General features: G+C 56.3%; 59 protein-coding genes, 2 pseudogenes and 1 CRISPR repeat array (2 of these 62 running past the window's edge). Of the genes and pseudogenes, 27 read left to right on the plus strand and 34 right to left on the minus strand.

Going from position 1 to position 56081, the window contains the following annotated elements; translation table 11 throughout:
* From NKJ21_RS06005 to NKJ21_RS06040, 8 genes are all read left to right on the plus strand, one after another.
* Positions 1-428, plus strand: partial view of a creatininase family protein gene (locus tag NKJ21_RS06005; protein ID WP_016161231.1) — the final stretch only. Its footprint begins 454 nt before the window's first position; 428 of the gene's 882 nt are visible here — the last part of the coding sequence; its start codon lies off the left edge, out of view; the stop codon is at positions 426-428.
* Positions 428-1411, plus strand: a complete 984-nt coding sequence (locus tag NKJ21_RS06010) for an ABC transporter substrate-binding protein (RefSeq protein WP_110235674.1) — start codon at positions 428-430, stop codon at positions 1409-1411. Before NKJ21_RS06005 ends, NKJ21_RS06010 begins: the two co-directional genes overlap by 1 nt.
* Positions 1408-2238: an ABC transporter ATP-binding protein gene (locus NKJ21_RS06015; protein ID WP_004175785.1), complete on the plus strand. Its 831-nt coding sequence runs from the start codon at positions 1408-1410 to the stop codon at positions 2236-2238. The genes NKJ21_RS06010 and NKJ21_RS06015 overlap by 4 nt, the downstream gene beginning before the upstream one ends.
* Position 2239: 1 nt before the next feature.
* On the plus strand, positions 2240-3055 hold the full coding sequence (locus tag NKJ21_RS06020) for an ABC transporter permease (RefSeq protein WP_004175779.1): 816 nt from the start codon (positions 2240-2242) through the stop codon (positions 3053-3055).
* A gap of 26 nt (positions 3056-3081) precedes the next feature.
* Positions 3082-4503, plus strand: coding sequence for an FAD-binding oxidoreductase (locus NKJ21_RS06025; RefSeq protein ID WP_023322767.1), 1422 nt, complete (start codon positions 3082-3084; stop codon positions 4501-4503).
* Positions 4504-4886: 383 nt separating this feature from the next.
* Positions 4887-5375 (plus strand): hypothetical protein, encoded by a 489-nt coding sequence (locus NKJ21_RS06030; protein ID WP_023322768.1) that lies wholly within the window; start codon positions 4887-4889, stop codon positions 5373-5375.
* A gap of 1 nt (position 5376) precedes the next feature.
* Positions 5377-5805: a hypothetical protein gene (locus NKJ21_RS06035; RefSeq protein WP_023322769.1), complete on the plus strand. Its 429-nt coding sequence runs from the start codon at positions 5377-5379 to the stop codon at positions 5803-5805.
* 32 nt (positions 5806-5837) lie between these two features.
* Positions 5838-6140 (plus strand): hypothetical protein, encoded by a 303-nt coding sequence (locus NKJ21_RS06040; protein WP_051975541.1) that lies wholly within the window; start codon positions 5838-5840, stop codon positions 6138-6140.
* A gap of 90 nt (positions 6141-6230) precedes the next feature.
* Here the strand turns inward: NKJ21_RS06040 and chrA are convergent, their stop codons facing one another.
* The 4 genes from chrA to NKJ21_RS06060 all read right to left on the minus strand — a co-directional run bounded on the left by chrA (position 6231) and on the right by NKJ21_RS06060 (position 10283).
* Positions 6231-7598 (minus strand): chromate efflux transporter, encoded by a 1368-nt coding sequence (chrA, locus tag NKJ21_RS06045; RefSeq protein ID WP_117138351.1) that lies wholly within the window; start codon positions 7596-7598, stop codon positions 6231-6233.
* Entirely contained in the window at positions 7567-8526 is a 960-nt protein-coding gene (locus tag NKJ21_RS06050; protein WP_023340299.1) for a chromate resistance protein ChrB domain-containing protein, read from the minus strand. Before NKJ21_RS06050 ends, chrA begins: the two co-directional genes overlap by 32 nt.
* 128 nt (positions 8527-8654) lie before the next feature.
* Complete coding sequence (locus tag NKJ21_RS06055; protein WP_223861307.1) at positions 8655-9848, minus strand: MFS transporter; 1194 nt, start codon at positions 9846-9848, stop codon at positions 8655-8657.
* A gap of 186 nt (positions 9849-10034) precedes the next feature.
* Positions 10035-10283, minus strand: coding sequence for a tautomerase family protein (locus tag NKJ21_RS06060; protein ID WP_004175772.1), 249 nt, complete (start codon positions 10281-10283; stop codon positions 10035-10037).
* Positions 10284-10343: 60 nt separating this feature from the next.
* Between NKJ21_RS06060 and NKJ21_RS06065 the strand changes: the two genes are divergently transcribed.
* Together NKJ21_RS06065 and NKJ21_RS06070 are read left to right on the plus strand one after the other, a co-directional pair.
* Positions 10344-10805, plus strand: coding sequence for a helix-turn-helix domain-containing protein (locus tag NKJ21_RS06065; RefSeq protein ID WP_225382678.1), 462 nt, complete (start codon positions 10344-10346; stop codon positions 10803-10805).
* Positions 10806-10982: 177 nt separating this feature from the next.
* Positions 10983-12200 (plus strand): MFS transporter, encoded by a 1218-nt coding sequence (locus NKJ21_RS06070; protein WP_008804557.1) that lies wholly within the window; start codon positions 10983-10985, stop codon positions 12198-12200.
* 82 nt (positions 12201-12282) lie between these two features.
* Here the strand turns inward: NKJ21_RS06070 and NKJ21_RS06075 are convergent, their stop codons facing one another.
* The gene (locus NKJ21_RS06075) at positions 12283-13191 is read right to left on the minus strand and encodes a DUF535 family protein (RefSeq protein ID WP_016161239.1); all 909 of its coding nucleotides are present in this window, start codon (positions 13189-13191) and stop codon (positions 12283-12285) included.
* 290 nt (positions 13192-13481) lie between these two features.
* Here NKJ21_RS06075 and NKJ21_RS06080 point away from each other — a divergent pair, with 290 nt between their 5' ends.
* The gene (locus NKJ21_RS06080; protein WP_002908189.1) at positions 13482-13622 is read left to right on the plus strand and encodes a hypothetical protein; all 141 of its coding nucleotides are present in this window, start codon (positions 13482-13484) and stop codon (positions 13620-13622) included.
* A gap of 48 nt (positions 13623-13670) precedes the next feature.
* Here the strand turns inward: NKJ21_RS06080 and NKJ21_RS06085 are convergent, their stop codons facing one another.
* Complete coding sequence (locus tag NKJ21_RS06085) at positions 13671-14561, minus strand: LysR family transcriptional regulator (RefSeq protein WP_012967981.1); 891 nt, start codon at positions 14559-14561, stop codon at positions 13671-13673.
* A 140-nt stretch (positions 14562-14701) separates the two neighbouring features.
* Between NKJ21_RS06085 and NKJ21_RS06090 the strand changes: the two genes are divergently transcribed.
* From NKJ21_RS06090 to NKJ21_RS06115, 6 genes are read left to right on the plus strand one after another with little or no spacing between them, the layout of a single operon-like run.
* A complete protein-coding gene (locus tag NKJ21_RS06090; protein WP_023297776.1) occupies positions 14702-15409 on the plus strand; it encodes a CoA transferase subunit A in 708 nt (235 codons plus the stop codon).
* 1 nt (position 15410) lies between these two features.
* Complete coding sequence (locus NKJ21_RS06095; protein ID WP_008804553.1) at positions 15411-16067, plus strand: CoA transferase subunit B; 657 nt, start codon at positions 15411-15413, stop codon at positions 16065-16067.
* 9 nt (positions 16068-16076) lie between these two features.
* A complete protein-coding gene (locus NKJ21_RS06100) occupies positions 16077-17258 on the plus strand; it encodes an acetyl-CoA C-acetyltransferase (protein ID WP_023322772.1) in 1182 nt (393 codons plus the stop codon).
* An 11-nt stretch (positions 17259-17269) separates the two neighbouring features.
* The gene (locus NKJ21_RS06105; protein ID WP_023322773.1) at positions 17270-18193 is read left to right on the plus strand and encodes a 3-hydroxyacyl-CoA dehydrogenase family protein; all 924 of its coding nucleotides are present in this window, start codon (positions 17270-17272) and stop codon (positions 18191-18193) included.
* Positions 18194-18237: 44 nt separating this feature from the next.
* Positions 18238-19632, plus strand: a complete 1395-nt coding sequence (locus tag NKJ21_RS06110) for a GntP family permease (protein WP_008804551.1) — start codon at positions 18238-18240, stop codon at positions 19630-19632.
* 23 nt (positions 19633-19655) lie between these two features.
* The gene (locus tag NKJ21_RS06115) at positions 19656-20426 is read left to right on the plus strand and encodes a 3-hydroxybutyrate dehydrogenase (RefSeq protein WP_012967976.1); all 771 of its coding nucleotides are present in this window, start codon (positions 19656-19658) and stop codon (positions 20424-20426) included.
* Positions 20427-20479: 53 nt separating this feature from the next.
* Here NKJ21_RS06115 and NKJ21_RS06120 read toward each other — a convergent pair whose 3' ends face one another.
* The 3 genes from NKJ21_RS06120 to NKJ21_RS06130 form a co-directional block, all read right to left on the minus strand.
* Entirely contained in the window at positions 20480-20821 is a 342-nt protein-coding gene (locus tag NKJ21_RS06120; RefSeq protein WP_023322774.1) for a hypothetical protein, read from the minus strand.
* A 210-nt stretch (positions 20822-21031) separates the two neighbouring features.
* Complete coding sequence (locus NKJ21_RS06125; RefSeq protein WP_023322775.1) at positions 21032-21424, minus strand: cell envelope integrity TolA C-terminal domain-containing protein; 393 nt, start codon at positions 21422-21424, stop codon at positions 21032-21034.
* A gap of 91 nt (positions 21425-21515) precedes the next feature.
* The gene (locus NKJ21_RS06130; protein ID WP_008804549.1) at positions 21516-22388 is read right to left on the minus strand and encodes a LysR family transcriptional regulator; all 873 of its coding nucleotides are present in this window, start codon (positions 22386-22388) and stop codon (positions 21516-21518) included.
* Positions 22389-22494: 106 nt separating this feature from the next.
* Here NKJ21_RS06130 and budA point away from each other — a divergent pair, with 106 nt between their 5' ends.
* From budA to NKJ21_RS06150, 4 genes are all read left to right on the plus strand, one after another.
* Entirely contained in the window at positions 22495-23274 is a 780-nt protein-coding gene (budA, locus tag NKJ21_RS06135; protein ID WP_008804548.1) for an acetolactate decarboxylase, read from the plus strand.
* 9 nt (positions 23275-23283) lie between these two features.
* Positions 23284-24963, plus strand: coding sequence for an acetolactate synthase AlsS (gene alsS, locus NKJ21_RS06140; RefSeq protein WP_239270501.1), 1680 nt, complete (start codon positions 23284-23286; stop codon positions 24961-24963).
* Positions 24964-24986: 23 nt separating this feature from the next.
* Positions 24987-25757: a (S)-acetoin forming diacetyl reductase gene (locus NKJ21_RS06145; RefSeq protein WP_008804546.1), complete on the plus strand. Its 771-nt coding sequence runs from the start codon at positions 24987-24989 to the stop codon at positions 25755-25757.
* A 392-nt stretch (positions 25758-26149) separates the two neighbouring features.
* Entirely contained in the window at positions 26150-26791 is a 642-nt protein-coding gene (locus NKJ21_RS06150) for a hypothetical protein (RefSeq protein ID WP_023322776.1), read from the plus strand.
* A gap of 128 nt (positions 26792-26919) precedes the next feature.
* Here NKJ21_RS06150 and NKJ21_RS06155 read toward each other — a convergent pair whose 3' ends face one another.
* The 4 genes from NKJ21_RS06155 to NKJ21_RS06170 all read right to left on the minus strand — a co-directional run bounded on the left by NKJ21_RS06155 (position 26920) and on the right by NKJ21_RS06170 (position 32189).
* Positions 26920-27456 (minus strand): GNAT family N-acetyltransferase, encoded by a 537-nt coding sequence (locus NKJ21_RS06155; protein WP_023322777.1) that lies wholly within the window; start codon positions 27454-27456, stop codon positions 26920-26922.
* 75 nt (positions 27457-27531) lie between these two features.
* Entirely contained in the window at positions 27532-30648 is a 3117-nt protein-coding gene (gene kexD, locus NKJ21_RS06160) for a multidrug efflux RND transporter permease subunit KexD (RefSeq protein ID WP_254732771.1), read from the minus strand.
* 37 nt (positions 30649-30685) lie between these two features.
* Positions 30686-31570, minus strand: a complete 885-nt coding sequence (locus tag NKJ21_RS06165; RefSeq protein ID WP_004151176.1) for an ABC transporter six-transmembrane domain-containing protein — start codon at positions 31568-31570, stop codon at positions 30686-30688.
* Positions 31571-31799: 229 nt separating this feature from the next.
* A complete protein-coding gene (locus NKJ21_RS06170; RefSeq protein ID WP_046620353.1) occupies positions 31800-32189 on the minus strand; it encodes a hypothetical protein in 390 nt (129 codons plus the stop codon).
* 282 nt (positions 32190-32471) lie between these two features.
* On the opposite strand from NKJ21_RS06170, the gene NKJ21_RS06175 reads away from it, so the two are divergent.
* Both NKJ21_RS06175 and ccrB read left to right on the plus strand, forming a co-directional pair.
* Positions 32472-33176 (plus strand): response regulator, encoded by a 705-nt coding sequence (locus NKJ21_RS06175; protein WP_004151175.1) that lies wholly within the window; start codon positions 32472-32474, stop codon positions 33174-33176.
* Positions 33173-34234 (plus strand): HAMP domain-containing histidine kinase CrrB, encoded by a 1062-nt coding sequence (gene ccrB, locus NKJ21_RS06180; protein ID WP_021440280.1) that lies wholly within the window; start codon positions 33173-33175, stop codon positions 34232-34234. Before NKJ21_RS06175 ends, ccrB begins: the two co-directional genes overlap by 4 nt.
* On the opposite strand, the gene NKJ21_RS06185 is transcribed toward ccrB, so the two are convergent.
* From NKJ21_RS06185 to NKJ21_RS06205, 5 genes and pseudogenes are all read right to left on the minus strand, one after another.
* Positions 34231-35166: an ATP-grasp fold amidoligase family protein gene (locus NKJ21_RS06185; protein WP_004148636.1), complete on the minus strand. Its 936-nt coding sequence runs from the start codon at positions 35164-35166 to the stop codon at positions 34231-34233. The genes ccrB and NKJ21_RS06185 overlap by 4 nt on opposite strands.
* 236 nt (positions 35167-35402) lie before the next feature.
* Positions 35403-36440 (minus strand): S66 peptidase family protein, encoded by a 1038-nt coding sequence (locus tag NKJ21_RS06190; protein WP_154045582.1) that lies wholly within the window; start codon positions 36438-36440, stop codon positions 35403-35405.
* Positions 36441-36618: 178 nt separating this feature from the next.
* A pseudogene (locus NKJ21_RS06195) lies at positions 36619-36855 on the minus strand (TonB family protein); the annotation flags it as partial.
* Positions 36856-37075: 220 nt separating this feature from the next.
* Positions 37076-37546, minus strand: a pseudogene (locus tag NKJ21_RS06200) (dihydrodipicolinate synthase family protein); the annotation flags it as partial.
* 32 nt (positions 37547-37578) lie between these two features.
* Positions 37579-38274, minus strand: a complete 696-nt coding sequence (locus tag NKJ21_RS06205) for a B3/4 domain-containing protein (protein ID WP_080782839.1) — start codon at positions 38272-38274, stop codon at positions 37579-37581.
* A 43-nt stretch (positions 38275-38317) separates the two neighbouring features.
* On the opposite strand from NKJ21_RS06205, the gene NKJ21_RS06210 reads away from it, so the two are divergent.
* The 3 genes from NKJ21_RS06210 (at position 38318) to NKJ21_RS06220 (ending at position 39989) form a co-directional block, all read left to right on the plus strand.
* Complete coding sequence (locus NKJ21_RS06210) at positions 38318-38920, plus strand: helix-turn-helix transcriptional regulator (RefSeq protein ID WP_004175741.1); 603 nt, start codon at positions 38318-38320, stop codon at positions 38918-38920.
* A gap of 62 nt (positions 38921-38982) precedes the next feature.
* Positions 38983-39444 carry a GNAT family N-acetyltransferase gene (locus NKJ21_RS06215; protein WP_023322784.1) on the plus strand — a complete coding sequence of 154 codons (462 nt, stop codon included), beginning with the start codon at positions 38983-38985 and terminating at the stop codon, positions 39442-39444.
* A 26-nt stretch (positions 39445-39470) separates the two neighbouring features.
* Positions 39471-39989 (plus strand): GNAT family N-acetyltransferase, encoded by a 519-nt coding sequence (locus tag NKJ21_RS06220; RefSeq protein WP_254732773.1) that lies wholly within the window; start codon positions 39471-39473, stop codon positions 39987-39989.
* 265 nt (positions 39990-40254) lie between these two features.
* Here the strand turns inward: NKJ21_RS06220 and ccmI are convergent, their stop codons facing one another.
* The 12 genes from ccmI to NKJ21_RS06280 form a co-directional block, all read right to left on the minus strand.
* Entirely contained in the window at positions 40255-41097 is an 843-nt protein-coding gene (gene ccmI, locus NKJ21_RS06225) for a c-type cytochrome biogenesis protein CcmI (RefSeq protein WP_039103754.1), read from the minus strand.
* Positions 41094-41540, minus strand: a complete 447-nt coding sequence (locus tag NKJ21_RS06230; protein WP_162493314.1) for a cytochrome c-type biogenesis protein — start codon at positions 41538-41540, stop codon at positions 41094-41096. The genes ccmI and NKJ21_RS06230 overlap by 4 nt, the downstream gene beginning before the upstream one ends.
* Positions 41541-41551: 11 nt before the next feature.
* Positions 41552-42106, minus strand: a complete 555-nt coding sequence (locus NKJ21_RS06235) for a DsbE family thiol:disulfide interchange protein (protein WP_008804532.1) — start codon at positions 42104-42106, stop codon at positions 41552-41554.
* Entirely contained in the window at positions 42103-44055 is a 1953-nt protein-coding gene (locus NKJ21_RS06240; RefSeq protein ID WP_254732775.1) for a heme lyase CcmF/NrfE family subunit, read from the minus strand. Before NKJ21_RS06240 ends, NKJ21_RS06235 begins: the two co-directional genes overlap by 4 nt.
* Entirely contained in the window at positions 44052-44510 is a 459-nt protein-coding gene (ccmE, locus tag NKJ21_RS06245; protein ID WP_046882375.1) for a cytochrome c maturation protein CcmE, read from the minus strand. Before ccmE ends, NKJ21_RS06240 begins: the two co-directional genes overlap by 4 nt.
* Positions 44494-44724 carry a heme exporter protein CcmD gene (ccmD, locus tag NKJ21_RS06250; RefSeq protein ID WP_254732777.1) on the minus strand — a complete coding sequence of 77 codons (231 nt, stop codon included), beginning with the start codon at positions 44722-44724 and terminating at the stop codon, positions 44494-44496. Before ccmD ends, ccmE begins: the two co-directional genes overlap by 17 nt.
* The gene (locus tag NKJ21_RS06255; RefSeq protein ID WP_012541450.1) at positions 44721-45458 is read right to left on the minus strand and encodes a heme ABC transporter permease; all 738 of its coding nucleotides are present in this window, start codon (positions 45456-45458) and stop codon (positions 44721-44723) included. Before NKJ21_RS06255 ends, ccmD begins: the two co-directional genes overlap by 4 nt.
* 49 nt (positions 45459-45507) lie before the next feature.
* Positions 45508-46167, minus strand: a complete 660-nt coding sequence (gene ccmB / locus NKJ21_RS06260) for a heme exporter protein CcmB (protein ID WP_012967964.1) — start codon at positions 46165-46167, stop codon at positions 45508-45510.
* Positions 46164-46787: a cytochrome c biogenesis heme-transporting ATPase CcmA gene (gene ccmA / locus NKJ21_RS06265; RefSeq protein WP_012541448.1), complete on the minus strand. Its 624-nt coding sequence runs from the start codon at positions 46785-46787 to the stop codon at positions 46164-46166. Before ccmA ends, ccmB begins: the two co-directional genes overlap by 4 nt.
* Before the next feature lie 83 nt (positions 46788-46870).
* Positions 46871-48211, minus strand: a complete 1341-nt coding sequence (locus NKJ21_RS06270; protein WP_016161257.1) for a cytochrome c — start codon at positions 48209-48211, stop codon at positions 46871-46873.
* A 10-nt stretch (positions 48212-48221) separates the two neighbouring features.
* Positions 48222-50006 carry a GMC family oxidoreductase gene (locus NKJ21_RS06275; protein ID WP_044613439.1) on the minus strand — a complete coding sequence of 595 codons (1785 nt, stop codon included), beginning with the start codon at positions 50004-50006 and terminating at the stop codon, positions 48222-48224.
* A gap of 2 nt (positions 50007-50008) precedes the next feature.
* Entirely contained in the window at positions 50009-50764 is a 756-nt protein-coding gene (locus tag NKJ21_RS06280) for a gluconate 2-dehydrogenase subunit 3 family protein (protein WP_004175724.1), read from the minus strand.
* A 500-nt stretch (positions 50765-51264) separates the two neighbouring features.
* On the opposite strand from NKJ21_RS06280, the gene NKJ21_RS06285 reads away from it, so the two are divergent.
* The gene (locus NKJ21_RS06285) at positions 51265-51636 is read left to right on the plus strand and encodes a VOC family protein (RefSeq protein ID WP_012967961.1); all 372 of its coding nucleotides are present in this window, start codon (positions 51265-51267) and stop codon (positions 51634-51636) included.
* A 60-nt stretch (positions 51637-51696) separates the two neighbouring features.
* Here the strand turns inward: NKJ21_RS06285 and NKJ21_RS06290 are convergent, their stop codons facing one another.
* From NKJ21_RS06290 to cas1e, 4 genes are all read right to left on the minus strand, one after another.
* The gene (locus tag NKJ21_RS06290; RefSeq protein WP_012967960.1) at positions 51697-52380 is read right to left on the minus strand and encodes a YrhA family protein; all 684 of its coding nucleotides are present in this window, start codon (positions 52378-52380) and stop codon (positions 51697-51699) included.
* Positions 52381-52390: 10 nt separating this feature from the next.
* Positions 52391-53506: a DUF6883 domain-containing protein gene (locus tag NKJ21_RS06295; protein WP_232756856.1), complete on the minus strand. Its 1116-nt coding sequence runs from the start codon at positions 53504-53506 to the stop codon at positions 52391-52393.
* A gap of 236 nt (positions 53507-53742) precedes the next feature.
* A CRISPR array of direct repeats spans positions 53743-55112; the repeat unit is 28 nt; unit sequence GAAACACCCCCACGTGCGTGGGGAAGAC.
* Between the two features lie 47 nt (positions 55113-55159).
* A complete protein-coding gene (gene cas2e, locus NKJ21_RS06300; RefSeq protein ID WP_071993256.1) occupies positions 55160-55447 on the minus strand; it encodes a type I-E CRISPR-associated endoribonuclease Cas2e in 288 nt (95 codons plus the stop codon).
* On the minus strand, positions 55425-56081 hold the 3' portion of the coding sequence (gene cas1e / locus NKJ21_RS06305) for a type I-E CRISPR-associated endonuclease Cas1e (RefSeq protein WP_232756857.1). 219 nt of this gene lie beyond the right edge of the window; only the last 657 of its 876 coding nucleotides appear in the window; its start codon lies beyond the right edge, outside the window; it ends in the stop codon at positions 55425-55427. Before cas1e ends, cas2e begins: the two co-directional genes overlap by 23 nt.

Here is a 56081-nt window from a genome sequence, read left to right on the forward strand (position 1 = left end):
TGTTCAACGTACCCAACTGCGAAAAACAGTTTCTCAGCCCGCATGAACAGCGGATGGCGATGCACGCCGGACATAGCGAAACGGCGCTGATGCTGGCGCTGGCCCCGGAGTGCGTTCATATGGAGCGGGCGGTCGCCAACTTCCCGCCGGAATTCCCCTGCCCGACCCTGTCGAAAGGCCGCCCGGCGGCGGCGTGGGCGTCGTATGACTTTGGCCCCAGCGGGGTGATTGGCGACCCGACCCCGGCGACGCGGGAGCAAGGCGAAGGGCTTCTCGACTCCCTCGCCGCCAGCTGGGCGCAAGCGATCATCGAGATCCACCGCATGGCCTGGGTCGAACGTCACGAACCGACCTGGGGCAAACAGCACTGGCACGGCTTTGTGCAGTCCCTACCCCCCTCTTTCGCTGCTGAATCCAAGGAGCCATGATGAATACCAGACCGACGCTCGTTTTTACCCTGCTGACCGTGGCCGCCCTCGCGACCTCAGCCTCCTGCTTCGCGGCGGAGAAGTTTACGTTTCTCACCAACTGGTATGCCCAGGCCGAGCACGGCGGGTTTTACCAGGCCCAGGCCACCGGGCTGTATCAGCACGCCGGTCTCGATGTCGAGATTAAAATGGGCGGCCCGCAGATCAACGTCATGCAGTTGATGGCTGCCGGTCAGGCGGATTGTACCCTTGGCGACAACGGTCAGGCGCTGGAGACCTGGCAGGCCGGGGTGCATGCGGTGACCGTCGCTACCGTGTTCCAGCACTCGCCGACGGTGTTTATCACTCATAACAAAGTGGAGAACCCGGCGGAGCTTAAAGACAAAACCTTCCTGCTCGCCACCGAGGCCTATACCTCTTTCTGGCCGTGGGCGAAGAGCGAGCTGGGTCTGGCTGGCAGCAAAGTGCGCCCCTATACCTTTAACGTCCAGCCGTTCCTCGCCGATAAAAATCTGGTGCAGCAGGGCTACGTGACCTCCGAGCCGTTCTCCGTCGCCAAAGGCGGGCAGCCGTTCTATGTCTATCCGCTCAGCGACTGGGGCTACCCGCCCTACGGCAACTCGATTATCTGTATGGCCGACACCATCCGCAAACGTCCGGCGGCGGTGGCAGCCTTCGTCAAAGCCTCCATGGAGGGCTGGAAAAGCTACCTGCAGGATCCCGCCCCCGGCAACAACCTGATCGGTAAAGCAAATCCGCAAATGAGCGCCGAGCAGATCGCCTTTGGTATTGCCCAGATGAAGCAGTACCAGCTGGTGACCGGCGGCGATGCCAAGACCGGCGGCATCGGCATCATCACCGAGCCGCGGCTGAAGAAAACCTGGGACATGCTGGTGAAAAACAAACTGATCGACGCCAGCAAGGTGCCGTTTGAGCAGACTTACACCCTGGAGATGGTCAAAGACGCCGGAGTGATGCCATGAATACCGCCCCGAAACTGACCGTGATGAGCGACACCCGCTTTACGCCCGCCTCTGCCACCCCGGCCATCGAGGTGCTGTCGGCGGAGAAGATCTACAGCAACGGCACCCGGGCGCTGCTGCCCGTCAACCTGACCATCAATCAGGGGGAGTTTATTACCCTGCTCGGCCCGTCCGGCTGCGGGAAGAGTACGCTGCTGAAGATGGTCGCCGGCCTGGTGGAGCCCAGCGACGGCAAGCTGATGCTGTGGCGGCGCGATAGCCGGGAGAAAGCCCAGCATCCGCTCTCGTTCGTCTTCCAGGAAGCCACCCTGATGCCGTGGAGCAGCGTGCGCAATAACGTCAGGCTGCCGCTGGATCTGGCCGGCGTGCCGCGCGCGGAAGGTAATACCCGGGTGAGTGAAGTCCTTGAACTGGTGGGGCTGGGCAAATTCGCCGACGTCCTGCCGCGCGAACTCTCCGGCGGCATGCAAATGCGCGTCTCCATCGCCCGCGGCCTGGTCACCCGGCCAAAGCTGCTGCTGATGGATGAGCCCTTCGGCGCGCTCGATGAAATTACGCGTAACAAACTCGACAGCGACCTGCTGCGTCTCTGGCAGGAGCAGAACCTGACGGTGGTGTTCGTCACCCACTCGATCCACGAAGCGGTGTTTCTCTCCCAGCGGGTGATCATGATGGCGGCCCGTCCCGGACGGGTGGTCGAAGATATCGCCATCCGGGAGCCGTTCCCGCGCAGCGAGGCGTTCCGCGTCAGTCCGGCCTTTTCCCTGTATGCCCGTCAGCTGCAGGACAGTCTGTTGCAGGCCAGCCAGTCCGGTATGGAGTCATAATATGAAAAACACAACCTCAACGCCGTGGGTCCAGCATCCGCGTTTTCTCAAAATTCTCTATCCGACCCTCGTCGCGGTGGCGGTGGTGCTCCTGTGGCAGGGCGCGGTGAGCTATTTTCGCATCCCGGCCTTTCTGGTGCCGTCGCCGCTGGTGATGCTGGAAAGCCTGTGGACGCATCTCACGCCGCTGCTGCTGGCGCTGCTGTTCACCCTCAAGATCACCCTGATCTCGTTTCTGCTGTCGATTGTCATTGGCGCCGCGGTGGCGTTTATCCTGGTGCAGAACCGCTTTGTGGAAACCGCCCTGTTTCCCTACATCGTGTTTTTGCAGGTGACGCCGATTGTCGCCATCGCCCCACTGATCATCATCTGGGTGAAGGATGCCACGCTCTCGCTGGTGGTATGCGCCACCCTGATGGCGGTGTTTCCCATCATCTCCAATACCACTCAGGGACTGCGCAGCGTCTCCCCCGGCCTGCTGAGCTATTTTCGCCTCAATCACGCCAGCCGCTGGCAAACGCTGGTGCGGCTGCGTATCCCCTCGGCGCTGCCCTATTTCTTCGGCGCGCTGCGTATTTCCAGTGGGCTGTCGCTGATTGGCGCGGTGGTGGCAGAGTTTGTCGCCGGGACCGGCGGGACCAATACTGGTCTGGCCTATCAGATCCTGCAGGCTGGCTACCAGCTGGATATCCCGCTGATGTTTGCCGCGCTGCTGCTGATCTCTCTCGCCGGGATCGCGCTGTTTGGCGTGATGTCCTGGGTTTCGCGCCGGGCGCTCAGCGCCTGGCATGAAAGCGAAGCCGTGCAATCTCATTAATGTTTTGCTGACGAACAGGAAGAAAAATGATGACTGATGAGCAGCGTCAACACGCGGTCGCGGCGATCCAGCAGGCACTCCCGACGCTGGAGTGGACCTTACAGCCGGCGAAGATCAAACGGCTTTCCCGCGATTTTCACTGGTTCAGTCCGGTACTCACTGAGCAACTGGCGGGGAAACAGGCGGACGCGGTGGTTCGCCCACGCGACGAAGAGGAGCTGCGCCAGCTGGTCGCCGCCTGCGCGCAGCACCAGCTGCCGCTGACGCTGCGCGGCAGCGCCACCGGCAACTATGGCCAACTGGTCCCCCTCGAAGGCGGGCTGCTGGTCGATATGACCGGACTCAACCAGATCGTCGCCCTCGGCAACGGCACGGTGCGCGCCCAGGCCGGCATTCGTCTGGCAGACATCGAAACCGCCGCCCGCCCAACGGGATGGGAGCTGCGCTGCATGCCGTCGACCTACCGACTGGCGAGCCTGGGCGGCCTCTACGGCGGCGGGTTCGGCGGCATCGGCTCCATCAACTATGGGCCGCTGGCGGCGCCCGGCAATGTGCTCAGCGTCAAAGTGATGACCGTCGAGCCGGTCCCCCGCGTGCTGACCATCCCGGCTCCCGAAGCGCTGCTGCTGCATCACGCCTACGGCACCAACGGCATTATCCTGGAGGTTGAGCTGGCGCTGGCGCCCGTGCACCAGTGGATTGAACGCCTGGACGTGTTTGACGATTTCGCCGATGCGCTGAACTATGCCAACGCCTGCGTCCGTTCGCCGGGGCTGGTAAAACGTCAGGTCGCGCTGCTGGCCACGCCGATCGCCGACTACTTTAGCCACCTCAAGGATCGTTACCGCACCGGGCAGCATGCGGTTATCAGCCTGATCGCCGAGGAGAGCGAAGGACTCTGCGCCAGCCTGTTACAGCGCCATCGCGGGAGCAACGCCATCCGTCAGGCCAGCGACGAGGCCCGGACGCAAAACGCCGCGTTAATGGAATACTGCTGGAACCACACCACCCTGCATGCGCTCAAGGTGGACAATACGCTGACTTATCTCCAGACGGCGTTTGATCCGCTGCGCTATCCGCAGCAAATTTTACAGATGGAGCAGCACTTCGCCGGGGAGGTGATTTCCCATATTGAATTCCTGCGTGATATCGAGGGCAATCTCACCGCCAGCGGTCTGCAGTTGGTGCGCTATACCACGCCCGCGCGGCTCAACGCCATCATGCAGATATTTCGCGACAACGACGTCAAGATTAACAACCCCCACGTGCTGCAGGTTGAGGACGGCAAACAGGGCGTGATTCGCCCCGACGTCGTGGCGGTGAAACAGTCTCTCGACCCGGCGGGATTGCTTAACCCCGGCAAGCTGCGCGGCTGGGCGCTGCGCGACCAGCTGGAACTGGACAGCAACCCGCTGGCGCTGGCCACCCGCGAAACCCCCACGACCTGATCGCCCCATTCCGGGGCGCGCTAACCGGTCGCTGGCCCGCTTCTCTTCCTCCTGCCCGCGCGGCGAGTTTTTTTACGCCACTCATTCATATGAATGAGTGGCGTCTCTGTTTCCTCCGTTATACTCATCAAAAAAGCGACGATGAATTTATTATCACGGGTTAATTCCACGGTTCAGTTTTCGTGTCGAATTAAATAGTTATTCCGAACACGCTCTGGCGGATTATTTATTACGCGCTGTCATTTTATTACAACTTGCCGATTACCGGCCTGAACGACAAAAATGACCGTAAAATGAGTCGACATAAATTTGCCCTATGAATTAAGCACATGATAAAAACGTTGTAAATTATTTTTATTCAACACAGCAATAGTGAGGATAATATGAGCGATGCCATTTCTTCGCAACTTGAAAACATCATTACGATGCTGATCGCCATCAGTATCGCCTCGGAAAGACTGGTAGAGATAATCAAAGGGTATTTTCCCTGGCTTAATCTGGAAAATCAGGATCCGGTCATCGAAGGACGACGCAAATCTGCCCTGCAGATATTAGCGGTGGTTGCCGGTATTGTGACGGCGTTTTTGACCCAACCATTCGTCGCCGGCAGTTTCTCGGCCATTAAACATCCGGACCTGATGACATTATGTATTGGCCTGATGGCAAGCGGCGGATCGGCGTTCTGGAACGTCATTCTTAATTATCTGTTGCAAGTGAAAAACCTGAAAAAGCAACAAGTCAGCAGCGTGAAAGCAGACCCAGTAGCGGATGCAGTAGCCGATCCTGCCCCCCCTTCTCCGGTTTATCAGGACGTGGTTCATGGCGCAGAGCCGGTCAGCTCAAACCCCTGTTTCAATCCGGAGGGTAAATAACATGGTATGGCGTGTCGCAAAGAGTCTGCTGATACTCAGAGATCAGATTAATCAATATGCTCCGCATCGCAACACGGACAGCGATGGCACCATTGGTGATGAACATCATGCCCACACCAACTCGGATCATAATCCGCAGGTGATAGATGGAAATATTGGTGTGGTAACGGCTATCGATATTACCCACGATCCTCAAAATAAATGTGATGCTCAGGCGATTGTCGATGCGTTGGTCGCCAGCAAAGACAAACGAATTAAATATATTATCTGGAACAAACGGATCATTAGCGCTTCTGTCCAGCCTTGGGTATGGCGGGATTACCATGGCGTCAGCCCGCACGATAAACATTTCCACTTATCCGTGGTGCCGGTGAAAGCGCTGTACGATTACACCTTACCGTGGCTGTTATTTAATCCACATAAAGAATGATCCAGTTTTTTTCCGATTACCGTGAGGCGAATATGACTCAACAAATCGACATTGAGAAAATAAAAGCGGCACTCAACGCCATTGAAGAACTCGAACAGATTGCCCGTTCAACGCAGCCGGCCGATATTAAAAATTTTTGTGTGGAATATAACAAAACATGGAAAAAGAAAGTGGATACCCTGCTGGCACTGATTATTGATGAACCCATCAGTTCGCTGTTAGTTAAACTGGTGCCTTACTTACCCACACTGCTGGTGATTATTAACATGCTAAAGGCGGGCGTTGAGCAATATTGTCAACTGCATCTCGCGGAGGAGCCTCCCGTAGATAAATAATTGCCACCCATCCGGCCAGGGCCTGCTCAGGCACTGGCCTCCCTCCCCAATCCCCCATCTGTCCACGTTTCTCTCAGCCCAACGCCGACCTTATCCTGCGCCGGACAGTCCCGCCATATGGACGATAAGCCCTACTGCGGCGGCGGCGGCCAGTACCCAGGTCAGCTTCCACTTATAACGAAACAGCAGCCCGGCGGCGCCCAGGGCTATGGCTGCGGACCACGGGTCGAAACCGGACGGTCCCCAGACGCTATGCCAGATAAAAAACAGCGCCAGATTCAGGATAACGCCCACCACCGCGGCAGTGATGGCGGTCAACGGCGCGGTAAATCCCACCTTATTATGGGTCGTTTCAATAAACGGCCCGCCGGCGAGAATAAAGATGAACGAGGGCAAAAAGGTAAACCATGTCACCAGGCACGCCGCCGCGATGCCCCCCAGCAGCACATCATCGACGCCCAACACTGCTTTGGTGTAGCCGCCGACAAACCCGACAAAGGTCACCACCATGATCAACGGTCCGGGGGTCGATTCCCCAAGAGCGAGGCCGTCCATCATCTGCCCTGCCGTCAGCCAGCCATAGTGGGTCACCGCCCCCTGGTAAACATAAGGTAAGACGGCATATGCCCCGCCAAAGGTCATCAGCGCGGCTTTGGTAAAGAACCAGCTCATCTGGGTCAGCGGATGCGCCCAGCCCAGCATTAGCGTCAGGGCGGCCATCGGCACCAGCCACAGCAGCATTCCGGCGATCAGCACCCGTGAGGTGCGCCGCCAGCTGAAAATGGCATGGGCCGGAATCGGCGTCGTGTCATCAATGATGGCGGCTCCGCCAGGGTGACTCTGCGCACGGTGGGCGTCCGCTTTGCCGAATATCGTCGGCGCCAACCGTCCGCCGATAAAACCCACCAGTGCCGCGGCGAGGACGATCAGCGGAAAAGGAACGTTCAGCGCAAAAATAGCGACAAAGGCAGCGGCGGCGATGGCCCAGTAGGCGCCATTTTTCAGCGCCCGCGAGCCGATGCGGTGCGCCGCCTGCAATACTATCGCCGCTACGGCGGGTTTGATGCCATAAAAGATCCCCGCCACCACGGCGACATCCCCCCAGACGAGGTAGATCCACGCCAGGGCGATGAGTAACACCAGCGAGGGCAAAATAAACAGCACCCCGGCGATGACGCCTCCCCAGGTTTTATGCATCAGCCAGCCGATATAGGTCGCCAGCTGCTGGGCCTCCGGGCCGGGCAGGACCATACAAAAATTGAGCGCATGCAGGAATCGCCCTTCCGATATCCAGCGTCGGTTATCCACCAGCTCCTGGTGCATCATGGCGATCTGCCCGGCAGGCCCGCCGAAGCTGATGAAGCCAAGCTTGAGCCAAAAGCGAAATGCCTGCCAGAAGGAGACGGAAGCGACGACGGAAGGACTGTCACTCTGCGGAAGAACGACCGTTTTGCTCATGATTGCCAGACCTCATTTCACAGGACCTCAGTAAGCCGTCGAACAGCGAGCAAGCTGCCGCCAGCAGTTGGTCATCGTCCGTAATGGTTTCCCGCAGCCCTGCAAGAATGCTTTCTACCCCCGCCGCCTCCGGGGTCGGTACCCCACCGACGTCCAGGAAGTGGATCAACCGTCCCAGACTGTCGGGGATCACCGCGTCCAGCGCAAAACGCCGGACCAGTACTTCGAAGGTCACCAGCGTGCCGACATGGCTGAATGGCGCGCCGTCAAAATCAAAACCGACCGCCGTCGCCGGACAGGTCTCGGGCGCGGCCAGCCACAGGAACCGCGCCTCGTCGTCAATAAAGCGCCGGATAAGCCAGGCGCTGGCCAGACGATCGACCCACGGGCGTCGGCGGGTGGCCCACAGCCGGCCGCGAAAGGCGCCTCTGTCCAGCAGGCTCAGTTCGCCCGCCACCGACTGCGGCTCGTTCGGCGATAGCCGCTGATTAATGACCTGCTCGATAGTGGCCAGTCGCTCAGCGGCTTGCTCCCGGGCGGCCCCCGGAAAGAAATCAATGGCCTCGATCCGCCGGTAGTCACGCTGAATTTTACGCAGTTGTTTGAGCTGAGCCGCCAGTTCGTCGTTGGATAACGTCCCCTGCAGCGCCTGCAGATCCTGCAACAGCGCGTCGTACTGTTCACGACGATCGAATAGCGGCCTGAGCGCCTCTTCTTCCGCCGCCTCAATCGTGAAAACATACCCGGTCCCCCCTTCCGCGCGGATCGCCTGGCAGGTGCTGAGGAAAGTGTCATAGCCCTGGCGCACGTCGGGCAGCAGATAGACCCCATCGCGCAGGACCGCTGCCCCGCTCTGCTTCAGGGTTCGCCAGACACGCATGCGCAGCGTGGCTTGAGACGTTGTCAGGTTAAGGATCAAGAGATGCATTGTCATGTTGTAGAGATTACTACAGCATGTAGCGTCTGTGACGTTTTTACGCGCAAGGAGTCAGATGAATTTCAGCAATGCATAGCTGAAAAAAGCAAAAGACGGCCTGCGCAGCGGCAGGCCACGCGCTAAGCGCGGGGTGGGGATAAGGGGCGCAGCAGCAGGGTCAACAACGCCACCGCAACCGGGACCAGGGAGCCCCACAGCACGGCGTTCCAGCCGAAGGCGTTGAGCAGAACCCCGGACGAAAACGACCCCACGATCATCACGCCGAAGACCAGAAAATCGTTGAGCGACTGAACCTGGGTCTTCTCTTCCGGGCGGTGGAAATCGATGATTTTCGCCGAGGCGCCGGTGAAGCCAAAGTTCCAGCCGATGCCGAGCAAAATCAGCGACAACCAGTAATGATACACGCCGAGACCGCTCAGGCCGACCGCCACCGACGCGGCGGTGATCAGCAATCCCGCCGCCGCCATTCGCACTGCGCCGAAGCGCTGGATCAGCCGGCCGGTGAAAAATCCCGGGCCGTACATCGCCATCACATGCCACTGGATCCCAAGGTTGGCGGCCTGCTGGGAAAGACCGTGCATATGCATGGAGAGCGGCGCGGCGGTCATCAGAAAATTCATCACCATATAGGCCACCGCGCCGCTGAATACCGTGGTGGCAAAACCCGGCTGGCGGACAATCTCGCGCAGCGGCCGCCCTCCGCGCACGCTGGCCGCGGTGGGCTCCGCCGGCGTCACCCCTCTCAACAAAAAGGCGGCCAGCACTGCAACCAGCGCCTGAGCGAGGAAGGTGACGGCGAAGATATGTGCCGGCCAGAGGTGCATGGTGCCGGTGACCAGCATCGGGCCAATGATCCCGGCGGCCACACCGCCGCCCATCACCAGCGACAGCGCACGGGCGCGACGCGCCGGGGCGACGCCGTCGGTGGCGGCAAAACGAAAACTGAGCGCCACGGCGGCATAGGCGCCGCCAAGCATCGCGGCGAGACAAAACAGCAGAAAAGAATTCAGCACTACCGCCAGGGCGGCCGCCAGTCCGGTCACCATCCCGGCGCCGGTGCCGAGCCTGAACGCCGCTTTACGGCCCCGCGTTCGCGCCAGCGCGCCGAAAGGCAGAATGGAGGCCGCCATCCCCAGCACAAACAGGGTGATCGGCAGCGTGGCCAGCGACGGGCTGGGGGCAATCGCGTTACCCACTATCGCGCCGGTAGCGTAGAAGACCACCGAGTTGGCGCCGGCCAGCGCCTGAGCGGCAGCCAGGCGAAGGATATTTTTGTTCTGCACCGCCAGCGGCAGCATGTGTTCTGTAGACATCCGTTGTTTTCACCGGTTTGAGAGTGGCGCCAGGCTGGCCGTCTGGCATCGCGCCCTGTTTGTTGGGTTCCCTGACCGTTACCTTAGCCGCAAAATACGCTTTTGCACCATAGCGAATCGCAATATTACCCGGCGATCTGGCCCCTCTTCTGCGTCAGATCGCCGGGCCGGGCTTCGCCGCCCGTTTTATTCCGGGGATCCGTCGCGCCGCGCGGCGGCAAATTTCGCCGCGATCATTGCGGCCGTCGGCTGGACGCCGCCCAGACTCCACTGCTCCGGGTCATGTTCGTCAATGCGGATCCAGACGGACTGACGGAACTGCGGATCGCCCTGCCCCTCAATCTCCACCAGCAGATCGGTCATCCGTCGCAGCAGCTCACTTTTCTGTTCCGCGGTCATGATCCCTTTAATGGTTTGCACGTTAACAAATGGCACGCTATTCTCCTTAGCATCTAGGTCTAAAATTCAAACTCAGAGTAGAAGGTCAATCTCGCGATGTCAAAAAATAAATCACTGCCCTACCTCGACCCGGCGCTGTGCGGCCTGGCGGAAGGGGCGAAAATCCTCGGCGACCGCTGGGTGCTGTTGATCCTCCGCGAGGCGTTTTACGGCGTGACGCGCTTTGAAACGATGCTGTCGCACACCCATATTACCCGCCAGACGCTCACCACCCGGTTAAAAACCATGACCGAAACGGGATTGCTCAGCAAAGTGCCCTACCGGGAAGCCGGCTCCCGCGAACGGTATGAATATGTTCTGACTGATAAAAGCCGTAGCCTGGCGCTGGTGCTGTTCGCCCTGATGGAATGGGGCCATCAGCACGTGCTGCACAGTGCGCCGCATATAGCATTGGTGGACAGCGCCAGCGGCGAGGCTGTCCATCCGGGGTTTATTACTGCCCGCGGCACCGTGGCGAGCCCCGCCGCGCTGCAGATCGTCAAGGCAGACGAACGCTAATAGCGCCGCTACAGAACTTTCGTACGCCTCTGGCGAAAGCCGCCGCAAGCGGGTATGTTGCATAGCCACGGTACCCGACGAGCGCGGGACATTTTTGTTTCATCGAACGGTGCGATAAAGGATGAAGGTATCCGGTGACCATTCCGACGCGCAGATCGCGCATGCTAAAGGTAGAAAATGTCGCTTCGTTCTCTGCGGGCTTTATGTCTGACCAGCTTTTTTATTGCCGACGTGCGCGACGGCCTCGGCCCGTTTCTGGGGATCTTTCTCACCCAGCGTCACTGGCAGGCGGAGGACATTGGCCTGCTGATGTCCGTCGGCGGTATCGCCGGCCTGCTGGCGACCCTGCCCGCCGGCTTCATCACCGACAGCTCGCGGCATAAGCGCTTGCTGCTGGCCGGGGTCTGCCTGGTGATCACCCTCACCACCCTGCTGCTCTGGTTTAGTCAGAAGACCAGCGTGGTCGCCCTCTCGCAAGTCGCCAGCGGCATCTGCGCGGCCTTTGTCGGACCGCTGATCGCCGGGATTACCCTCGGTCTTGCCAGACAGCGCGGCTTTAGCGCCCAGATGGGGAAAAACGAAGCCTTCAACCACGCGGGGAATTTCTTCACCGCGCTAATGGCCGGGGCTATCGCCTGGTACTGGGGCATCGGCGGCATTTTCATTCTGATGGCCTGTACCACGCTGCTTACCCTGGTCGCCCTGCTGGCGATCCGCGGCGGCGATATCGACGATGACGCCGCCCGCGGCATCGAAGCGGCATCCACGCCCTCCCTGCCGGGGTTTGCCATCCTGTTCCGCCATACGCCGCTGCTGATCGCCGGCGTAACCCTGATGCTGTTCCATCTCGCCAATGCCGCGCTGTTGCCGATGCTGAGCATGCGGATCGCCGCCGCGCCGGGACACCTCAATCCCGGACTGTTTGCCGCCGCCACGGTGATTATTTCGCAGGTGGTGATGATCCCGGTGGCCATCCGGGTCGCCGGCAGCATCGACAAATACGGTTACTGGCGATGCATCCTGCTGGCGCTGCTGATCATGCCCATCCGGGCGGCGCTGGCGGCGTCCAGCGACGCCCCGGCGATGATGGTCCCGGTGCAAATTCTTGATGGCCTGGCGGCAGGGATTTTGGGGGTGGCGGTGCCCAGCTTTATCGTCTCGCTGCTGCGCGGCAGCGGGCACGTTAACGCTGGACAGAGCGTGGTGATGCTGATGCAGGGCGCCGGGGCGGCAATGAGTCCGGCGTTAACCGGGTCTATCGCCGGGCACTACTCCTATGCCACCGCCTTCGGCGTGCTGAGCGTTATCGCGATTGTCGCCCTGATGGTATGGTGGCGCAGCGCTCCGCTGCTCACCGTCTCCGCGTCACCGCCAATCGGCGAGAGCGGGCAGTAACCTACGGCACAGCGACCTGGGGAGAGAGGAAATCGCCAGCCGGGTAGCAGCCCCCTGCAGCCCGGCTGGCGTATGAGAGGCGTTAATTCACCCGTGCTTGCAACGTAATGTGCTGCAGGGCGTTCGCCATATCTATCTGAATCAGATCCTTGACACCTTCGCGCTTAATAAACTGGCTCCGGTGCTTACTTTTCACCTCTTCAATACTTTTTTTGATCTCTTGCGCCGGTAATTTATACCAGCCGCGAGCCTGTTTCTCACCACCCATTTCCAGCCACAGCGATGAATAACTGGCTTTCACCAGATCGCTTTTCACGTGGTAATCGGAATCGATCGCGTAGACCGTGGTGATGCTGAAATAACGCAGGAAACCATACAGCACGCTCATGATGATATTTTTCGGCCGCGCGCCATGCAGCTCTTTAGTCAGCACCTTCACTTCGTCATTGGTGATATCTTTTCCGCCCTGGATGCCGCCAATATAGGCGCGGCCATCGTCGGTACAGGAAAAACAGACGCTATAGACGCGCCGGTCACCGAGAAACAGCTGCAGCATCAGCTCGCCCTCCTCCTGAAACGGCGACGCCAACAGTTTAACGTCAAGATTATCGCCATTTTTCAAAGGAATAGAGAACATCGCGCGACCAAAATCTGCCACATTGTACAGCTGCGGCAGGACATCAGGGTGAAACGTTTTCTCAATAAAATTCAGTGAACCGTGGGCAATATCCAGCTTGCGTCGTTTTGACAGCCGTTTATTGAGATACGCTTTAAACGGTTTATCCTCAAAAGGCACCAGCCCTTTGGTCACGGCGGTCAACCGCGCACACTGATATTTTGCACAAAGTTCTTGATATTCTCTGTATTTACCTCCTGCGAGCGAGAGCTCTCTGCATTTTCGTAAAACTTTTTTATAGTTTATTTTGACCTGACCGATCACTTTATTATGTTTACGCCATTCTTTGATGGCGCCTGCAACAGTATGTTCCATTGATTAAGATCCATAGATTCATCCATAATCGCGGCCATATTAACATAAAAGCTTTTCGTCAACGCTTAATTACTCCTTCGTTGTCCTTTCATTTAATATATACACAGGAAATCATTCTGTATGGTGATTAATAAAGCCAACTCCCGCCTGTCAACGGTTATTTATAGTAGGGAAAGCCTGCCGCCCCGCGACTTAACGCTCTGTGCGTTCGGCGCGGAGAGCGGCTACATCCGCTGGCGGTTTTGCCCTATACTTGACGCTGATTAAAAACCAGCAACGATAGGTAACTTATGGAAATTGATCTCGACAACCTGGTCTTCAGCGGCCTGGATGAAGCAGAAGAACGCAACGCGGAGCGTCTGGAAGAAGCGGACAAAAAAGCGCAGGCGATCGTTGCCGATGACGATTGCGGCGACGCCTGCAAAATCTGATTGTCAAACCGGCCAGCAGGCCGGTTTTTTTTTGCCCCTCCCGCCTGCTCAGGCCGGCAAGAAACCTTTCAGCGTATCCAGCAGCGCCTGCGCCGCCTTCGACAGCGGCATATGCCCGGCATGGATCGCGCCGACGCACTTCTCAATCGGCGGATCGCTGAGCGGGATGCAGACGGCCCCCAGGGACGTCATCTGCGTTTTACACAGCGCCGGTACCGCGCTGCCCCCCAGGCCGCTGGCCACCATTCTCCCCACCGTCACCAGCTGGTGACTCTCCAGCGCTACGTCCAACTGGCGACCGCTGCGCGCCAGCGCCTCCTCCAGCATCAGGCGTACCGCCGAGGGACGCTGCAGGGTAATAAAATCGAGGGTCAACAGCTCCTGCCAGGTGAGCTGCTTTTTCTTCGCCAGCGGGGATTGCCGGGGAACGATCGCCACGAAGCGGTCCACCGCCAGCGGGGTAAACAGCAGGTTGTGGGTGGGCGATGGCTCGAAGGCAATACCCATCTCCACTCGCCCCTCGCGCACCATCTCGATCACCTGCTCATTAATCACATCATGCACCGTGACGTTCACGCCGGCATAGCGGTCGCGAAAGGCCTTCAGCGCCTCCGGCAGGACGTTGGCCGCAAACGACGGCATCGCGGCCACCGAAATTTTACCCCGTTGCAGGGTAAAGCTCTGACGCATGGCCTCCTCGACGTTATCCCAGTCGGCCAACAGCTGACGGGCCATCGGCAGAAAGAGTTCCCCCTCCTGGGTAAGGGTCACTTTGCGGGTGCTGCGCTGCAGCAGCGCGCCGCCCAGCGCCTCCTCTAACCCTTTGATGGTCAAACTGAGGGCTGGCTGCGACAAATTGAGCCTTTCGCTGGCGTGGGCGAAATTCAGAGTGTGAGCTACCGCTAAAAACGCGCGTAACTGTTTGACACTCATTCTCATTTTTCTTCCTGTTAACTAATTGAAAAAAATTAGTTAACAGGAAATTAATTAAAATTCCAAATGAGTGGGTCACAAATTCAAAATTATCAAATCAGTCTCCAGCGCCAATGATAAGGCTATCGCAAGGCAGGAGAGACAAGATGGCAGGACTGGATAAACGCGTCGCCAGCTATGAAGCGGCGCTGGAAGGGTTAACGGACGGCATGACGCTGCTCGCCGGCGGTTTCGGCCTGTGCGGCATTCCCGAGAACTTGATCGCCGAGGTGCAGCGTCGCCAGGTGCAGGGGCTGACGGTGGTCTCCAATAACTGCGGCGTCGACGGCTTCGGTCTCGGTATGCTGCTGGAGTCACGCCAGATCAGCAAGGTGGTGGCCTCTTACGTCGGGGAGAACGCGCTGTTTGAACAGCTGGTGCTGAGCGGCGAGCTGGCGGTTGAGCTCACTCCTCAGGGAACGCTGGCCGAAAAAATTCGCGCCGGCGGCGCCGGGATCCCCGGTTTTTACACCGCCACCGGGTATGGCACCCCGGTCGCCGAAGGCAAAGAGGTTCGCCAGTTCGCCGGCAGGCACTACATCCTTGAAGAGGCGATCCGCGGCGATTTCGCGCTGGTCAAAGGCTGGAAAGCCGACTGGTACGGCAATGTGGTATATCGCCATACCGCGCAGAATTTCAACCCGCTGATGGCCACCGCCGGGCGTATTACGGTGGTGGAGGTGGAAGAGATTGTACCGCCGGGCGAACTGCCGCCCTCCGCCATCCACACCCCGGGGATCTATGTCGACCGGCTGATCGTCGGGCAATTCGAAAAACGTATTGAACAGCGCACCCTGCGCGCCGGAGGGAAGTGAGATGCTGACCCGTGAACAAATGGCGATGCGCGTCGCCCAAGAGCTGCGCGACGGCGACTACGTCAACCTCGGGATCGGTATCCCGACGCTGGTGGCCAATTACATTCCCGCCGGTATTGAGGTGATGCTCCAGTCGGAGAACGGCCTGCTGGGGATGGGCGAATTTCCAGACGAAGCCACGATCGACGCCGACATGATTAACGCCGGCAAGCAGACCGTCACCGCGCAAACCGGGGCGGCCATCTTCGACTCCGCTCAGTCGTTCGCCATGATCCGCGGCGGCCACGTTGACCTGACCGTTCTTGGCGCCTTTGAGGTCGACGTCGCGGGCAACATCGCCTCATGGATGATCCCTGGAAAAATGGTCAAGGGGATGGGCGGCGCCATGGACCTGGTAGCCGGCGCGCAGAACATCATCGTGGTGATGACCCACGCCTCAAAAAACGGCGAATCCAAACTGCTGCCGCAGTGCACCCTGCCGCTCACCGGCGTGGGCTGTATTCGCCGGGTGCTCACCGATCTGGCCCTGCTGGACATTGTCGACGGCACGTTTGTCCTGCGCGAAGTGGCCCCGGGAGTGAGCCCCGACGAGGTGATGCGTAAAACGGCGGGACGACTGATCGTGGCCGACGATGTGCGCGAAATGCGCTTCAGCTAAGGAGAGACCATGACCGATATTGCCATTGTTGCTGCAGTACGCACTCCGGTCGGCAGCTTTCGCGGCGCCTTCGCCCCTCTTTCCGCCGTCGACCTCGGCGCGGCGGTGGTGCGCAGCCTGCTTGAACGCGGCCAGCTGCCCGCCGCGGCGGTCGACGAACTGATTTTCGGCCAGGTGCTCACCGCAGGCTGCGGGCAGAACCCGGCGCGCCAGACCGCGCTGCGGGCTGGCTTGCCGATCGACACCCCGGCGGTCACCGTCAATCTGGTGTGCGGCTCCGGGCTGAAAGCGGTTCAGCAGGCGGTGCAGGCGATCCGCTGCGGCGACGCCGAGATCGTCATCGCCGGCGGCCAGGAGAGCATGAGCAATGCCCCCTATCTGATGCACGGCGCCCGCGACGGCCTGCGTTTCGGCCACGCCAGCCTGCAGGACAGCATGATTCTGGACGGCCTGTGGGACGCCTTTAACGACTACCACATGGGCATTACCGCCGAGAATCTGGCTGATGCCTTCGACATCAGCCGTGAGCGCCAGGATGCCTTTGCCGCCGGGTCCCAGCGCAAAGCGGCGGCCGCCATCGCCGCCGGACGCTTTCGCGAGGAGATCGTCCCGGTCAGCGTCCCGCAGGGCAAAAAGCCGCCGCGTGTCGTGACTGACGACGAGCAACCGCGCCCGGAGACCAGCGAGCAGCAGCTGGCCCAGCTGCGCCCGGCGTTTCGTCCCGCTGACGGCAGCGTCACTGCCGGAAACGCCTCGTCGCTGAACGATGGCGCCGCGGCGGTCCTGCTGATGCGCGTCGATAAAGCGCACGAGCTCGGGCTACCGGTGCTGGCGCGCATTGTCAGCTCAGCGGTCGCCGGGGTCGACCCATCGGTGATGGGCATCGGCCCGGTGAGCGCCTGCCGTAAAGCGCTGCAGCGCGCCGGCTGGACGCTGGACGAGGTGGATCTTATCGAAGCTAACGAGGCTTTTGCCGTCCAGGCGCTGGCCGTCGGTCAGCTGCTTGAGTGGGATAGCGAGAAGGTCAACGTCAACGGCGGCGCCATCGCCCTTGGCCATCCCATCGGCGCCTCCGGCTGCCGGATCCTCGTCAGCCTGGTGCATGAGATGCAGCGCCGGGGCGCCAGCAAAGGGTTGGCAACCCTGTGCGTCGGCGGCGGCCAGGGCATCGCCATGACTCTACAACGTTAACAGGAGCCACTATGTTTACACCACGCCTGGCGGTACTCGGCGCGGGACTGATGGGCGTCGGCATCGCCTGCCATTTCGCCCGTCACGGTCACGTCGTCCGCCTGTATGACACCGACCCGCAGCGTCTCGCCGAGGTTCCGGCGGTGGCCAGCGCCATCCTGCGCGAGCTGGAGGCGAGCGGCCAGCAGGATCCCGCCGACCGCGACGCCGTGCTGGCCCGTCTGACCCCCACCCCGGCGCTGAATACCCTGGCCGACACCACGCTGCTGATAGAAGCGATCCCCGAGCGGCTACCACTGAAGCACGCCCTGTATGCCGAACTGGAAACGCTGATCGCCGACGAGGCGATTATCGCCAGCAACACCAGCGGCCTGCCGCCGGACTCGCTGGCGCAGGGCATGCGCCACCCTGAACGGCTGCTGATCGCCCATTTCTGGCATCCGCCGCACCTGATCCCGCTGGTGGAAGTGGTGCCCGGGAGCGCCACACTGCCCCATCTGGCGCGCCAGGTGAGCGACTTTTGCGCCGCCTGCGCGCTGGAAGCGGTGGTGCTCAATCGCGCCGCGCCGGGCTTTGTCGGCAACCGGCTGCAGTTCGCCCTGCTGCGCGAAGCGCTGCATATCGTCCACAGCGGCATTGCCTCTGCCGAGGTAGTGGACCAGGTGATGCGCGCCTCGCTGGGCCGCCGCTATGCGATGGTCGGCCCGCTGGAGGCAGCGGACATGACCGGGCTGGCGACGGTCCAGGATATCTGCCAGCACCTGCTGCCGGAGCTGGCCAGCGGGAGCGAGATGATGTCGCTGGTGGCGGAGAAGGTGGCGCGAGGCGACACCGGCGCCCGCAGTGGACAAGGCTTTTACCGCTGGGATGAGGCGCGGCAACAGCGCATCCAGTCGCGCCGGGAACATCAGCTTCGCTACGCCCTGAAGCCCTAGTATCGCGTTCTGTACCCCTACAATAACAATGAGAGTGAGACGTCGTGATGAGTGTGATAATTGCCCTGGCCGCACTGGCGTTACTGATGCTGGCGGCCTACCGTGGATACAGCGTGATCCTCTTTGCGCCGATCGCCGCCCTCGGCGCGGTGCTGGTCACCGACCCGGGCGCGGTCGGCCCGGCCTTTACCGGCCTGTTTATGGAAAAAATGGTCGGCTTTGTGAAGCTCTATTTCCCGGTGTTTCTGCTGGGCGCCGTGTTCGGCAAGCTGATTGAGCTGTCGGGATTCTCGCGGTCGATTGTCGCCGCCGCCATCCGCATCCTCGGACGCCGCCACGCGATCCCGGTGATCGTGCTGGTGTGCGCCCTGCTGACCTACGGCGGGGTGTCGCTGTTTGTGGTGGCTTTTGCCGTCTACCCCTTCGCCGCCGAACTGTTTCGCCAGAGCGGGATCCCCAAACGGCTGATTCCGGCCACCGTCGCCCTCGGGGCATTCTCGTTTACCATGGACGCCCTGCCCGGCACGCCGCAGATCCAGAATATTATCCCCACCAGTTTCTTCGGCACCAACGCCTGGGCGGCCCCCTGGCTGGGGCTTATCGGCTCGCTGTTCATTATCATTTTTGGCTTGCTGTGGCTGGAGCGTCAGCGCCGCAAAGCGCAGGCTCGCGGCGAAGGCTATGGGACCGACCTGCAAAATGAGCCGGAGACCCCGGATGACATCGATCTGCCGCATCCGCTGATCGCTATCGCCCCGTTGCTGTTAGTGGGGGTGCTGAATCTGCTGTTCACCCACTGGATCCCGCAGTGGTACGGCGCCAGCCATGAGCTCACCCTGCCGGGTCTGGCAAAGCCTGTCGTCACCGAAGTAGGGAAAATCACCGCTATCTGGGCGGTGCAGGCGGCGCTGCTCTCCGGCATTGTGCTGGTGCTGGTCTGCGGCTATCGCAATATCCGCGGCCGGCTGGCGGAGGGGAGCCGAACGGCGGTGGGCGGGGCTATTCTCGCGGCGATGAACACCGCCTCTGAGTACGGATTCGGCGCAGTTATCGCCGCCCTGCCGGGTTTCCTGGTGCTGTCGAAAGCCCTCGCGGCCATTCCCAATCCGCTGTTAAACGAGGCGATCAGCGTCACGGTGCTGGCCGGGATCACCGGCTCGGCCTCCGGGGGGATGAGCATCGCGCTGGCGGCGATGTCCGAGACCTTTGTCGCCGCCGCCCACGCCGCCAATATTCCGCTCGAGGTCCTGCACCGTGTCGCCGCCATGGCCAGCGGCGGCATGGACACCCTACCGCATAACGGGGCGGTGATCACTCTGCTGGCGATCACCGGCCTGAGCCATCGCCAGGCCTACGGCGGTATTTTCGCCATCACGGTGATCAAAAGCCTCGCGGTACTGTTTGTCATTGCCACGTTCTATGTGACCGGCATTGTCTGATACCCGATTGAAGGAGTAATAAAATGAATTTGCACGGTAAAACGGCGCTGGTCACCGGCTCCACCAGCGGCATCGGTTTAGGGATCGCCAAAGTGCTGGCTCAGGCGGGCGCGCAGGTGATCCTCAATGGCTTCGGCGACAGCAGCCACGCCCGGGCTGAAGTCGCCGCGCTGGGTAAGATCCCCGGCTATCACGACGCCGACCTGCGCGACGTCGGGCAGATCGAGGCGATGATGCACTATGCCGAAAGCACCTTCGGCGGCGTCGATATCGTGATCAATAACGCCGGCATCCAGCACGTCGCCCCGGTGGAGCAGTTCCCGGTGGACAAATGGAACGACATCATCGCGATCAATCTCTCCAGCGTCTTCCACACCACCCGCCTGGCGCTGCCGGGCATGCGCCAGCGCAACTGGGGGCGCATCATCAACATAGCCTCAGTGCATGGCCTGGTGGCGTCGAAAGAGAAATCGGCCTACGTCGCCGCCAAGCACGCGGTGGTCGGGCTGACCAAAACCGTGGCCCTGGAAACCGCGCGCAGCGGCATCACCTGCAATGCCATCTGCCCGGGCTGGGTGCTGACCCCGCTGGTGCAGCAGCAGATCGATAAGCGCATCGCCGAGGGGGTCGACCCGGAGCAGGCCAGCGCCCAGCTGCTGGCGGAAAAACAGCCCTCCGGGGAGTTTGTCACCCCGCAGCAACTGGGCGAAATGGCGCTGTTTCTGTGCAGCGATGCCGCTGTCCAGGTGCGCGGCGCCGCGTGGAATATGGATGGCGGCTGGGTGGCGCAGTAGACGAACTCGGGGAGTCAGGTAATGGCTCCCCTGTTACTGCAGCGCCAGGCTGACTAACCGCTAATTGACTTCAAGGTGGCAGCTGCAGTGATCAACACGCCAATCACCACAGGATAAAAAACAGCATAAATGATATAACACTCAATTTTCCGGTCTCTGGTATAGAAATAGATGGTGTTACCAATACTAATGAGAGACCCCAGGAAACCAACGGTGGCTAAAACAGCTATAAACGTTAATAGCCAGTAATATGCCCCACCCACACCACGGTTGCTGAGACAACCCAACATTGCCAGCGCTTGCAACAAACACAGTGCCATTGCGCCGGAGCAATTTTCGCAAATTTTGCCGTAAAGTCTGAATGTTGACCACACCTGTAAATTAATTTTATTCACTGACCACTCCTTGTTTAAGGCAGCAAATGATTTAACCCTGTGAAATTCAATTTCTATTTCCTGAAATGCTTAAAAGCATTAATTTAATCAACGAATACAATAACCTACTATTGAAAACAATAAAAAGCACAATACAGTTATATATTAATATTATCCCTCCTTTCTCTCGAAAAATTATGAGTTAGTTAACCAAAAAAGACTTTTCTCAATCTAGTCTCCCTGCATATTAAAACGTGACCGGGCAAAGGCATCATAGACTTGCTGACTGGTAAATGCCGGGAAGGTCGCCCGCGCTGCCGCTTCGCGTAGCGCGGCGCAGTATGCTTTATTTCCCTCGACGGCGTCGATTTTTTTCAGTTTACCATCGCGGGCAAACTCAAGATGCAGACGGCACTTTTTCCCGTGCCACGCATATCGATCGGCAAGCTGGGCCTCCAGCGCGTTTTTAATCGCCCTTGCCTGCTGCCCATATTCATCCTCGTCGCTAAAACGTCCGGAGCTACAGCTGCCGAGGGCCGAGGTTTTATGGCAATCGGACGGGTGCAGCGGTGCGCAGCCGCTAAGCACCGCAAGCAACATCACCGGCATCACTCTTTTTTTCATAACTCTTCCCTGTTTGTACAAGCACTGAAAGACCGCCTAACTGTAACGTGAAAGCGAAAGCATGCGGCCTGCCAATTATCAGGGGTGACAATTAAAACATCGCCAGAAAGCGTTTCACCGTGCGTGAGCGCTCGAAGCGCCGCCAGGCGATGGCGATATCGGTCTTCAGCGGCGCCCCGCTAAGCGGGTGATAGCTGACGTTCGGCTGCTGAATGCAGGTCATCGACTGCGGAACCAGCGCGAAGCCGAACCCGGCATTGACCATGCTTAGCGACGACGAAATCTGCGACGACTGCCAGGCACGCTCCATGTCGATCCCGGCGCGCAGGCAGCTGTTGTACACCAGCTCATACAGCCCGGGGGCCACCTCCCGCGGGAAGAGGATCGGCGCCACGTCGCACAGCTGCTCCAGGGCCAGGGTCGGCTGCGTCGCCAGCGGGTTATCGCGCGGCAGCGCGATGACCATCGGCTCCTCATCAATAATCCGCAGATTAAAGGCTTTACTGCTCTCGCACGGCAGACGGACGAAGGCGATATCCAGCTCGGCCTCGCTCAGGGCGGTCATCAGATTGGCCATATTGTCTTCCATCTGGTGCAGGGTCACCCCGGGGTGGTCGAGCTGAAAGCGGTGCAGCAACGTGAAGATTTGCGGATGGAAAGCATCAGAACTGGTAATGCCTAGCGACAGGCTGCCGTTCATCCCGCGCGCAATGCCCTTGGCCTTCTCCAGCGCCGCATCGCTCATGGCGAGGATCTGGCGGGCATCCTCATAGAACGACTCTCCCGCTTCCGTCAGCTCCACCCCGCGGGTTAAACGCCGAAACAGCGGGGTCCCCACCTCGCGCTCAAGTCGCTGAATTTGCTGACTTAACGGAGGTTGTGAAATACCCAGTTCCTTGGCGGCCTGGGTGAAGTGCCGCGTCCTGGCGACGGCGACAAAATAACGAAGATAACGAAGTTCCATATCGAAAACGTCTCAAACCAGCATGGTTTCTATATTGGAACTGTGAGCTGAATCGGGTCAACATTTATTTAACCTTTCTTATATTTGTTGAACGAGGAAGTGGTATATGAATCACTCTGCTGAATGCACCTGCGAAGAGAGTCTGTGCGAAACCCTACGGGCGTTTTCCGCGCAGCATCCCGAGAGCGTGCTCTATCAGACATCGCTAATGAGCGCCCTGCTGAGCGGGGTTTACGAAGGCAGCACCACCATCGCGGACCTGCTGAAACACGGCGATTTCGGCCTCGGCACCTTTAATGAGCTGGACGGGGAGCTGATCGCCTTCAGCAGTCAGGTCTATCAGCTGCGCGCCGACGGCAGCGCGCGCAAAGCCCAGCCGGAGCAGAAAACGCCGTTCGCGGTGATGACCTGGTTCCAGCCGCAGTACCGGAAAACTTTCGACCATCCGGTGAGCCGCCAGCAACTGCACGACGTTATTGACCAGCAAATTCCCTCTGACAACCTGTTCTGCGCCCTGCGCATCGACGGCCATTTCCGCCATGCCCATACCCGCACCGTGCCGCGCCAGACGCCGCCGTACCGGGCGATGACCGACGTCCTCGACGATCAGCCGGTGTTCCGCTTTAACCAGCGCGAAGGGGTGCTGGTCGGCTTCCGTACCCCGCAGCATATGCAGGGGATCAATGTCGCCGGGTATCACGAGCACTTTATTACCGATGACCGCAAAGGCGGCGGTCACCTGCTGGATTACCAGCTCGATCACGGGGTGCTGACCTTCGGCGAAATTCACAAGCTGATGATCGACCTGCCCGCCGACAGCGCGTTCCTGCAGGCCAATCTGCATCCCGATAATCTCGATGCCGCCATCCGTTCCGTAGAAAGTTAAGGGGTTCACATGGACAAACAGTATCCGGTACGCCAGTGGGCGCACGGCGCCGATCTCGTCGTCAGCCAGCTGGAAGCGCAAGGCGTACGTCAGATCTTCGGTATCCCCGGCGCCAAAATCGACAAGGTGTTCGACTCACTGCTGGACTCCTCGATTCGCATTATTCCGGTACGTCACGAAGCCAACGCCGCGTTTATGGCCGCCGCGGTCGGACGCATTACCGGCAAAGCGGGCGTGGCGCTGGTCACCTCCGGTCCGGGTTGTTCCAACCTGATCACCGGCATGGCCACCGCGAACAGCGAAGGCGACCCGGTGGTGGCCCTGGGCGGCGCGGTGAAACGCGCCGATAAGGCGAAGCAGGTCCATCAGAGTATGGATACGGTGGCGATGTTCAGCCCGGTCACCAAATACGCCGTCGAGGTGACGGCGCCGGATGCGCTGGCGGAAGTGGTCTCCAACGCCTTCCGTGCCGCCGAGCAGGGCCGCCCGGGCAGCGCGTTCGTCAGCCTGCCGCAGGATGTGGTCGATGGCCCGGTCAGCAGTAAAGTACTGCCGGCCAGCCGGGCTCCGCAGATGGGCGCCGCGCCGGATGACGCCATCGACCAGGTGGCGAAGCTTATCGCTCAGGCGAAGAACCCGATCTTCCTGCTCGGCCTGATGGCCAGCCAGCCGGAAAACAGCGCGGCGCTGCGCCATTTACTGGAGGCCAGCCATATTCCGGTCACCAGCACCTATCAGGCCGCCGGGGCGGTGAATCAGGATAACTTCTCTCGCTTCGCCGGTCGGGTCGGGCTGTTTAACAACCAGGCCGGGGACCGTCTGCTGCAGCTCGCCGACCTGGTGATCTGCATCGGCTACAGCCCGGTGGAATATGAACCGGCGATGTGGAACAGCGGCAACGCGACGCTGGTGCATATCGACGTGCTGCCCGCTTATGAAGAGCGCAACTACACCCCGGATGTCGAGCTGGTGGGCGATATCGCCGGCACCCTCAACAAGCTGGCGCAAAATATCGATCACCGGCTGGTGCTCTCCCCGCAGGCGGCGGAGATCCTCCGCGACCGCCAGCACCAGCGCGAGCTGCTGGACCGCCGCGGCGCGCAGCTGAATCAGTTTGCCCTGCATCCGCTGCGCATCGTTCGCGCCATGCAGGATATCGTCAACAGCGACGTCACGCTGACCGTGGACATGGGCAGCTTCCATATCTGGATCGCCCGCTACCTGTACAGCTTCCGCGCCCGCCAGGTGATGATCTCCAACGGCCAGCAGACCATGGGCGTCGCCCTGCCCTGGGCCATCGGCGCCTGGCTGGTCAATCCTGAGCGCAAAGTGGTCTCCGTCTCCGGCGACGGCGGCTTCCTGCAGTCGAGCATGGAGCTGGAGACCGCCGTCCGCCTGAAAGCCAACGTGCTGCATCTCATCTGGGTCGATAACGGCTACAACATGGTGGCTATTCAGGAAGAGAAAAAATATCAGCGCCTGTCCGGCGTCGAGTTCGGGCCGATGGATTTTAAAGCCTATGCCGAATCCTTCGGCGCCAAAGGGTTCGCCGTGGAAAGCGCCGAGGCGCTGGAGCCGACGCTGCGCGCGGCGATGGACGTCGACGGCCCGGCGGTGGTGGCCATCCCGGTGGATTATCGCGATAACCCGCTGCTGATGGGTCAGCTGCATCTGAGTCAGATTCTGTAAGTCATCACAATAAGGAAAGGAAAATGAAAAAAGTCGCACTTGTTACCGGCGCCGGCCAGGGGATTGGTAAAGCTATCGCCCTTCGTCTGGTGAAGGATGGATTTGCCGTGGCCATTGCCGATTATAACGACGCCACCGCCAAAGCGGTCGCCTCGGAAATCAACCAGGCCGGCGGACACGCCGTGGCGGTGAAAGTGGATGTCTCCGACCGCGATCAGGTATTTGCCGCCGTTGAACAGGCGCGCAAAACGCTGGGCGGCTTCGACGTCATCGTCAATAACGCCGGTGTGGCACCGTCTACGCCGATCGAGTCCATTACCCCGGAGATTGTCGACAAAGTCTACAACATCAACGTCAAAGGGGTGATCTGGGGTATTCAGGCGGCGGTCGAGGCCTTTAAGAAAGAGGGGCACGGCGGGAAAATCATCAACGCCTGTTCCCAGGCCGGCCACGTCGGCAACCCGGAACTGGCGGTGTATAGCTCCAGTAAATTCGCGGTTCGCGGCTTAACCCAGACCGCCGCTCGCGACCTCGCGCCGCTGGGCATCACGGTCAACGGCTACTGCCCGGGGATTGTCAAAACGCCAATGTGGGCCGAAATTGACCGCCAGGTGTCCGAAGCCGCCGGTAAACCGCTGGGCTACGGTACCGCCGAGTTCGCCAAACGCATCACTCTCGGTCGTCTGTCCGAGCCGGAAGATGTCGCCGCCTGCGTCTCCTATCTTGCCAGCCCGGATTCTGATTACATGACCGGTCAGTCGTTGCTGATCGACGGCGGGATGGTATTTAACTAATAAAAAATAAGCTCTGACATGGCTTGCCCCTGCTTTCGCGCAGGGGCTTTTTTGGTTTGTAAGTGTAAGCATCCCGGGGAAACGAAGCATCAATATTTGAGGGCTTCTGGCGTTCCTACTTGCGCTTCTGGCACGACGTGGGCAATCTGACTGGGATGAAGGTCTGATTTGAGCGAGGAGCGGAAGTTCGGGAACGGGATAGCTCCATTGATGACTTTATGCTACGTGTTAAACCACAGGTAATGGAGTTGCTGCCGGAGAAAGTAGTATTCTTTAGACTGAGATCTTTTGAAAGGAACTGTAGTTGCTATAAAATTGAGGAACCAAATTTTTTAGCTTTTAAAAAATAAAATATTATCTCTTTTAGAAATTAGATAAGCAGGAGAAAAGCTATGATATCGGTAATAAAGGACCTATTTAGTAACCAAGTGGTTTCCGCAGTCATTCTTACTATCATTGGAGCGATTACAAAAAAGTATATTCAGTTTCATCGCAGAGACTTTTTTTCACGCTCACCCTCCGAGCAGATAAAAGCAGTCGAATGGCTTAGAACCTCTTCTGTACCCATCTCCGATCCGTTAGCAAAGGCGGAACAGCAGTTCCGCCTACAGTCGTTCGGACTGCATAGAGATTGGCATTTATCTTATAAAATCATATGCTTGAGTTCCGATTATGCACAGTCATTAATTCCGTCCTTGAAGGCAGTCTTGCGTTATCAGGGCATGTACACAATTACTAACGGGAATATATACCCTCATAAATTCCATAAGTGGATAATACCTTTTGTGTTAATATCGTTGCTATTATATATCGGTGCTGAGATATACAGAGGTTCTTCACAGAGTGATGGTATAGAGATTTTGAAATCTCTATACGTCGTTATTGTGGCTTTTATAGTATGGTGTTGGGTCGCTGCTTGTGCTCTGAGAGTATCAAGCATCAGTAAAAAGCTCAATGCCTATATCCCACCCGCAAACGATTTTAAATCCAAGACATACGATTTCAGTTCAATACTCAATAATAGATATCCCTAGCCTGGCTGATCTGCTTCCCGTAAATACTGATACCTGGCAGTAAGCGAGATCCGCTTCTGGCACGGCGCGAACTGTTAACTGAGCCAAAGGTCCGCCATGAGCGAGGAGCGGACATTTTTCTTCATCCTCTACTTCGTCCATTCTTTATGCAGTAACGCATAGATGTATGTGTCGTCATACCTTTCTTTACCCTCCTCGTTTTCAAAGGAGACAAATTCTTTAAAACATCCTTCACGTCGCATAAGTAGTCGTTCGCATAGTTTTTGAGAGGAGTAATTATAATCTTCCACCCAGGCATACAAACGTCTGGCGCCTTTTACTTTAAATAAATAATCAAACAGTGCAGCAACTGACTCGCTTGCATATCCCTGATGTTCGTAACGTTGATTAAAATGCCAGCCTACTGACCAGGTATTGCTGTCTGGCTCGTTGCTATTGTCCGCAAAAAGATGTCCGATTAACGTATCGGTTTCATTTAGACAAACGGCAAACTGTGTTGGGTCAGAGGCTCGTTTAGCCACGTCGACCTCTGCCTCAGCGAGTGAATGTAACTTTTCATCCTTAAAGCAAGGAGTACGTGGTGAAGAGAGGTAATCGAAAAGAGCTGCCGCATCCTCTTCCTTAAAATGGCGAATGATTAATCTTTGAGTGGTAATGATGGTCATAATGTCCTTGATAATGTAATGCCAGCCAGTTCAGCAAGAAGTCTGCTTTAAACTGGCCGGAACACAGGGCAGAGATTAGCCGTTTCGGCTATTCCCCAGTCTGTATTTTCGCATGCCTGTAAATCGTGTGATCGTCACGAAAAATACCGGAACAAATAAAATGGCCAGTAGCGTTCCGCTAATCATCCCGCCGAATACACCGGTACCAATCGCATGCTGCGTGCTGGCGCTGGCTCCACTGGCAAGCATCAGCGGAACAACACCTAATGTGAAAGCCAGAGAAGTCATCAGAATTGGCCGTAAGCGTAGCTTTGCAGCCGTCAATGTCGCGTCAATAAGGCTCTTTCCTTCTTTCATCAATTGTCTCGCGAACTCGATAATCAGAATCGCATTCTTGGCGGAAAGTCCAATCAGGGTTATCAGACCCACTTTGAAAAAGACGTCATTCGTCATATTTGTAACGGATACGGCCAGCACAGCGCCGAGCAGCCCCAGAGGAACAACGAGCATGACCGCGAAGGGAATGGACCAGCTTTCGTAAAGAGCAGCCAGCACCATGAATACCACCAGTACCGAGAGCACAATAAGACCCGGAAGCTGTGATGCAGACTCTTTTTCCTGTAACGAACTTCCCGCCCACTCACCGGCGAACCCCGGTGGTAAGTGCTTAGCCAGATTGTCCATTGCCGCCATTGCGGTACCTGACGATTTTCCCTGTGCGGAACTCCCGGTTATGCGTATGGCAGGATATCCCTGATAGCGTATCAGTTGCTGCGGTGCTACATTCCACGAAAGCGTCACAAAAGTGGATAATGGAAGCATCTGCCCCAGACGGTTTTTGACAGACAAAGCCAAAAGTTGTTCAGGCTGCATCCGGTATGGCGCATCCGCCTGGACGATAACCTGCTGAACTCGACCATTATTGGTATAGTCATTAACATAATTGGAACCTGCTGCAACCGAGATGGTTTGATTTATTTCATCAAACGAAACCCCCATGGCTTCCGCTTTTTCCCTGTCGACATGCAGGGAAAGGCTTGTTCCCTCACCAAGTCCATCAATATAGACATCGGTAAGGTGAGGATTATGATTTGCCTGTACAATAAGCTCATCGGCCGCCTTTTTGAGTGCCTGATAGCCTTTCCCCCCTCTGTCCTGTAAATAATAAGTGAACCCGGATGAGGTTCCCATATCAGAAATAGCCGGAGGCAGCAGACTCATTGTTACGGCGTCCGGCACGTTTGCCATTTGGGACTGAATATGGTCAGCTTCTTCCTGTGCCGTGGTTCCTTTGCGTTGTTTCCAGTCCTTGAGGGTGGTGAATGCCATGGCCGAATTTTGGCCTGACCCTGAAAAACCAAATCCCAGAATCATAATGTTACTTTCTACCGCCTGCCGATGGGCGATCTCCTCTTCAAATGTATCGACGACCTTAAGCGTCCGCTGCATCGTGGCATCAGAAGGAAGCTGGATTGAGGACATAAAATAACCCTGATCTTCATCGGGTATAAATGATGATGGTAAGGTGGACAGCCCGGCAAACAATGCCAAACATAATGCAGCGTAGATCATCATCATACGGCCAGTACGCTTCAGTACAAATCCCAGACCAGTGGCGTAAAACGAAGTCAGGCGATGAAAGTGAGCGTTAAACCACGCTGAAAATACGCTGCTTTTACCCTGATGAATACCATGTGGTTTGAGCAGGGTTGCACAAAGCGCAGGCGTTAACGTCAGCGCCAGGAATGCCGACAGTAAAATGGATATCGCCATCGAAATGCTGAACTGTCGATAAATAATACCCACAGAACCGCTGGCAAAGGCCATTGGTATAAACACCGCAGTGAGCACCAGCGTAATACCAATGATTGCCGGCGTAATTTCACGCATCGCTTCTCGCGTTGCATCCTGTGGAGACATTTTTTTGTCTTCCATCAGTCGTTCGACGTTCTCCACCACAACAATAGCATCGTCAACAATAATCCCGATGGCCAGTATCATTCCAAACATGGTTAAAATATTGATGGAATAACCACTTAATAGCATTACGGTAAATGTGCCGAGCAGCGCCACGGGTGCCACAATCGCAGGAATAAGCGTACAGCGTATCTTGTGAAGGAAAAGCAGCATCACGAAAAAGACCAGAACCATGGCTTCAACAAATGTCTCAACCACCTTCAATATCGATAGCTTTACAAATGGAGCCGTATCGAAAGGCACGGTGAATGTCATTCCCTCGGGAAGCACACCGGACAGTTCTGCTAACCGCGCGCGGATACCCGACGCAGTACTAATCGCATTTGCACCAGGAGACAACTGAATGGCGGCTGCCGTTGCAGGCACGCCATTTTCACGGATGCCAAATGCGTAACTTTGCAACCCGGATTCCACGCGGGCAACATCTGCCAGTGTCACCCGGGCGGCTGAGACCTGTGATTTAATCGTGATATTGCGAAATTCTTCAACCGAAGAGAGCTGCCCTTTTACCGTTATTGGATAGGTCACCTCTTGACTGCTCGTCGCGGGTTCATCTCCTGTTCTGCCCGGTGAAACAATCACGTTTTGTTGACTGATGGCGCTTAATACATCCGTAACAGAGAGTCCATAGCTGTGTAATTTCATCGGGTCCAGCCATATGCGGAGTGCCTTTTCTCCGCCAAAAAGCTGGACTTTACCTACACCAGGTACGCGACGGAGTTCATCAGTAACATTCCTTGCAAAATAATCGCTTAAGTCAGCTTCCTGATAGGCTCCGCTTGGCGATTTTAACCCCACCATCATTAAAAAACCGGAATTAGCTGCCTCAACATTTATCCCATTCTGTCTTACCGACTGCGGCAGGCGGGATTCTACAATTTTAATTTGGTTTTGCAGATCCATCTGGGCGAGTTTGATGTCGGTGCCGGGTTTGAAAGTTACCGTAATTGACGCCATCCCTGTCGTGTCACTGGAAGATTCAAAATAGAGTAAATTGTCAACACTCGCAATTTCACGCTCGATCAGAGACACGACGGATGTGTTCATCACTTCCGGGCTGGCTCCAGGGTAACTCACTGAAATGATAATACCGGGTGGCGCAACTTCAGGGTATTGCGCAACCGGTAAACGAGGTATGGACAACAGTCCCGTCAGAACAATAAACAGGGCAATAACCCATGCGAAGATGGGGCGCTCAATGAAAAAGTGCTGCATCAGGTGTACTTCCAGTCAACATACAAAGGGTAAAAGTTCAGCATGGTTTTCCTGATAAAGAGGTCTCATCGTCAGTCGAAACCCGTTTACCGATATCCCTGAGCTGGGAAAATTTCTCAAGAAGTTGTGGTGCGTCATCCAGGCTTGTTGCAAACATCCACATATAGGTCATGACGGAATAAATATGTCCGGCATTAATTCCGGATTCCATGCTCATCCTGATAATGGTCATGGAAAAGAGAGCAGAAACCAGAAGGCCTATTGATAAATATCCCCATGCCTCTCTGTCGGATAACACCACGCGCAGACGGGCAAGTGTGTCATAATGTCGCTTAAGAGCACCAAAAGACGCCTTATTAACATAATCGACCTCTTTCTCAAGGCGATTATTCAGCCGTCTGTAGAATGTCTCATTTTTGCTGGCATAGCTTGAGACAAAACACATCAGTATTGCCACGATGATCAAACAGGCTATACCTGTCCAGAATTCAATCCATAACAGCATAATTGCTGCGCCGAAAAGGGAAATGATCGAGGTGATCAATACGGGCAGGTGCAACTCGAAGAAATCTACAAATTCACGTGATAGAGTGACTCTCGCAGCAATAGTCGAGTGATTAAGTGAATATTTTCGCTGGGATAATACTACAGTCACAGCAAGACTTGCGTAGATACGTGCAAACGTTCGCGTATCGACACTACGTCTGGCGGCTCCCATGCACCACATGAACAGAACCATCAGGCCATAAAGGGCCGCATGTGACGTCTGTCCGCCCAGGATGGCATTTATCGCCATGCCTGCCAGAACGGGGTAGAGCAGGAATGCAACGTTTTCAGCAATAACCAGCATGAAAGTAATACACAATTTCTTTCTGTGCCGCCAGGCAAGTCTCTTAAGTGAGATAGCAACCCCGGGGGCCATAGGTTTGTCGTTGCCTTTATAAATCATGATAAATTATATTAAACATCTGTGTGTAAAGGGTTCTGCAGTTGGTTTATTATGTCAGCTAAGTGAAACGAGACAGCAGAAAAGAGCAGTCATAAATCCATGTGCTAAGTGTAACGTGATGATGTCAATCGTGAATGGATGTTTTATGGAGGATATGTGTACTCACTCCTGAGGTTATGTATCATGTTGACATTGCATAATATCAAACCATTCTTATACATAAACATAAAGGTAGTCCGCAAAAGAAAACCATTAAAAAAAATTCATAATAAAAAACAAAATCATAGATATCTGGAAAAGTATTCAAAAGCAGATGCAATACAATGATGGTGTGTATAAACAGTAAAATCAGACCGAATGTTATTACGATGAAATTTTTAAAAACTCCAGGTTTTTTCTGAATAATAAATGATAATGCTGTAATGATTATCAAAACACGAATCAGTAATGATGAGGGTAATGTGGATTCTACTTTTTCATTAATTGAATGCACAAGGTAAAGCCAAGTAGATAACAACCCATATGAAACGATGCAAAATAAAAGTGAGGCCATCAAATTCTCGCGCCGGAAAAAACATTTAGTCAACACCATAAAACTCCTAAGACAAAGTACATATTGCATGAAACACTTAACCTGGTTGTAGATTATCACTTAGCGATGTTGATTAATTATTTATAAAATGTGTAGTGAATATGGAGAGCATGGCTGGTAAAATTTAAGGATAATTTCCCGATGAACTTTTCCAAAAAAAACCTGTCAAAAGACATTAAATTGAAAATTAATGTTTGTAATTGAGTTAAAGAACTTTAAGCATGACGATAAAAGTGCTTTCAGGGTAAAATGCATGTTGTCATCAGCACTGTGGAAGAAAATATGAACAACAACAATCTGATTATCGTCGCAGAAGACGATGATGACATCGCTGCCATACTGACAGGCTATTTACGTAAGGCAGGTATGAAAACCTTAAGAGCCGAAGACGGTGAGCAGGCAATCAATCTTACCCGTCTGAACAAGCCTGATCTACTGCTATTGGACATCCACCTGCCCGTGTACGATGGCTGGAATGTTCTCACCACGTTAAGAAAGGAAACGAATGTACCGGTCATCATGGTGACAGCACTGGATCAAGACGTAGATAAACTGATGGGGCTACGACTCGGGGCTGACGATTATGTGATAAAACCCTTTAATCCATCTGAGGTTATTGCCCGGGTTGAAGCTGTGCTTCGCAGAACCAGACCGGTTGCAGAGTCTACACATTCACGGCCTTTAAGAACGCCTTTTTTAACGATTTATCCTGATGAGTTTTACGTTGAAATCACTGCACAAGGTGAGGTTTCCACGCCAGTATTAACCACCACTGAGTTTAAGCTTTTAACCTATCTGGCGAGAAACCCGAGAAAAGTCTGTTCACGTGAAGAGTTACTCGATGCGTGTTTACCTGAGGGAGACTCGCTGGATCGTACTGTAGACAGTCATATGAGTAAACTTCGGAAAAAACTTGAACATGCCGGATTGAAGGGCATTCCGGAAAGCATCCGAGGATTAGGCTACCGGTTGGGTGACAAAAAATGAACAAAGAAACGATTCTGAGCCGTCAGATTTTGACATATATGTTGTTGTTAACGTTTGTTATTATTGCCATTGCAATACTCGGTTCCTACTTATTTTATAGTTTCCTGATTTATTACCTGCCGGGTGGAATGAACGAAGGCAGTGAAGATGCTATGACATTCCTTGACTGGATGTGGATTCTGATGGCGTCCGTTACCAGTCTGGTCGTTGCACTTTTCTTTACCGTAAAGCTGTCTGCAAGAATATTCAACCCACTCAATGACGTCGCATACAGCCTGAAACAAATCTCTCAGGGAAACCTTAGTGCCAGAGCATTTAACAGCAGTTCTAAGTTGGGAGAGATGAATAGGCTCGTCAATGACTTTAATGAGATGGCTGAAAAGTTACAGACGCTGGATGCGCAGCGAAATTTATGGAATGCTGCAATTGCTCATGAACTCCGGACGCCGGTGACTATCTTACGTGGGAGGCTTCAGGGACTGGTTGACGGCGTGTTCGAACCAGAACCGTCGTTATTCAGGAACCTTCTTAAACAAACTGAAGGTCTGACCAACTTAATTGAGGATCTCCGCGTCGTGAGTTCGTCAGGAGGCGCTGGGTACTCCTTGATGCTGAGTGAAGTCGATCTCAAGGCCACGATTTCAAATGCGCTTGATACCTTTTGGCCGGACTTTGATAAAAAGCATTTCAAAATTGTCACTGAGATTAACCATCAGTATTGCGTTTGCGATCCCTTACGCATTATTCAGTGCCTCACCGTTCTTTTTGACAATGCCTTAAAATATTCCACATCACAAACGCTGTTAATAAAGAATGGTATTGCAGGAAACGATAATTTTATTATCGTTCAGGACAAAGGACCTGGAATTCCTGAAGAACTCCAGAAGTCCTTATTCCAGCCTTTTCAGCGAGGAGAATACGCCAAAAATATTAATCCAGAGGGTTGTGGTTTAGGGTTGTCGGTAGTTAAAGCCATTATGTGCGCCCACGGCGGAGACGTTAGCTATAGTTTAACACCAGAAAATGGCTCACTTTTCAAACTCTCATGGCCTGTTTAAGGGCATGAATACACAGGCTCGATCGAACCTGTTTTAGCAAGAGACAGATCCCACATACTGCCGAGTTTTGCGTCCCAAATTGATGGGGTGATTTTAAGTTTTCCTCTTTTGGGGCTTAATGTTATTTCGCTGAAATAGATGTCATCTCCTTTTAGCATAAGATCGACGCGGCAGTAGTCTATTTCTTTTGCTAAGTCCTGGGCGGCAATAACGGATTTATGAAATGATTCGGGCTCATCAACCGGCAATGGCGTGTTTGGGTACTCCATCTGAAAGGGTTGTAAATTCCACGCTCTGTCATAAACGTTAATGAATTCGTTTCCATCGCTGTCAGTAAAGTCGGCCTCGATAAAACATGCCACACCGTGAAAGCAATGTATTCTTATCATTTCCGGAGTTATATTTCGGTGTTTACTGGAAAATAGATCCAGATACATTTCGCATAGGATCACGGGTGGTATGTTTTTATACTGCCATTCTCGGGTCGTATAATACATATTCTTTTTAAGAGATAGTTTTAATTTGCTTTTAACCTTAGCGGGATCAATATTCGTTTTATCCGTGCATATGACCGCGCTACCACTATCATGATTGCATTTCAAAACAAATTTTGAGGGAAGTTTGTCGAAATCAATATCATCAACTCTGTTATAAACACCTACTAAAGGAATAAGCTTAATTAAATTAGTCCGTTTCTCAACATACTGCCTGACCAGAAGTTTATCAGCAAGCAATGTATAAAATGGGTTGTGGATAAATAAAATGCGATGGCAAATTTTCTCATTAAGCGTTACAGGGTTGAGTAAATCCGGATATGTGCCAGATATTTCTCTTAACCTGTCTGCATGAAATGAAATGTCATTAGTCAAAATTGTTCTGCATTTTCTCAACAAATATTCAATGTATTTGATTTGATAGTTTATTTTGTTCATAACGCCTCCGGTTCAGAAAGGAAATTCTGACAGAGGTTTGTTGATTTATTTTTTGCAAATTATGGAGAGTATATGGACCGACTTGCTTCTTTATTAACAGAAATTAATCCGGACCATTGTCCGCGCCTTGCACGAATCGGAAAAGTTAACTGCACTGAAGATCCGCTCTGAACGAAGAGCGGATCTTCAGTGCAAAAGAACAGCAAGGCCCGCCTTTATTATTAATAATGCCTTATCTACAACTGCTGAGTTACCCAGCTACCATTTTCAGCGAAAAATACCGTCGCATCGGCTCCATTTACCAGGGATATTTGAGGAGGCATGTGACCAATATCAACATCATAGAGTACGGGCACGGCAATATTCTCAAAAGCGGCTTTAAGGGCATCCAGATAATTATGTTTAGTCGGGTCGCTTACGTCGGGTGCAGCACTTCTGCCGATAAGAACACCATTTAAGTTATCAAACCAACCCTGTAATCGTAAGCTAAATAATGCGCGTGTTAATTCACAGGGAGCCATTTCCACATTTTCAAAATAGAGGATTATTCCTTGAGGGCTATTGCTCGCCTTGAACAAGGGCACATTCCCGAATGGTGTACCTGCTAACCTGGATATTATTTCGAGGCAGCCGCCGATCAGTTTCCCGCTAAATGTCAGAGAAGATGTAACACCATCAAGGCGTTTCCACTGTGTTTTTTGGGTCAGATTGAAACCTCCGTCTGACGCTGTTCCCCATTGATTTTCATCCGCTTGAAATGCTGTTGAAGAGTACTGTTTGATTACAGTTCCCCGATTCGATTCCAGAATTTCCCATACGGCCTGAGTGGTGGCATCTAACTTTTGAGCGCCAAGATCCATGAGGTTCGGCCCATGCAAAGTAGCCCAGCCCGATATCGTCGTCAGTGGGAAATGAAGTGTACTAAGATCTGAAAAGCCCACAAACCATTTTGGTTTAGACCGGGACAACAGATCAAAATCAATCAAATCAAGCAATTCCATCGCCAGATCACCGCCCCAAGGTGGCATAACAGCTTTTATATCTGGGTCAGTAAGATAAGACATTAATTCTTCAACGCGAGAAAATTTAGTGGCGCTTTTATTTTTGTGCTGCGAGCGTAAGCAGCGTCCTTCGCGGACCTGGTAACCTCTTTTCTTTAGGTTTTTTATGGCGAGTTCCAGTCTGGGATGCAGATGTTCAGGTACGCCAGAAGAGGGAGCGGTTACACCAATAACATCTCCTGGAGCCAGCCTGGGTGGAAAGAGGATACTCATGGATAGATCCTTTTCAGAACATATAGAATTCCATAATCCATAAATAAAGTCAGGATGTAAAATTAACAGGCGAACAGTCCGCTTGTTTTTTCTATGAGCCTTTAAAAGGTCTGCTCATGGCACCCAAGGGACTTTACCGGCGTAGATGATGCGTCAGGCGACTAATCCTCAAAAGTGCTTACTGCTTATTCGCGGGACCGCCGGCTGATTTGGGTTGGAGCATGACGACTACTCTTTTAGCTATTCCCGGTTTCCCCTTTTCAAAGCGCCATTTACTCATCATTTTCTCGATGATTTTATGTTCAAACTCCGGAGTCGTTGTCGATTCCAGTATCTTAACATTCTGAACTCTGCCATCTGAATCAACATCATACTGAATCCGCAGAGCATTCGGCAGGAGGTTTCCGTAATCGTCCGAATTCCAAAATTAACCATGAATCTTCACGTTACCAACGGTGCGAGTGACAGGCTACCAGATGAAATGATCAGTGAATACCGCGTCTTCAGCGGCAATCCCTTTGACCTCCTTACCAGGCGCTTCGTACCACATCCATTCCCGGGGTCGTTTCGCTATCAGGACTAGTGGGAGCTGAGCGAGTGTATCAATGATTCCTTTTGCCAGCTGTCAGCTCGTCAGGGAACATGACCGATCTAACATCCTTAAGTGATGAGAGACGACCATGGAGTTCGTCCGTAAAGGTAAAATGCGTCGTGCCCGGATTTTCAGAGATACACACTGGTACAGACAGGTGCCGGGTAACGGTCTCGAAGCGTGAGAAGACTTCGTCGTCACGGAGTGACTGGTAGCTGACCGCCGGGAGTAACAGGACATTCGCGCCAGCTGCCTGAGCATCATCAGCCAGATGCAGAATGGCGTCGATACGGACCGATCCCACACAGACCATAACCGGGATGTCCCCGGCATGCTGTTTTGCCAGAGTGGCTACGCGCTTGCGCTGCTCCCGGGTCAGATAGGCGTAGCGTGCGGTTGACCCCAGGATGCCCATAGAATCAACCCGAGCATCTGTACGGCGGGAAAGCATATGGCTGACCCCCTTTTCATCCACGCCGCTGGCGGTTATTGGGGTTAATGGAAACGCCGATAACCGCTAAACATACCTGTTTCTCCTGAAGGATATTACTGCTGTTGTTCTTCGATGAGAGCAACGTCAAACCACAGGCCGGGCATCATTTTTTCCAGACCGTCGGTCAGCATCTTCCCGGCTTCGTGCAGTTTCTCCAGCGGCATCTGCGGCAGGCTTTCCAGAATGAACCACATTTGCTGAGCGTCCACGCCCAGACGGGTTCTGATCCCCTGTCGCCAGTTCCAGCGGCGGCAGGTCGCGCCGGTATCATCACACCAGATAACTTCTCCTTGTGAAGGATAATCAACGGCCGTTTCACCCTCTTTGACGGTATCAAAAGGCTCTGTTCCGTTTGCCACAGCCAGACGTGGTGAACCCTGATAGGCAGAGATATTCTCCCCACCAACCGGTACGGCGTAGCGGAGGCTCACGGCGTTATAAAGATCAACGATGGGATCGAGCGCGGGCATCGTTCCGTCACGTAATACGCGCTTACGTAACGCATCAGCTGAGCAAGGGGTGCGTTTAGGTTTAGCACCAAACTTTTGAAAAACGTCGGCCCAGGCTGCCAGATGAGATCCCGCCCATTCCGGTTCGCCGGCCAGAACGGCTTCACAGGCTTCCCGCAGCGCGATTTCTCCAGCGTCGGGATGAAGCACTGGCGCAGCTTTTACGCAGATACTGAGTGCCCGAAAACCTGGGGCAATACGATAAATTTCAGGGGCAATTGACGGAGAGACGGTTAACACGTGATAATCCTTTAATGACTAATTTATTCCATGATAATGACCGATGACCAAAAAAGTCAATTTAATGACCGATGCAAATGCTATCGTCAACACGGTGAATGAAGCCGTATCTCAGCGAATTAAACAGTATCGTAAGCAAAAGAAAATCTCCCTCGATGAACTCTCCCGTCGAGCCGGCGTCAGCAAGGGAGCGCTGGTTGAGATAGAAGGATGCCGGGCCAATCCCAGCATTGCTCTGTTATGCCGCCTGGCTACCGCGATGGGGGTTTCGGTGGCTGATTTTGTGGATGTCAGTTCCAAACCGACTGTGCATCTCATTGCTGAAGATGAGATCCCAGAATTGTGGGAAGGTGAAAAAGGCGGGAGAGCAAGACTGCTCGCAGGGTCGGGTGGGCCTGATATGACCGAGCTCTGGATGTGGGAAATGCAGCCGGGGGAAAAGTTTGCTTCACCGGGCCACACGGAAGGAACGCTTGAACTGTTTTATGTTCAGTCGGGCACGCTCACATTGGGGGTAAAGGACCATTTGTATCGGGTAAAAACCGGCTGTTCGGCAACGGCCAGAACGGACGTTCCTCATTTCTACGAAAACCAGGGGGAGAGCCCGCTGGTATTTATCATGACAGTACATGAGAAAACATCCTGAGTGGTTGCCCGGTATGCCTGTAGGGCTTGTCTCATCAAAGCAAGTTTGCAAGGAGTCGTTTAGTGGATAATCAGCATCTGCGTTTTACCCAAGGCCAGTTTACTGTCACAACCGATCCCGCCTTTTTTCAGCAGGAAGCCATTCACGATTACCTCTCGCAATCGTCCTGGGCGCCTGGCATTGATGCTGAAACGGTCAGAATATCAATCCAGAACAGCCTTTGTTTTGCGCTTCTGGATGGAACAAGACAAATCGGCTTCGCCCGTCTGGTCACCGACTATGCCACTTTTGGTTATTTGTGCGACGTCTACGTGCTGAACGAGTATCAGAAAAGTGGTCTTGGTCGTTGGCTGATTGAATGCTGTCACGCCCATCCCGTGATGTCACGCCTGCGACGGATAATGCTGGTAACCTCTAGCGCGCCCTGGCTATACCAGAAGCTGGGGTATAACCCATTGAACCAACCAGATTTTGTCTGGCAAATCAATCGACCCGATATTTATCGTAAACCCGGGCAAAAGTAAGACTATTTTTTTGAGAGTAATGATAAATGTTAATCCGTAGGGCCCGTCCCTCTGATGCAGAAGAGCTTGCCATTTTAGCCGAACGCACCTTTAGAAAAACGTTTGAGGCGGGTAATACTCAGAAGGATATGGAGCTTCACTGCCAGGCAAGTTATTCAACAGATATTCAGTTGCAAGAAATCCTCAGAGAAGACTGGATTACATTAGTCTGCGAATACGAAAGCAAACTGATAGGGTATGCCCAACTGAGGTGGGAAGCATTTCCTCCCTGTGTAAATAGCATTCACGCCGGGGAAATCCTGTGTCTGTATATCGATGAACCTTATCATGGCAAAGGTTTTGCACAAGCGCTGATACACAAGTGCTTTGCTGAATTTGCGGCACAGGGATCGGATATTGTCTGGTTAGGTGTCTGGGAACATAACCCAAGGGCAATCTCTTTTTACCATAAGCTTGGGTTTACCGAGGTGGGTGAACATATCTCCCAGGTTGGGACAGATCCCCAGAGAGATATCATTATGAAACGCTCAACGGGTGTTAGCTGAACAAACATTACGACGTCCGCTCTGGCACACAGCAGGCGTGATCGACACCAGGAGACGTCACGCGCTAGCGGCTAAGCGTAGCGCCGGCTCGGAAAATCCCGGATGGCGGCGCGTGGCGCCTTATCCGGGCTACGCGGTTGTGCCACTCTTGTGCCGTTATTTTGCCGGGTGGCGGCTGCGCCTGACCCGGCCTACAAAAACAGGGCCGCCCGTACTCTTCTGGTGGCATGCCCCTGGCCCGCGCCTGCGCAGCGCCGCCGGGCTGTTACTGCGCCTGCTGCTGCGCTTGCGCCAGCTGGCGGACGATCGCCTCGCGCCGCGCATCCCCTTCCGGCAGCCGGGCCAGTAACGCCTGCAAGGCTGCCACGGCTTCGGGGTAATCTTCATTACGCACCGCGCTCAGGGCCAGCATCTCCAGCACCGGCAGGCTGGTCGGCTGCCGCTGATGCAGGTCACGCAGCAGCAGCTCGCCCATCCGAACCTGACCGCTATCCCCCGCCCGCACCAGTGCGCTGGCGTAATCGAAAGCCGCCGCCGGGTCATCCGCCGCCAGATCATGCGCCCGGCCAAAGGCGCCGATCGCCGTCTCGCCATCGTTCAACAACAGGCCAAGACGCCCAAGCAGCTGCCAGCCGGCGAGGTCGTTCGGCGTAGTCTGCAGGTGGCTGCGCAGGCCAAGCCGCAGCTCCGCCAGCTCATCCATACGCAGCGGCGCCGCCGTCGGGTCCTTAACCTGCTGCAACAGCGCAGGATAATGCCGTTCAGCCTGCTGCCAGAGCAGCACCTGGCCAATATCGCTGGTTTTCAGATACAGGCCCAGACTCAGGATTATCAGCAGCAGCGCGCCAGGAAGCAGCGCCCAGCGGCTTAGCGGGCGTTCGCCAGGCTGTGCCTGGGGGGGGATATCCGTCAGCAGCGTGCGCTGCAGCTCGACGACCAGCGCCGGGTTGTCCTCGCCGCGCTCCTGCGCCAGCTCCTGCAGACGCGACTGGTACAGGACGCGGTTGAGGGCATCGCGGTCCACCGCCCCTTTGCCCGGCCACGGGTAATAAAGCAGCCCCAGCGCGCCAGCCAGCAGCAGCGCGACGATAACCACCAACAGGCTCATCGTTCTTTTCCTTCTTTCAATAATGCCGCCAGCCGCTGGCGCTCTTCGGCGCTGAGCGCCGCGTCAGGAATGTCGCGACGACGCGCGCGGGCGATAATCACCCCCGCGCCCGCCAGCACGAACAGCCCCGGCCCCAGCCACAGCAGCACCGTGCCCGCGGTCAGCGGCGGCTCGTAGCTAACAAAATTGCCGTAGCGGGCCACCATATAGTCAACGATCTGCCCTTTCGTTTTCCCCTGCTGCATCAGCTCGTACACCTTCTGCCGCATATCAGCGGCAATCATCGCGTTTGAGTCGGCGATGCTGTTGTTCTGGCATTTCGGGCAGCGCAGCTGGGAGGTGATCTCGCGGAAGGCCTGCTCCTGGGCCTCATCCTTAAACTGCCAGGTGTCGATGGCGGCCCACGCCTGGCCGGTCAGCATCAGCGCCAGCAGGATGACCATTGCACATCTCATCAGCCCGCCCTCCGGTTGTATTGATCCCACAGCGGCTGGAGCTCCTCGCGCCACACCCGTTCGTTCAGGTCGCCGGCGTGCCGCCAGCGGATGATGCCCTGACCGTCGATGAGAAACGTCTCCGGCGCGCCATAGACCCCGAGATCCAGGCCAAGCATGCCGTTGCCATCGTACAGGCTCAGCATGTACGGGTTCCCCAGGCGCTGCAGCCAGCTCATCGCCTTCTGCCGATCGTCTTTGTAGTTCATCCCCACCACCCGCACGCCCTGCTGCGCCAGGCCGTTGAGAAACTGATGCTCGGCGCGACAGGTTGGACACCAGGTGGCCCAGACGTTAAGCAGCAGCGGCTTGCCGTCAATCAGCGTGCGCCGGTCCAGCGTCTGGCCGGGGGTATTCAGCGCTTCAAGGCGAAATTCCGGCAGCGGTTTGCCAATCAGCGCCGACTCGAGGGTCGTCGGGTCATCGCCATCGGCGTTGCGCATCAGTTGCCAGAACAGCGCAGCGGCCAGTGCCAGAAACAGCACCAGCGGGATAAACAGTAGCTTCCGGTTCATGAGGCCTCCTGCAGCTTCTTACGCATCCGGTAGCGCGGGTCGAGCATGCAGCACAGACCGCCGAGGGCCATCAGTACCCCGCCGTACCAGATCCAGCGAACGAACGGTTTATAGTACAGACGCACCGCCCAGCTGCCGTCGCTCAACTCTTCCCCCAGCGCGGCGTACAGATCGCGGGTCAGCCCGCCGCTGATCGCCGCCTCGGTCATCATCATCCGGCTGGCGGTGTAAAAGCGCTTCTCGGCATACAGCGTCGCTTCCGGGCGGCCGCTGCGGGTCACGGCAATAATGCCTTCGCCGCCGGTCCAGTTGGGGCCGACGATATTGCGCACGCCGTTAAACACAAAGTGATAGTGATGGATATCAATGCTGTCGCCGGGGCGCATCCGTACATCGCGCTCCACGCTGTAGTTCTGGCTGAAGGTGATGCCGATAACGGTCACCGCCACGCCAACGTGACCGAGCACCATCCCCCACTGGCTGCGGGTCAGAGTGCGCAGGCCGCGCCAGAAGCCGTGGCGATGGGTGGCCCGTTCGTGAACCTCCATCAGGGCGAAGATCAGCACCCACAGGGCCATCATCAGGCCGATGACCGCCATGGCGGTGATACGGTCCTGCAGCAGCCACGGCAGCGCCAGAGAAAGTGACAACGTCACCACCAGGGCGATAATCAGGCGCTTAATCTGCCTGGCGACGTCATCGCGCCGCCAGCGGATCAGCGGTCCCAGCCCCAGCAGCAGCGCAAAAGGCGCCATCAGGGCGGTGAACATGGTATTGAAGAACGGCTCGCCAATGGAGATGCTGCCGAGGCCCAGCTCTTTATGCACCAGCGGCAACAACGTCCCGAGGAGCACCACCAGCATCGCGGCCATCAGCAAGATATTGTTGCCAAGCAGGAACGACTCGCGCGACCACAGCGTATGTTCCACCCGCGCCCGCACCCGGCCGCCCTTCAGGGCGTACAGCAGCAGCGATCCGCCGATGGCGACAATCAGCAGTACCAGAATAAACAGCCCGCGTGACGGATCCGAGGCGAAGGCATGCACCGAGACCAGCACCCCGGAGCGCACCAGGAAGGTGCCCAGCAGACACAGAGAGAAGGCGGCGATGGCCAGCAGCACCGTCCAGGCGCGGAAGCTGCCGCGCTTCTCGGTCACCGCCAGGGAGTGCAGCAGCGCGGTCCCCACCAGCCACGGCATAAACGAGGCGTTTTCCACCGGATCCCAGAACCACCACCCGCCCCAGCCCAGTTCGTAGTAAGCCCACGCCGAGCCCAGCACGATGCCTAGGGTGAGGAACATCCATGCCGCCTGGGTCCAGGGACGCGACCAGCGCGCCCAGGCAGTATCCAGCCGCCCCGCCAGCAGCGAGGCGATGGCAAAGGCGAAAGCCACCGAGAAGCCGACGTAACCCATATAGAGGATCGGCGGATGGAAAATCATGCCGATATCCTGCAACAGCGGATTGAGGTCGCGGCCATCAATGGGGTACTGCGGCAGGCCGCGGCTGAACGGGTTGGAGGTAAAGAGGATAAACAGCAGGAACCCAAAGGCGATCATCCCCATCACCGCCAGCACCCGGGCGACGGCGTCGAGCGGCATCCGGCGGCTGAAGATGGCGACGGCGAAGGTCCAGACGCTGAGCAGCAGGACCCACAGCAGCAGCGAGCCCTCGTGCGCCCCCCAGGTCGCCGCCACCCGATACCACACCGGCAGCGCGCTGTTGGAGTTTTCCGCCACGTAGCGGACGGTAAAGTCATTGACCACAAAGGCGTGCACCAGCAGCAGGAAGGCGACGCCGATACAGGCGAACAGCCCGCAGGCCAGCGGCCGGGCCAGGGCCATCAGCCGCCGATCCTGCCGCGCCGCGCCCCACAGGGGATAGATGCTCAGGAGCAGCGCCAGCCCCGCCGCCAGACACAGTAAAAAGTTGCCCAGCTCCGGCATCATGGCTGCGCCCTCGTTTTCTCCGGCGTCATGGCGTTTTTCACCTCCGGCGGCGTGTAATTTTCATCATGTTTGGCCAGCACCTGCTGGGCGGTAATATGCCGCTCGCCGTCCAGTACGCCCTGGGCCACCACGCCCTGACCCTCACGGAACAGGTCCGGCAGAATGCCCTTATAGCTGACGTCCACGACCCCGCGGGCGTCATACAGCTTAAAGCGCACGTCGAGGGTTTGCGGGTCGCGCTGCAGGGAGCCCGGCTGAACGTAGCCCCCCACCCGCAGCCGCTGCCCGGTATGGGGCAGCGCCCGGGTTTCCGTTTTGCCGTAGATAATTTCCCCCGGGGTGTAGAACAGATCGATATTGCTGCTAAGGGCGTACAGCGTCAGGCTGACGGTCAGCCCGAGGCCGGCGAGCACCGCCAGCACGATATACAGCCGGGTTTTACGACGCGCTTGCATCCGCGGCCTCCTTGTCGTGTTCGCGGGCGGCAGCGATCCGCCGCTCGCGCGCCTGCTGGCGTCGTACCTCATGGAACACCGCCCGCCGCGCCCACAGGGTATGCACCGTCAGCAAGCCAAAGGCGGCGACCCCCACGGCCACCGCCAGCCAGACGTACACGGCATAGCCGCCCATATCCAGGAAGGCGGCGAAAGACGAAAAAGCGGGGCTCATCGGGCAACTCCTTTATTCACCAGCGCCACCACCCACGGTCGACGACGCTCCAGCTGCAGGATCAGGTTACGCAGGCGCATCAGGGTCAGCGTGACCGACAGCATGAGGAAGGCAAAGATGCAGATCCGCAGCGGCAGACGCATGCTTGGGTCGATGGTTTGCTGCAGGTTGGTCGAGCCCTGGTGCAGGGTGTTCCACCAGTAGACTGAGTAATGAATGATGGGCAGATTGACCACCCCGACCAGGACGAGGATCCCCGCCGCGCGCCCGGCCAGCCGCCGGTCGTCAAAGGCGTGCCACAGGGCGATGACTCCGGCGTACAGAAACAGCAGCACCAGCTCTGAGGTCAGGCGGGCGTCCCAGATCCACCAGGTTCCCCACATCGGCTTACCCCATGCCGCGCCGCTGACCAGTGCCACCAGGGTGCAGACCGCCCCCACCGGCGCCAGGGCGGCGATCGCCAGGTCGGCCATTTTGATCTGCCAGACCACCCCGACGAAGGCCGCGACGGCCATCGCCAGGTACAGCCCCATCGACCACATCGCCGCCGGGACGTGAAGGTACATGATCCGATAGCTTTCCCCCTGCTGATAGTCCGCGGGGGCGAAGCCAAAGCCCCACCCCAGGCCGATGACCAGCAACAGCGCGCTCAACGCCGCCAGCCAGGGGATCCAGCATCCGCACAGGCGGTACAGCCGCTCGGGGATTGCCAGTTGATGTAACGCTTTCCACATAGACGCTTACTCACACGGTTATGATGGCCGCGCCCGCAGGCGCAGCGAATTATTGCACGGTCAGCCGCAGCGCGGCGGCGGTGGCGAACGGGCACAGGGTGGCGCTGGCGGTTAAGAACGCCGCCAGCATCGCCAGATAGCCGCTGACCGGGAGCCCGGCCGCTGCCGCCTGGCAGGCCGCGGTGGCGAAAATCAGCAGCGGCACCGCCAGCGGCAGCACCAGCAGGCTCAGCAGGACGCCGCCGCGCTTCAGGCCGACCGTCAGGCCAACCCCCACCGCGCCGAGAAAACTGAGCGTCGGGGTGCCGAGCAGCAAGGTCAGCGCCAGCACGCCGGCATCGTGCAGACTCATCCCCAGCAGCAGCGCCGCCAGCGGCGAGACGATCAGCAGCGGCAGGCCGCTCATCATCCAGTGGGCAACCACCTTCACCAGCACAACCGCCACCAGCGGCGTCGGCAGGAGCATCAGTTGCTCCAGGGAACCGTCCTGCCAGTCGTCGCGAAACAACCGATCCATCACCAGCAGCGCCGCCAGCAGCGCGGCGACCCACACCACGCCCGGCGCAATCTGCGCCAGCAGCTGTGGCGCGGCGCCGACGCCGAACGGAAACAGGGTGATGACGATCAGAAAGAACCAGAGCGGATTGAGGATCTCAGCCCCGCTGCGCCACGCCAGGCGCAGTTCCCGGGCCAACAGCGCTCGCATCATTGCCCGCCTCCCGCGTCGCCGCCGAGGCGCAGGGTGCGCAACGGACAGCGCAGCGGCCGCAGCGGCTGATGAGTCGTGAGGATCGCGCTTCCCCCCTGCCGGGCGTGCTGCTCCAGGCGGCGGGTCAGGGTTTCCATCGCCGTGGCGTCGAGCGCGGTGAACGGCTCATCGAGGATCCACAGCGGCGCGTCGGTTAACCACAGGCGGGTCAGCGCCACCCGCCGCTGCTGCCCGGCGGAGAGCTGGCTCAAGGGGAGGTCTTCATAGCCCGCCAGGCCGACGGCGGCGAGGGCGCTTTCCCGCTGCTGAAGGCGGCTGGATGGAAAGAAGAAACGCAGGTTTTCATCGGCGGTCAGCGCCGCGTTGACGCCGGGTTTATGGCCCAGCCACAGCAACTGACGATGAAATGACTCCCGGACCTTCGCCAGCGGCTGCCCCTGCCAGCTCACCACCCCGCTTTCCGGGCGCGCCAGGCCGCAAAGGATCCGCAGCAGCGAGGTTTTCCCCGCGCCGTTATCACCGGCGACCTGCAGCAGCTCGCCGGCAGCGAGGGACAGCGTCAGCGCCGCAAATAGCGGTCGATCGTCAACGATGCAGGTCAGTCGCTCTGCATGCAGCATGAAGGCAAACTCCTTGATTCAGACAGTATTTTACGTCGTGGCTAAGTATGGGTTGCGCCGCGCGGGCGACGCAACCCTGACGATTACTGTCCGGCCCCCGGCAGCTTCGAGATATCGGCGTTGCCTAACGCCTTCTCATCGTGCGCTGCGGTCTCCTTACGCACCTTCGCCACATCGCTGGCGCTGACCGCCGGCGCATTGTTGCCCCAACTGGTGCGGATGAAGTTGACCACATCCGCCACCTGCTGGTCGTCCAGACGCCAGCCGAACGACGGCATGGTCAGGTTGGAGACCGCATCTTTCACCGCCGGCGTGGTGCTCCCGGTCAGAACGATATGGATAAGCGAAGTGGCATCTTCGGTCTGTACCACCGGGTTGCCCTTCAGCGACGGGAAGGCGCGTTTATAGCCCGCGCCGTCGGTGCGGTGGCAGGCGGCGCAGTTATCAACGTACAGCGCGGCGCCGGTTTTACTGTCGTTACCCTTCCACAGATCTTTCGCCACGCTGTCTTCCACCGGGGCTGGGGTCTGTTTGCCGCCGCGCGGCGGGAGCGACTTCAGATAGCGGGCGATGGCGGTGATGTCGTCATCAGAAAGATACTGCAGACTGTGCTCCACCACATCGCTCATGCCGCCGAAGACCACCGATTTATCGTTGCGTCCGGTTTTCAGGAACTCGGCCAGCTCAGCCTCGCTCCAGGTCCCCAGACCGTCGCGGTTTTCGCCGCGCAGGCTGGAGGCGACCCAGCCGTCAATCGGCGCATTGCTGCCCGCCAGGTAATCATCGCCTTCGCTTTCGCTGAGCGCTTTTTCCTGCATCGTCAGACTGCGCGGGGTATGGCAGGCACCGCAGTGGCCCAGGCCTTCCACCAGATAGCGGCCGCGCTCCAGCACCGGGTCAACCTGCGGGTTGGCGACAAAGTCGCTCGGCGTCGGGGCGAAGATACCGCGCCAGAACGCCAGCGGCCAGCGCATCGACAGCGGCCACGGGATGTCGGTGTCCTTGTTGGCGGCATTCACCGGTTCCACGCCATGCATAAAGTAGGCGTACATGGCGCGCATGTCCGCTTCACTGATCCGCGCGAACGAGGGATACGGCATCGCCGGATAGAGCGTGGAACCGTCTTTCCGCACGCCCTTGCGCACCGCGTCGTCGAACTCTTCGAAGGTGTACCCGCCGATGCCGTGTTCTTTATCCGGCGTGATATTGGTGGAGTAGATGGTGCCGATCGGCGTCTCCATCGGCAGACCGCCGGCGAAAGGTTTCCCCGTTTTGCCGTTGGTGTGGCAGGCGACACAGTCCCCCGCCCGCGCCAGATACTCCCCCTGCTTAATCAGATTGCTGTCCGCAGGCGCCTCTTCGGCAAAAGCCGCGCAGCTCAATGCCCCAAGCACCAGGGCCGATAACCATTGCATTTTCATCATCTGCCTTCCTTTATGCCTGCACCAGGGGTCCCGGATTTTTCAGATACTGCTCGCGGATCGCCTTCGCTGACCAGTAGGCCAGCGCGGCCACCGTGCCGGTTGGGTTGTAGCCCAGCCCCTGCGGGAACGCGGAGGCGCCGATGACGAAGACATTATGCACGTCCCAGCTTTGCAGATAACGGTTAACGGCGCTGGTTTTCGGATCTTCCCCCATCACCGCCCCGCCGTTCATATGGGTGGTCTGGTAGGTGGTGGTATCAAAATGGCTGTTGGCGTTTTTCGGGCTGCCGAGGATATATTTCGGCTTCATCGCTTTGGCGATCGGCGCCATCTTATCGAACATAAACTGCGCCATCTTGATGTCGTTTTCCTGCCAGTCGAAGGTCATGCGCAGCAGCGGCTGGCCGAAGACGTTTTTGTAGTTCGGATCAAGATCGAGGTAGTTCTGCCGATAGGACTGGTGCGCGCCGTGGGCATCCATCGACAGGTGATGGGTGTAGGTATCGGCAACCGCCGCTTTCCACTTGCTGCCCCACGCCGGGGTGCCCGGTGGTACCGGGAAACCGGAGATGGGCTTGGTCCCGGCCTGGTTGACCCAGAATGGCGAACCGCCGACAAAGCCCGCCGCGCCGTGGTCGAAGTTGTCGGCGTTGAAGTCGTCGACCCCGACGCCGTTGCCGCCCGCGCCGATAAACGGGTTGGTATAAGTGCCTTTGTCGAAAATGGCCTTGATGGTGGTCATGTTCTGGTAGGCGAAGTTACGCCCCACCACCCCTTCGCCGGTCTCCGGATTGTACGGTTTGCCGATCCCGGAGAGCAGCATCAGGTGCACGTTGTGGAACTGGAAGGCGCCGATAATCACCAGGTCCGCCGGCTGTTCCATTTCGCGCCCCTGGCCGTCGACGTAGGTCACGCCGGTGGCGCGGGATTTGTCGTCGGTCAGGTTGACCTTCAGCACGTTGGCGTTGGTCCGCAGCTCAAAGCGTTTTTCCTGGCGCAGCGCCGGCAGGATGTTCACGTTCGGCGAGGCTTTGGAGTACATGTAGCAGGCGTAGCCGCTGCAGAAACCGCAGAAGTTGCACGGGCCCATCTGCGCGCCGTAGGGGTTGGTATAGGAGTCGGAAGTGTTGGCCGACGGCAGGTTATAGGGGTGATACCCCACTTCCAGCGCCGCTTTTTCAAACAGCTGCGCCGACCAGGTGTTTTTCTGCGCCGGCAGCGGGAAGTCGTCTGAGCGGTCCGGGGCGAAGGCGTTGCCGCCGCGGCCTTTGCCGACCACCTTGCCTTTGATCGACCAGGCGGTCCCGGAGGTGCCGAACACTTTTTCCGCTTTATCGAAGAACGGTTCCAGCTCGTCGTAGGTGACACCGAAATCCTGGATGATCATATCCTGGGGAATGAAGTTTTTGCCGTAGCGTTCTTCATAGTGACTGCGCATCCGCAGTTCGATGGGATCGACGCGGAAATGGACGCCGGACCAGTGCAGCCCGGCACCGCCCACGCCGGTACCCGGCAGGAAGGCCGCCAGCTGGCGATACGGCACCGCCTGCTGGCTGGTGTTATGCCGGATGGTGACAGTGCTTTTCGACAGATCCTGGAACAGCTTGCGGCGGATGTTGTAGGTCAGCTCATCAATCACCTGCGGATAGGCGCCATCCGGCCAGGTGTCGCGCATCGGGCCGCGCTCCAGCGCGACGACGTTGAGCCCGGCTTCGGTCAGCTCTTTGGCCATGATTGCCCCAACCCAGCCGAAGCCGACGATCGCGACATCGGTTTTTTTCAATACGGTGGCCATGATTACGCCCTCTCCCCATTAATTGATACCGGCGGGAAGGGGTAGCGTTCGCCCCGTTCAACCCAGTCCATAAAGTCGGCGCGCGCGCCGGGAAAATTAATCAGCGTCCAGCCGACCATGCCTTTATTCCCGCCATGGATCGGGTCGCTGAAGAACCCTTCACGGGTGTTTTGCAGCAGATAGGTGAAGAACAGCGAGGCCGGCAGCTGTTTAAACTCGGCTTTGCCGGATTCCCACAGGCCGAGCGCCTCGTCCTGCTGCTCGCTGCTCAGTTCAGCGAAGGTTTTATGATATTTGTCCTGGCACCACGCCTCGGCATCAGCGATCCCGAGGTTATAGATCTGTTTAGGCACCAGCGGCAGCTGATAACCCATCTCTTTCGGCACGTCGGGGTTGAAGGGCCCCTGCATATACCAGATGGAGCCGGTGGCGTAGGGGGTATTGAGCTGGCGGTCGATAAACTCCGGGACGCCGGCCTCTTTGGCGCCGGGACCGAGTTCATCCGCCGGGATTAAGCGAGCGACGGCGGCGTTGATAAACGCCCACTCACGATCGTTGAAGAACTGCGGCTTCCAGTCGCTGGCCGCCGCCGTGTTCCCGGAAGCAGGCTCAGACGCGGGGGCCGCCTGCGCGGTCGCGCTGGTGGCCACGCCAATGGCCCCTGCTCCCGCGCCGCCGATCACCACCGTCGGGATCAGCGCCATCGATTTCACCAGGAAATCACGCCTGGAATTATTGGTTTTCTCGCTCGACATCATCACATTCCTGTCATTGAAAATTACTGTTTTTGTCGCAGACAAACCCAGTGAATGTCGTGCTGGAACCGATACCATTGCGCTTTCAAACCGCTTAGCGTCTGGCCCGGCCCGGCAAGTCGGATAAAACATCGCCAGAGGCGATATCATTTATAGGGTTATCGTTTGGATAGTAGACGATTCTCAACGAAACGCGGGAAATCGGAGAGAAATTCACCGGAATGTCATCGTGAGAAGGGTGCTGCCATAACCTTGAGGCGGTAAACCAGCGGCATTCACACCGCGCTGAGCTTACCCATGCGCCATAAAAGAGTGACTTGTATCACAAATGTTATTTTTTGTTTATGGTACATGGCAGATTAAACGTCTGTAAATACTCGTATTAGGAATAATTAAACATTTTGAGCTGTTAAAAAAGTTAATAACCGTTGTTAACTATTTTGCATCTATTTCCCGGCTAACGCGTTCAGCTGGCGATCCCCATCCACAGGAGAAGAGAAGATATGTTCGATCATGTGAAATTCGGCGCTAGCGACTATGCCGCCAGCAAAACGTTCTTTTTACAGGCCCTGGCCCCGCTTGGCGTAACGCTGGTTGGCGAAGGCGAGCCGAGCTACGGCGCAGAGCTGGCCGGCAGCGGCGATGTCTCTCTATGCCTCTATCAAAGTACGGAAAAACCGGCGCCGCTGCACATTGCCTTTCGCGCCGACAGCCGCGAGCAGGTCGATGCCTTCTGGCAGGCGGCGCTGGCCGCCGGAGGAAAGGACAACGGCGCGCCGGGGGTACGGCCAAACTACCACGCCAGTTACTACGCCGCCTTTGTGATTGCGCCAGACGGGCATAATATTGAAGCCGTGTGCCATCTGGCGGGGTAAGCCGAGCGGAAAAAAATTCCCACGTCCGTGGGAAACGCTGAAGGTATGGATGTCTCGGATTCAGCTGACCGGCTCAATAAGGGCGGACAACAGTCCGGTGAAGTGGGTATGTGACTCAATGACATAATCCGAGGAGACTTTATCGCGGATTTCGAAACGGTCATCTGTGAAGCTGTAGACAATCACGGACATGCCCTCTTCACCAATCACTACTTTGTCATTGAGGTTCGGATCGACATAGATGTCGTTAATACGCGTATCAAAGTTTCGAACAAAGATATTCGACCATGCAGGTTCACCGTTCTCTGCCTGCACCAGGCTGTACAATGTCATGCCATTGTACTCACCCCCATCCATAATATTGAACATATCCGCGTAGTCCGGCCGACTAATCAATAGTCGTTGAATATCCTCATAGACCCTTCTTTTCTTGTCCTCCCATTCAACAGGCGCGACTTTGTGCATTAAATCTGCCATGACATCTGGGTCTACAGGGTCGGCTACGGGATAATTACCTTCCACCATCAGCGACTTCAGGTTACCAATCGTGAAATAGCGCTTTAGCTGGGCGGGGAATAAAACTGGCATTGCGATTGTTTTTCCTTTCTCGTCGCAAAACTCGACCAGATAGCCAGTTGTTGGCGTATTAAAAACCATAACAATCGTACCAAGCGTTCCTTTTACCAGCCCTTCATTCGGCAAATCCTCACCTAAAACCACAACGTCTAATTCGGCTCTTTTCATGTTTATTTCCCTATTTAACGTAAATAGTTGTCAGGCGAGGAACGAGCGCATCTGTTTCATACATCCAGCCTGTACGGATGACCGCCGTTTCACCATTGACGCCTAAAATTGGCATATCTACAGCCATTGTTTGACCGTAGTTGTTTGTCTGCAATATCTTTGCTGGGGCCGATAATACGCCCTTCTGAATTCGTGCTGCTAAGACATCCGCATTCGTTGGGTTGTACCCCAGGGCAGACTCAAACACCCGAGCCTTATGACCGCCTGTAGGATGTGTTGAATCTAAAGCGTACGTCGCGAGTTTTTTCGGATCGATAACGGCGTGTTCAGCATTCACTAACGTACCGTTCTCAGAGATGAAGCCCTTTACATACGGGCTTTCAAAGGCTGGTATTTTACTGAGACTCGATAACTCATCTAACTCACTTAAAGGATTCAATCTACCCATTGTTAATCCTGCCGTGAAAGAGGCTCCAGCAATGAGTAATCCTTTATTGTCCATAATCTGGTCGTAACCTGCAGGCGCATCACCACCTAGTTGCAAAGCTGTTTCATGGAATCCGTCAATGTTGCCATTATATACACCGCCAGCGGCTAGCAGTCGGCCAATGGTCTTGCTGTTTAGTGTCTTTGGCGCTGGTGCGATTCTTGAGCCAGTATAATTGTGTTGTATACGCTGAGTGGGAGCTGGCCTCCTTCCTTGGCGATCGGCAATCGTGTGCCTGTAGGCGTTCATAATTTCGTCCTTAAACCACGCATGGTATGACGAAGCGGTAGGGGTAAAAATTAAATCGCCATTGTCGTCGATGTAAAATGGATTTCTGTCACTGCTCCAACACCTGGAGATATCCACACCAACAAGCCAGCCAATTTGTAGCCTGTGCTCTACCTCATCATAGATAGGATCTGCATAGCTACGTTGCCTTCGTTCATATGGCCTTTTATGTGGAGATGAGTTGTATATTTCCTTCGGTAGGCCAAAAGCGAGGCTGTGACCATTCGCCTCACAGGAGAGGTCGTAATGTATACACGCTTCTCTTAGCGAACCAGCTGGCGTCAAAATATATTGAAAGTTTTCAGGATTTAATTGGCATATTAAATCATGTGACTGGTAAAGTCGAAACATATGAATTCCCTATCCTTCATTTTATAATAATCATTCGCCGTTATTGTTTTAAACAGTTCCCTTCTCTATCGCAATAAAATATTCCTACCTCTCCCAAACGACAGTTTCATTAGCTAAAAATTATTTTAGTTGCGCTGGCTATAAAATATTTATTCTAATACGAGTATTCCGCTTATTGCTAAGTCCCACATGCGTAGGGAAGACTCCAGTACGCCAATGCTGGTAGCCCCCTCACAAGAAACACCCCACGTACATGGTGAAGACAGAACAAATGTCAGCGCGTGCTCAAAAGCGGGGGAAACAGCCCCATGTGCGTGGGGAAGACTTTTTGTGTCTACCACCGCGCAAACCAGCTATGGAAACACCCCCACGTGTGTGGGGAAGACACCTGCTGGCGCATACGCCGGACGGGAGCGGCGGAAACACCCCCACGTGCGTGGGGAAGACTATCGCGGCTGCGCGGGAATCTGGTATTTCACGGAAACACCCCCACGTGCGTGGGGAAGACGGCTTCGGCGGATTCGTCACCGACACGTTAATAGAAACACCCCCACGTGCGTGGGGAAGACTGCAGGCCGTCCTCACCCTCTTTCTGCGTGATAGAACCACCCCCACGTGCGTGGGGAAGACGACTTTTTCGCAGCAGGGTCTTGCAAAAGTCAAGAAACACCCCCACGTGCGTGGGGAAGACCTCATCCGGCATCCGCTCGCTTACCGGAATCCAGAAACACCCCCACGTGCGTGGGGAAGACCAGCCATTCTGAGGGCGAGAGGCCATCCTGCAAGAAACACCCCCACGTGCGTGGGGAAGACACTGCGAGTCGGTTTTTGATGTAGTGCCTGCCGGAAACACCCCCACGTGCGTGGGGAAGACTCCTCCCTGAGGCGCCTGGCGTACCCTGTTTCGGAAACACCCCCACGTGCGTGGGGAAGACAATTGGCGGCTCAGTCGGACCGCCGCGTAAACGGAAACACCCCCACGTGCGTGGGGAAGACCGGTGATGATGTCCCGGCTGTCCTGGGTAGGTGGAAACACCCCCACGTGCGTGGGGAAGACCCGCCGTGGACGGCTCCTGGTTATCAACCAGCAGAAACACCCCCACGTGCGTGGGGAAGACATAGTGGCTATGTCATGGCCTGGGTTGATCCCGGAAACACCCCCACGTGCGTGGGGAAGACAGGTAAGGACCCGAGATGTTTAAGGTACACAAAGAAACACCCCCACGTGCGTGGGGAAGACGGAGAATGTCGGCCACGCCATCGCGCGCCGGGAGAAACACCCCCACGTGCGTGGGGAAGACGCACCGGATGCAGCAAAACCGACGTTAACTCTGGAAACACCCCCACGTGCGTGGGGAAGACCGGCGCTGTAAAAGGCGGGAGCCAAAAGTTTCAGAAACACCCCCACGTGCGTGGGGAAGACGCAGCCGCCGCAGGGCGGTTTTTTTACAGGTAAGAAACACCCCCACGTGCGTGGGGAAGACGCCATTTATATCCCCCTTTGCCTTTGGCGGGAGGAAACACCCCCACGTGCGTGGGGAAGACAGAGCGTCGCAGGTCAGGTGGTGAATTTCGTCAGAAACACCCCCACGTGCGTGGGGAAGACACCAACATATTGTGAAAGAGCGAGAGTTTAACCACAATATCCACGTATTACGACAGTTTTAGGGTTTCAATAATCAGCTGTAACCCACTGAGCTCAATAATCGGCTTTCTGACCTCCCCCTTGTAGCGAATTTCATAGCCAGGCGGTTGAGGAATACTGCGAAAAAGCATCAGGCCCGATTCCACAGGCGTGTACTGCATCAGATAATCAACAACGGTTTGTGCGACCGAATCTTTGACGCCTGAGACGAACACATTTGGCCGGGGTTCGACAAACCACAGCTTCATTCGTCCACGGACCGCTGGCGGCAGATCATTTGCCAGTACGACGAGCACCTTTTCCTCCCATCAGCTCATTAATATCGGCCGCAATCAGGTTGAGCAAATCCAGGGCTATCACTCGCTTTCTGAATGCCTCAGAGACTTTGTGTTTATCGTAGCGGCCCACCATTTCCCTCGAGAGTGAAAATGCCAAATCAATACAGACCCTCTCTTTGTAAAGATCGGCCAAATCATAGACAAACGGTAAAGGGCTACCTGAATGGATAAAGCCGATATGCGGCGAATAGCCCATCGCATGCACAACCGAGCATAAAATGCCATACAGGGCGGCGTTGGTGGATGTCAGTACCTGGTTTGTCAGGTCACTCAGTTCAAACTTGCCTGGTGTAAACTGACGCCCTTTCCAGCCAACGCCATACTCCTGCGCTTTTTGCTGATACAATGCGCGAACCCGACTCCCCTCCATGCCCATCATGCTGTTTAAACTTTTACCCTCCAGATCGGCATCCGGAAAGCGTTTAGCAAACATCCCTCGGGCAACCTTGAGGGCAGACGATGCATCGCAGGCCAGCGCCATCTGAGCTTTAAGATTGCGGGTATCTGCAGTAGGCAAAAAACCGGCGGCATAAAACAGCAGACTATCCTCGCCCACCCAGCACACCGCGCAGTTAGCCGCGGTTGCGGTTTT

This window comes from Klebsiella sp. SWET4, from assembly GCF_024296565.1.
Lineage (GTDB): Bacteria > Pseudomonadota > Gammaproteobacteria > Enterobacterales > Enterobacteriaceae > Klebsiella > Klebsiella variicola.

Bases quoted from the DNA above. Each gene is read 5' to 3' on its own strand.
- NKJ21_RS06010 (WP_110235674.1), top strand. From the start codon at position 428: ATGAATACCAGACCGACGCTCGTTTTTACCCTGCTGACCGTGGCCGCC.
- NKJ21_RS06015 (WP_004175785.1), top strand. From the start codon at position 1,408: ATGAATACCGCCCCGAAACTGACCGTGATGAGCGACACCCGCTTTACG.
- NKJ21_RS06020 (WP_004175779.1), top strand. From the start codon at position 2,240: ATGAAAAACACAACCTCAACGCCGTGGGTCCAGCATCCGCGTTTTCTC.
- NKJ21_RS06025 (WP_023322767.1), top strand. From the start codon at position 3,082: ATGATGACTGATGAGCAGCGTCAACACGCGGTCGCGGCGATCCAGCAG.
- NKJ21_RS06030 (WP_023322768.1), top strand. From the start codon at position 4,887: ATGAGCGATGCCATTTCTTCGCAACTTGAAAACATCATTACGATGCTG.
- NKJ21_RS06035 (WP_023322769.1), top strand. From the start codon at position 5,377: ATGGTATGGCGTGTCGCAAAGAGTCTGCTGATACTCAGAGATCAGATT.
- NKJ21_RS06040 (WP_051975541.1), top strand. From the start codon at position 5,838: ATGACTCAACAAATCGACATTGAGAAAATAAAAGCGGCACTCAACGCC.
- chrA (WP_117138351.1), bottom strand. From the start codon at position 7,598: ATGAGCAAAACGGTCGTTCTTCCGCAGAGTGACAGTCCTTCCGTCGTC.
- NKJ21_RS06050 (WP_023340299.1), bottom strand. From the start codon at position 8,526: ATGCATCTCTTGATCCTTAACCTGACAACGTCTCAAGCCACGCTGCGC.
- NKJ21_RS06055 (WP_223861307.1), bottom strand. From the start codon at position 9,848: ATGTCTACAGAACACATGCTGCCGCTGGCGGTGCAGAACAAAAATATC.
- NKJ21_RS06065 (WP_225382678.1), top strand. From the start codon at position 10,344: ATGTCAAAAAATAAATCACTGCCCTACCTCGACCCGGCGCTGTGCGGC.
- NKJ21_RS06070 (WP_008804557.1), top strand. From the start codon at position 10,983: ATGTCGCTTCGTTCTCTGCGGGCTTTATGTCTGACCAGCTTTTTTATT.
- NKJ21_RS06075 (WP_016161239.1), bottom strand. From the start codon at position 13,191: ATGGAACATACTGTTGCAGGCGCCATCAAAGAATGGCGTAAACATAAT.
- NKJ21_RS06080 (WP_002908189.1), top strand. From the start codon at position 13,482: ATGGAAATTGATCTCGACAACCTGGTCTTCAGCGGCCTGGATGAAGCA.
- NKJ21_RS06085 (WP_012967981.1), bottom strand. From the start codon at position 14,561: ATGAGAATGAGTGTCAAACAGTTACGCGCGTTTTTAGCGGTAGCTCAC.
- NKJ21_RS06090 (WP_023297776.1), top strand. From the start codon at position 14,702: ATGGCAGGACTGGATAAACGCGTCGCCAGCTATGAAGCGGCGCTGGAA.
- NKJ21_RS06095 (WP_008804553.1), top strand. From the start codon at position 15,411: ATGCTGACCCGTGAACAAATGGCGATGCGCGTCGCCCAAGAGCTGCGC.
- NKJ21_RS06100 (WP_023322772.1), top strand. From the start codon at position 16,077: ATGACCGATATTGCCATTGTTGCTGCAGTACGCACTCCGGTCGGCAGC.
- NKJ21_RS06105 (WP_023322773.1), top strand. From the start codon at position 17,270: ATGTTTACACCACGCCTGGCGGTACTCGGCGCGGGACTGATGGGCGTC.
- NKJ21_RS06115 (WP_012967976.1), top strand. From the start codon at position 19,656: ATGAATTTGCACGGTAAAACGGCGCTGGTCACCGGCTCCACCAGCGGC.
- NKJ21_RS06125 (WP_023322775.1), bottom strand. From the start codon at position 21,424: ATGAAAAAAAGAGTGATGCCGGTGATGTTGCTTGCGGTGCTTAGCGGC.
- NKJ21_RS06130 (WP_008804549.1), bottom strand. From the start codon at position 22,388: ATGGAACTTCGTTATCTTCGTTATTTTGTCGCCGTCGCCAGGACGCGG.
- budA (WP_008804548.1), top strand. From the start codon at position 22,495: ATGAATCACTCTGCTGAATGCACCTGCGAAGAGAGTCTGTGCGAAACC.
- alsS (WP_239270501.1), top strand. From the start codon at position 23,284: ATGGACAAACAGTATCCGGTACGCCAGTGGGCGCACGGCGCCGATCTC.
- NKJ21_RS06145 (WP_008804546.1), top strand. From the start codon at position 24,987: ATGAAAAAAGTCGCACTTGTTACCGGCGCCGGCCAGGGGATTGGTAAA.
- NKJ21_RS06150 (WP_023322776.1), top strand. From the start codon at position 26,150: ATGATATCGGTAATAAAGGACCTATTTAGTAACCAAGTGGTTTCCGCA.
- NKJ21_RS06155 (WP_023322777.1), bottom strand. From the start codon at position 27,456: ATGACCATCATTACCACTCAAAGATTAATCATTCGCCATTTTAAGGAA.
- kexD (WP_254732771.1), bottom strand. From the start codon at position 30,648: ATGCAGCACTTTTTCATTGAGCGCCCCATCTTCGCATGGGTTATTGCC.
- NKJ21_RS06165 (WP_004151176.1), bottom strand. From the start codon at position 31,570: ATGGCCCCCGGGGTTGCTATCTCACTTAAGAGACTTGCCTGGCGGCAC.
- NKJ21_RS06170 (WP_046620353.1), bottom strand. From the start codon at position 32,189: ATGGTGTTGACTAAATGTTTTTTCCGGCGCGAGAATTTGATGGCCTCA.
- NKJ21_RS06175 (WP_004151175.1), top strand. From the start codon at position 32,472: ATGAACAACAACAATCTGATTATCGTCGCAGAAGACGATGATGACATC.
- ccrB (WP_021440280.1), top strand. From the start codon at position 33,173: ATGAACAAAGAAACGATTCTGAGCCGTCAGATTTTGACATATATGTTG.
- NKJ21_RS06185 (WP_004148636.1), bottom strand. From the start codon at position 35,166: ATGAACAAAATAAACTATCAAATCAAATACATTGAATATTTGTTGAGA.
- NKJ21_RS06190 (WP_154045582.1), bottom strand. From the start codon at position 36,440: ATGAGTATCCTCTTTCCACCCAGGCTGGCTCCAGGAGATGTTATTGGT.
- NKJ21_RS06210 (WP_004175741.1), top strand. From the start codon at position 38,318: ATGACCAAAAAAGTCAATTTAATGACCGATGCAAATGCTATCGTCAAC.
- NKJ21_RS06220 (WP_254732773.1), top strand. From the start codon at position 39,471: ATGTTAATCCGTAGGGCCCGTCCCTCTGATGCAGAAGAGCTTGCCATT.
- ccmI (WP_039103754.1), bottom strand. From the start codon at position 41,097: ATGAGCCTGTTGGTGGTTATCGTCGCGCTGCTGCTGGCTGGCGCGCTG.
- NKJ21_RS06230 (WP_162493314.1), bottom strand. From the start codon at position 41,540: ATGGTCATCCTGCTGGCGCTGATGCTGACCGGCCAGGCGTGGGCCGCC.
- NKJ21_RS06235 (WP_008804532.1), bottom strand. From the start codon at position 42,106: ATGAACCGGAAGCTACTGTTTATCCCGCTGGTGCTGTTTCTGGCACTG.
- NKJ21_RS06240 (WP_254732775.1), bottom strand. From the start codon at position 44,055: ATGATGCCGGAGCTGGGCAACTTTTTACTGTGTCTGGCGGCGGGGCTG.
- ccmE (WP_046882375.1), bottom strand. From the start codon at position 44,510: ATGCAAGCGCGTCGTAAAACCCGGCTGTATATCGTGCTGGCGGTGCTC.
- ccmD (WP_254732777.1), bottom strand. From the start codon at position 44,724: ATGAGCCCCGCTTTTTCGTCTTTCGCCGCCTTCCTGGATATGGGCGGC.
- NKJ21_RS06255 (WP_012541450.1), bottom strand. From the start codon at position 45,458: ATGTGGAAAGCGTTACATCAACTGGCAATCCCCGAGCGGCTGTACCGC.
- ccmB (WP_012967964.1), bottom strand. From the start codon at position 46,167: ATGATGCGAGCGCTGTTGGCCCGGGAACTGCGCCTGGCGTGGCGCAGC.
- ccmA (WP_012541448.1), bottom strand. From the start codon at position 46,787: ATGCTGCATGCAGAGCGACTGACCTGCATCGTTGACGATCGACCGCTA.
- NKJ21_RS06270 (WP_016161257.1), bottom strand. From the start codon at position 48,211: ATGATGAAAATGCAATGGTTATCGGCCCTGGTGCTTGGGGCATTGAGC.
- NKJ21_RS06275 (WP_044613439.1), bottom strand. From the start codon at position 50,006: ATGGCCACCGTATTGAAAAAAACCGATGTCGCGATCGTCGGCTTCGGC.
- NKJ21_RS06280 (WP_004175724.1), bottom strand. From the start codon at position 50,764: ATGATGTCGAGCGAGAAAACCAATAATTCCAGGCGTGATTTCCTGGTG.
- NKJ21_RS06285 (WP_012967961.1), top strand. From the start codon at position 51,265: ATGTTCGATCATGTGAAATTCGGCGCTAGCGACTATGCCGCCAGCAAA.
- NKJ21_RS06290 (WP_012967960.1), bottom strand. From the start codon at position 52,380: ATGAAAAGAGCCGAATTAGACGTTGTGGTTTTAGGTGAGGATTTGCCG.
- NKJ21_RS06295 (WP_232756856.1), bottom strand. From the start codon at position 53,506: ATGTTTCGACTTTACCAGTCACATGATTTAATATGCCAATTAAATCCT.